This is a genomic window from Gordonia gummivorans, from assembly GCF_022513585.1.
GTDB lineage: Bacteria > Actinomycetota > Actinomycetes > Mycobacteriales > Mycobacteriaceae > Gordonia.
The window spans coordinates 56,718-114,388 of sequence record NZ_JAKWBF010000011.1 but is presented as its reverse complement, the minus strand read 5'-3'; the positions used below and the strand labels follow the sequence as shown (position 1 = coordinate 114,388).

At 66.5% G+C, this 57,671-nt stretch carries 53 protein-coding genes and 2 tRNA genes (2 of these 55 cut by a window edge); 17 read left to right on the top strand and 38 right to left on the bottom strand.

Annotated elements, in window-relative coordinates:
- Positions 1–138: the 5' portion of a hypothetical protein gene (locus MKW15_RS10605; RefSeq protein ID WP_240857577.1), read on the bottom strand. The gene continues 63 nt to the left of window position 1, outside the view; only the first 138 of its 201 coding nucleotides appear in the window; its start codon is at positions 136–138; its stop codon lies beyond the left edge, outside the window.
- 118 nt (positions 139–256) lie between these two features.
- Between MKW15_RS10605 and MKW15_RS10600 the strand changes: the two genes are divergently transcribed.
- The gene (locus tag MKW15_RS10600) at positions 257–2,272 is read left to right on the top strand and encodes a glycoside hydrolase family 15 protein (RefSeq protein WP_240857576.1); all 2,016 of its coding nucleotides are present in this window, start codon (positions 257–259) and stop codon (positions 2,270–2,272) included.
- Between the two features lie 48 nt (positions 2,273–2,320).
- Here MKW15_RS10600 and MKW15_RS10595 read toward each other — a convergent pair whose 3' ends face one another.
- Together MKW15_RS10595 and lepA are read right to left on the bottom strand one after the other, a co-directional pair.
- A complete protein-coding gene (locus MKW15_RS10595; protein WP_240857575.1) occupies positions 2,321–4,366 on the bottom strand; it encodes a M3 family metallopeptidase in 2,046 nt (681 codons plus the stop codon).
- Positions 4,366–6,213 (bottom strand): translation elongation factor 4, encoded by a 1,848-nt coding sequence (gene lepA / locus MKW15_RS10590; protein WP_240857574.1) that lies wholly within the window; start codon positions 6,211–6,213, stop codon positions 4,366–4,368. Before lepA ends, MKW15_RS10595 begins: the two co-directional genes overlap by 1 nt.
- Positions 6,214–6,343: 130 nt before the next feature.
- Here lepA and MKW15_RS10585 point away from each other — a divergent pair, with 130 nt between their 5' ends.
- Together MKW15_RS10585 and MKW15_RS10580 are read left to right on the top strand one after the other, a co-directional pair.
- Positions 6,344–7,009 (top strand): alpha/beta hydrolase family protein, encoded by a 666-nt coding sequence (locus tag MKW15_RS10585; RefSeq protein ID WP_374246894.1) that lies wholly within the window; start codon positions 6,344–6,346, stop codon positions 7,007–7,009.
- Positions 7,006–7,428, top strand: coding sequence for a type II toxin-antitoxin system PemK/MazF family toxin (locus tag MKW15_RS10580; RefSeq protein ID WP_240857572.1), 423 nt, complete (start codon positions 7,006–7,008; stop codon positions 7,426–7,428). The genes MKW15_RS10585 and MKW15_RS10580 overlap by 4 nt, the downstream gene beginning before the upstream one ends.
- Before the next feature lie 10 nt (positions 7,429–7,438).
- Here MKW15_RS10580 and MKW15_RS10575 read toward each other — a convergent pair whose 3' ends face one another.
- The 4 genes from MKW15_RS10575 to MKW15_RS10560 form a co-directional block, all read right to left on the bottom strand.
- Positions 7,439–8,287, bottom strand: a complete 849-nt coding sequence (locus MKW15_RS10575) for a transglutaminase family protein (protein ID WP_240857571.1) — start codon at positions 8,285–8,287, stop codon at positions 7,439–7,441.
- Complete coding sequence (locus MKW15_RS10570; protein WP_240857570.1) at positions 8,284–9,261, bottom strand: alpha-E domain-containing protein; 978 nt, start codon at positions 9,259–9,261, stop codon at positions 8,284–8,286. The genes MKW15_RS10575 and MKW15_RS10570 overlap by 4 nt, the downstream gene beginning before the upstream one ends.
- Positions 9,258–11,063, bottom strand: coding sequence for a circularly permuted type 2 ATP-grasp protein (locus MKW15_RS10565; protein WP_240857569.1), 1,806 nt, complete (start codon positions 11,061–11,063; stop codon positions 9,258–9,260). Before MKW15_RS10565 ends, MKW15_RS10570 begins: the two co-directional genes overlap by 4 nt.
- Before the next feature lie 85 nt (positions 11,064–11,148).
- Entirely contained in the window at positions 11,149–12,309 is a 1,161-nt protein-coding gene (locus tag MKW15_RS10560; RefSeq protein WP_240857568.1) for a sulfotransferase family protein, read from the bottom strand.
- Positions 12,310–12,707: 398 nt separating this feature from the next.
- On the opposite strand from MKW15_RS10560, the gene rpsT reads away from it, so the two are divergent.
- Positions 12,708–12,968, top strand: a complete 261-nt coding sequence (gene rpsT, locus MKW15_RS10555; RefSeq protein WP_240857567.1) for a 30S ribosomal protein S20 — start codon at positions 12,708–12,710, stop codon at positions 12,966–12,968.
- Positions 12,969–13,414: 446 nt separating this feature from the next.
- On the opposite strand, the gene holA is transcribed toward rpsT, so the two are convergent.
- The 14 genes from holA to MKW15_RS10485 all read right to left on the bottom strand — a co-directional run bounded on the left by holA (position 13,415) and on the right by MKW15_RS10485 (position 29,509).
- Positions 13,415–14,380, bottom strand: a complete 966-nt coding sequence (gene holA, locus MKW15_RS10550; protein WP_240857566.1) for a DNA polymerase III subunit delta — start codon at positions 14,378–14,380, stop codon at positions 13,415–13,417.
- Positions 14,381–14,433: 53 nt separating this feature from the next.
- Complete coding sequence (locus MKW15_RS10545; protein ID WP_240857565.1) at positions 14,434–15,927, bottom strand: ComEC/Rec2 family competence protein; 1,494 nt, start codon at positions 15,925–15,927, stop codon at positions 14,434–14,436.
- Between the two features lie 16 nt (positions 15,928–15,943).
- Positions 15,944–16,927 (bottom strand): helix-hairpin-helix domain-containing protein, encoded by a 984-nt coding sequence (locus MKW15_RS10540; RefSeq protein ID WP_240857564.1) that lies wholly within the window; start codon positions 16,925–16,927, stop codon positions 15,944–15,946.
- 101 nt (positions 16,928–17,028) lie between these two features.
- The gene (locus MKW15_RS10535; RefSeq protein ID WP_240857563.1) at positions 17,029–17,889 is read right to left on the bottom strand and encodes a DegV family protein; all 861 of its coding nucleotides are present in this window, start codon (positions 17,887–17,889) and stop codon (positions 17,029–17,031) included.
- Between the two features lie 18 nt (positions 17,890–17,907).
- A complete protein-coding gene (gene octT, locus MKW15_RS10530; protein WP_240857562.1) occupies positions 17,908–18,642 on the bottom strand; it encodes a diglucosylglycerate octanoyltransferase in 735 nt (244 codons plus the stop codon).
- The gene (locus MKW15_RS10525) at positions 18,639–19,352 is read right to left on the bottom strand and encodes a histidine phosphatase family protein (RefSeq protein ID WP_240857561.1); all 714 of its coding nucleotides are present in this window, start codon (positions 19,350–19,352) and stop codon (positions 18,639–18,641) included. The genes octT and MKW15_RS10525 overlap by 4 nt, the downstream gene beginning before the upstream one ends.
- Positions 19,349–19,711 carry a ribosome silencing factor gene (rsfS, locus tag MKW15_RS10520; protein WP_240857560.1) on the bottom strand — a complete coding sequence of 121 codons (363 nt, stop codon included), beginning with the start codon at positions 19,709–19,711 and terminating at the stop codon, positions 19,349–19,351. Before rsfS ends, MKW15_RS10525 begins: the two co-directional genes overlap by 4 nt.
- On the bottom strand, positions 19,708–20,424 hold the full coding sequence (gene nadD / locus MKW15_RS10515; RefSeq protein ID WP_240857559.1) for a nicotinate-nucleotide adenylyltransferase: 717 nt from the start codon (positions 20,422–20,424) through the stop codon (positions 19,708–19,710). Before nadD ends, rsfS begins: the two co-directional genes overlap by 4 nt.
- A 61-nt stretch (positions 20,425–20,485) precedes the next feature.
- Positions 20,486–21,880 carry a vWA domain-containing protein gene (locus MKW15_RS10510; protein WP_240857558.1) on the bottom strand — a complete coding sequence of 465 codons (1,395 nt, stop codon included), beginning with the start codon at positions 21,878–21,880 and terminating at the stop codon, positions 20,486–20,488.
- Positions 21,880–22,800: an AAA family ATPase gene (locus tag MKW15_RS10505; RefSeq protein ID WP_240857557.1), complete on the bottom strand. Its 921-nt coding sequence runs from the start codon at positions 22,798–22,800 to the stop codon at positions 21,880–21,882. Before MKW15_RS10505 ends, MKW15_RS10510 begins: the two co-directional genes overlap by 1 nt.
- The gene (locus MKW15_RS10500; protein WP_240857556.1) at positions 22,800–24,092 is read right to left on the bottom strand and encodes a glutamate-5-semialdehyde dehydrogenase; all 1,293 of its coding nucleotides are present in this window, start codon (positions 24,090–24,092) and stop codon (positions 22,800–22,802) included. The genes MKW15_RS10505 and MKW15_RS10500 overlap by 1 nt, the downstream gene beginning before the upstream one ends.
- A 103-nt stretch (positions 24,093–24,195) precedes the next feature.
- Positions 24,196–24,963, bottom strand: coding sequence for an HNH endonuclease family protein (locus tag MKW15_RS10495; protein ID WP_374246886.1), 768 nt, complete (start codon positions 24,961–24,963; stop codon positions 24,196–24,198).
- A 584-nt stretch (positions 24,964–25,547) separates the two neighbouring features.
- Positions 25,548–27,800, bottom strand: a complete 2,253-nt coding sequence (gene recG, locus MKW15_RS10490; RefSeq protein ID WP_240857554.1) for an ATP-dependent DNA helicase RecG — start codon at positions 27,798–27,800, stop codon at positions 25,548–25,550.
- A 74-nt stretch (positions 27,801–27,874) separates the two neighbouring features.
- Positions 27,875–29,509 (bottom strand): DAK2 domain-containing protein, encoded by a 1,635-nt coding sequence (locus MKW15_RS10485; protein WP_240857612.1) that lies wholly within the window; start codon positions 29,507–29,509, stop codon positions 27,875–27,877.
- A 254-nt stretch (positions 29,510–29,763) separates the two neighbouring features.
- Here MKW15_RS10485 and rpmB point away from each other — a divergent pair, with 254 nt between their 5' ends.
- Both rpmB and MKW15_RS10475 read left to right on the top strand, forming a co-directional pair.
- The gene (gene rpmB, locus MKW15_RS10480) at positions 29,764–29,955 is read left to right on the top strand and encodes a 50S ribosomal protein L28 (protein WP_240857553.1); all 192 of its coding nucleotides are present in this window, start codon (positions 29,764–29,766) and stop codon (positions 29,953–29,955) included.
- A gap of 125 nt (positions 29,956–30,080) precedes the next feature.
- Positions 30,081–30,902, top strand: a complete 822-nt coding sequence (locus MKW15_RS10475) for an enoyl-CoA hydratase/isomerase family protein (RefSeq protein WP_240857552.1) — start codon at positions 30,081–30,083, stop codon at positions 30,900–30,902.
- Between the two features lie 6 nt (positions 30,903–30,908).
- Here MKW15_RS10475 and MKW15_RS10470 read toward each other — a convergent pair whose 3' ends face one another.
- From MKW15_RS10470 to thiL, 3 genes are all read right to left on the bottom strand, one after another.
- The gene (locus MKW15_RS10470; protein WP_240857551.1) at positions 30,909–31,598 is read right to left on the bottom strand and encodes a uracil-DNA glycosylase; all 690 of its coding nucleotides are present in this window, start codon (positions 31,596–31,598) and stop codon (positions 30,909–30,911) included.
- Positions 31,598–32,119, bottom strand: a complete 522-nt coding sequence (locus MKW15_RS10465; protein ID WP_240857550.1) for a gamma carbonic anhydrase family protein — start codon at positions 32,117–32,119, stop codon at positions 31,598–31,600. Before MKW15_RS10465 ends, MKW15_RS10470 begins: the two co-directional genes overlap by 1 nt.
- 79 nt (positions 32,120–32,198) lie before the next feature.
- A complete protein-coding gene (thiL, locus tag MKW15_RS10460; protein ID WP_240857549.1) occupies positions 32,199–33,272 on the bottom strand; it encodes a thiamine-phosphate kinase in 1,074 nt (357 codons plus the stop codon).
- 153 nt (positions 33,273–33,425) lie between these two features.
- On the opposite strand from thiL, the gene MKW15_RS10455 reads away from it, so the two are divergent.
- Together MKW15_RS10455 and MKW15_RS10450 are read left to right on the top strand one after the other, a co-directional pair.
- The gene (locus MKW15_RS10455; protein ID WP_240857548.1) at positions 33,426–33,671 is read left to right on the top strand and encodes an Lrp/AsnC ligand binding domain-containing protein; all 246 of its coding nucleotides are present in this window, start codon (positions 33,426–33,428) and stop codon (positions 33,669–33,671) included.
- Positions 33,672–33,693: 22 nt separating this feature from the next.
- Complete coding sequence (locus MKW15_RS10450) at positions 33,694–34,407, top strand: DUF3515 domain-containing protein (RefSeq protein WP_240857547.1); 714 nt, start codon at positions 33,694–33,696, stop codon at positions 34,405–34,407.
- Positions 34,408–34,426: 19 nt separating this feature from the next.
- On the opposite strand, the gene MKW15_RS10445 is transcribed toward MKW15_RS10450, so the two are convergent.
- Positions 34,427–35,434 (bottom strand): NAD(P)H-dependent glycerol-3-phosphate dehydrogenase, encoded by a 1,008-nt coding sequence (locus tag MKW15_RS10445; RefSeq protein WP_240857546.1) that lies wholly within the window; start codon positions 35,432–35,434, stop codon positions 34,427–34,429.
- Positions 35,435–35,539: 105 nt separating this feature from the next.
- On the opposite strand from MKW15_RS10445, the gene cofC reads away from it, so the two are divergent.
- From cofC to MKW15_RS10430, 3 genes are all read left to right on the top strand, one after another.
- Positions 35,540–36,295 carry a 2-phospho-L-lactate guanylyltransferase gene (gene cofC / locus MKW15_RS10440; protein WP_240857611.1) on the top strand — a complete coding sequence of 252 codons (756 nt, stop codon included), beginning with the start codon at positions 35,540–35,542 and terminating at the stop codon, positions 36,293–36,295.
- A gap of 88 nt (positions 36,296–36,383) precedes the next feature.
- Positions 36,384–38,618 (top strand): RNA degradosome polyphosphate kinase, encoded by a 2,235-nt coding sequence (locus tag MKW15_RS10435; protein ID WP_374246881.1) that lies wholly within the window; start codon positions 36,384–36,386, stop codon positions 38,616–38,618.
- 45 nt (positions 38,619–38,663) lie between these two features.
- Positions 38,664–39,566, top strand: a complete 903-nt coding sequence (locus tag MKW15_RS10430; protein WP_240857545.1) for an NUDIX hydrolase — start codon at positions 38,664–38,666, stop codon at positions 39,564–39,566.
- A 94-nt stretch (positions 39,567–39,660) separates the two neighbouring features.
- On the opposite strand, the gene MKW15_RS10425 is transcribed toward MKW15_RS10430, so the two are convergent.
- The 3 genes from MKW15_RS10425 to leuC all read right to left on the bottom strand — a co-directional run bounded on the left by MKW15_RS10425 (position 39,661) and on the right by leuC (position 42,500).
- Entirely contained in the window at positions 39,661–40,251 is a 591-nt protein-coding gene (locus MKW15_RS10425; protein ID WP_240857544.1) for an HU family DNA-binding protein, read from the bottom strand.
- Between the two features lie 177 nt (positions 40,252–40,428).
- Entirely contained in the window at positions 40,429–41,022 is a 594-nt protein-coding gene (gene leuD, locus MKW15_RS10420) for a 3-isopropylmalate dehydratase small subunit (RefSeq protein WP_240857543.1), read from the bottom strand.
- Positions 41,023–41,063: 41 nt separating this feature from the next.
- The gene (gene leuC / locus MKW15_RS10415; protein WP_240857542.1) at positions 41,064–42,500 is read right to left on the bottom strand and encodes a 3-isopropylmalate dehydratase large subunit; all 1,437 of its coding nucleotides are present in this window, start codon (positions 42,498–42,500) and stop codon (positions 41,064–41,066) included.
- A gap of 118 nt (positions 42,501–42,618) precedes the next feature.
- On the opposite strand from leuC, the gene MKW15_RS10410 reads away from it, so the two are divergent.
- Entirely contained in the window at positions 42,619–43,353 is a 735-nt protein-coding gene (locus MKW15_RS10410) for an IclR family transcriptional regulator (RefSeq protein ID WP_240857541.1), read from the top strand.
- Positions 43,354–43,392: 39 nt separating this feature from the next.
- A complete protein-coding gene (locus tag MKW15_RS10405) occupies positions 43,393–43,890 on the top strand; it encodes a PPOX class F420-dependent oxidoreductase (RefSeq protein ID WP_240857540.1) in 498 nt (165 codons plus the stop codon).
- Between the two features lie 56 nt (positions 43,891–43,946).
- Here MKW15_RS10405 and MKW15_RS10400 read toward each other — a convergent pair.
- The 5 genes from MKW15_RS10400 to MKW15_RS10380 form a co-directional block, all read right to left on the bottom strand.
- Positions 43,947–44,019 (bottom strand) — tRNA-Glu (locus MKW15_RS10400).
- A gap of 68 nt (positions 44,020–44,087) precedes the next feature.
- Positions 44,088–44,159 (bottom strand) — tRNA-Gln (locus tag MKW15_RS10395).
- 85 nt (positions 44,160–44,244) lie between these two features.
- On the bottom strand, positions 44,245–45,720 hold the full coding sequence (gene gltX / locus MKW15_RS10390) for a glutamate--tRNA ligase (protein WP_240857539.1): 1,476 nt from the start codon (positions 45,718–45,720) through the stop codon (positions 44,245–44,247).
- Between the two features lie 36 nt (positions 45,721–45,756).
- Positions 45,757–46,569: an alpha/beta fold hydrolase gene (locus MKW15_RS10385; protein ID WP_240857538.1), complete on the bottom strand. Its 813-nt coding sequence runs from the start codon at positions 46,567–46,569 to the stop codon at positions 45,757–45,759.
- The gene (locus MKW15_RS10380; RefSeq protein ID WP_240857537.1) at positions 46,566–47,354 is read right to left on the bottom strand and encodes a fumarylacetoacetate hydrolase family protein; all 789 of its coding nucleotides are present in this window, start codon (positions 47,352–47,354) and stop codon (positions 46,566–46,568) included. Before MKW15_RS10380 ends, MKW15_RS10385 begins: the two co-directional genes overlap by 4 nt.
- Positions 47,355–47,510: 156 nt before the next feature.
- Between MKW15_RS10380 and MKW15_RS10375 the strand changes: the two genes are divergently transcribed.
- The gene (locus MKW15_RS10375) at positions 47,511–48,692 is read left to right on the top strand and encodes an MFS transporter (RefSeq protein WP_276614831.1); all 1,182 of its coding nucleotides are present in this window, start codon (positions 47,511–47,513) and stop codon (positions 48,690–48,692) included.
- A gap of 92 nt (positions 48,693–48,784) precedes the next feature.
- Here MKW15_RS10375 and MKW15_RS10370 read toward each other — a convergent pair whose 3' ends face one another.
- Together MKW15_RS10370 and serA are read right to left on the bottom strand one after the other, a co-directional pair.
- Complete coding sequence (locus tag MKW15_RS10370) at positions 48,785–49,798, bottom strand: 3-isopropylmalate dehydrogenase (RefSeq protein WP_240857536.1); 1,014 nt, start codon at positions 49,796–49,798, stop codon at positions 48,785–48,787.
- Complete coding sequence (gene serA, locus MKW15_RS10365; protein WP_240857535.1) at positions 49,795–51,390, bottom strand: phosphoglycerate dehydrogenase; 1,596 nt, start codon at positions 51,388–51,390, stop codon at positions 49,795–49,797. The genes MKW15_RS10370 and serA overlap by 4 nt, the downstream gene beginning before the upstream one ends.
- Positions 51,391–51,697: 307 nt before the next feature.
- Here serA and MKW15_RS10360 point away from each other — a divergent pair, with 307 nt between their 5' ends.
- Complete coding sequence (locus tag MKW15_RS10360; RefSeq protein WP_240857534.1) at positions 51,698–52,363, top strand: S1 family peptidase; 666 nt, start codon at positions 51,698–51,700, stop codon at positions 52,361–52,363.
- A gap of 72 nt (positions 52,364–52,435) precedes the next feature.
- On the opposite strand, the gene ilvC is transcribed toward MKW15_RS10360, so the two are convergent.
- The 3 genes from ilvC to MKW15_RS10345 all read right to left on the bottom strand — a co-directional run bounded on the left by ilvC (position 52,436) and on the right by MKW15_RS10345 (position 55,974).
- A complete protein-coding gene (ilvC, locus tag MKW15_RS10355) occupies positions 52,436–53,449 on the bottom strand; it encodes a ketol-acid reductoisomerase (protein WP_240857533.1) in 1,014 nt (337 codons plus the stop codon).
- A 78-nt stretch (positions 53,450–53,527) separates the two neighbouring features.
- The gene (gene ilvN, locus MKW15_RS10350) at positions 53,528–54,031 is read right to left on the bottom strand and encodes an acetolactate synthase small subunit (protein WP_240857532.1); all 504 of its coding nucleotides are present in this window, start codon (positions 54,029–54,031) and stop codon (positions 53,528–53,530) included.
- Complete coding sequence (locus tag MKW15_RS10345) at positions 54,028–55,974, bottom strand: acetolactate synthase large subunit (RefSeq protein ID WP_240857531.1); 1,947 nt, start codon at positions 55,972–55,974, stop codon at positions 54,028–54,030. Before MKW15_RS10345 ends, ilvN begins: the two co-directional genes overlap by 4 nt.
- Before the next feature lie 296 nt (positions 55,975–56,270).
- Between MKW15_RS10345 and MKW15_RS10340 the strand changes: the two genes are divergently transcribed.
- Complete coding sequence (locus MKW15_RS10340) at positions 56,271–56,744, top strand: PH domain-containing protein (RefSeq protein ID WP_240857530.1); 474 nt, start codon at positions 56,271–56,273, stop codon at positions 56,742–56,744.
- Positions 56,745–56,959: 215 nt separating this feature from the next.
- Positions 56,960–57,671: the beginning of a dihydroxy-acid dehydratase gene (gene ilvD / locus MKW15_RS10335; RefSeq protein WP_240857529.1), read on the top strand. The gene runs 1,133 nt beyond the window's last position; only the first 712 of its 1,845 coding nucleotides appear in the window; the start codon lies at positions 56,960–56,962; its stop codon lies beyond the right edge, outside the window.

Genomic DNA, 57,671 nt, shown 5'->3' with positions numbered 1-57,671 from the left:
GACCAGCAGGTTCAGCACGATTGCGGTGACGATTGCGACCGGTACGACAACCGCAAGAGTGACCAGGAGTTGCGGAACGAACGAGAGTCCGGTGAGCCATTCCTCCACGCCATCCCACCAGGTAAAGAAGGACGACACCGGTTTCACCTCACCCATCGCGGCGACTGGCCGACTTTTGTTCAACGTGATTGCAAACCCGGGAGCCTGTACCCCACGTCGAGTGGCGGCAACCCGGGTCGATCGCAATGATATAGCCATGACAGCGACTGACGATTCCACCGTAACCGAGTTGCCGGGCTCCACGAAGTCCGTGGAGGATGTCACCGGGTCGTCGCTGCATGCTGCGGGCGCGCAAACCCACGCCCATCACGGTGCTCCGTCGAGCGCGTTTCCGCCGATCGGCGACTACGCCTTTCTGTCCGACACCGAGACCAACTGCCTCATCGCGCGCGACGGTTCGGTGGAGTGGATGTGCGTGCCGCGCCCGGATTCGCCGAGCATCTTCGGCGCGGTTCTCGATCGCAGCGCCGGTCATTTCCGGTTGGCACCCTATGGCGTCAACGTCCCGGTGGATCGCCGCTACCTCCCGGGCAGCCTCATGGTGGAGACGACCTGGCAGACCGACACCGGTTGGATCGTGGTGCGTGACGCGCTCGTGATGGGTCCGTGGCACGACAACGACAAGCGCTCCACCACCCATCGCCGGACGCCTACCGACTGGGATGCCGAACACATCTTGTTGCGGACCGTGCGGTGCGTGTCCGGGACGGTCGAGTTGTCGATGAGTTGCGAGCCGGCCTTCGACTACAACCGCGCGCTGACCAATTGGGAGTACTCCGGCCCGGCCTACGGCGAGGCGATCGCCACCGCCTTCAAGACGGATGCCGAGACGCCTACGTTGAAACTGACCACCGATCTCCGGCTGGGTCTGGAAGGCCGCGAGGCCCGTGCGCGAACTCGCCTTGTGGAGGGCGACGACCGGTTTGTCGCGCTCAGCTGGTCGAAGCAGCCCGCCCCACAGAACTTCGAGGAGGCCGCCCAGAAGATGTGGGCGACGTCGGAGTGCTGGCGGCAGTGGATCAACATCGGCTCCTTCCCCGACCATCCCTGGCGCACGCACCTCCAGCGTTCGGCGTTGACGCTCAAGGGACTCACCTATTCCCCGACCGGCGCGCTGCTCGCGGCAGCGACTACGTCGCTTCCGGAAACCCCTCAGGGTGAACGCAATTGGGACTACCGGTACGCGTGGGTCCGTGACTCGACCTTCGCGCTGTGGGGCCTGTACACGCTGGGTCTCGACCGCGAGGCCGACGACTTCTTCTCCTTCATCGCCGACGTCTCCGGCATCACCAACGGCGAACACCATCCGTTGCAGGTCATGTACGGCGTCGGCGGTGAGCGCACGCTCGAGGAAGAAGAACTCACCCACTTGTCCGGATACGACGGCGCGAGCCCGGTGCGCATCGGCAATGGCGCGTACAACCAAGCGCAACACGATATCTGGGGCACCATGCTCGACTCGGTGTACCTCAACACCAAGTCCAGCCAGTCGGTGCCCGAAACACTGTGGCCGGTTCTGAAGGCACAGGTCGAAGAGGCCATCAAGAACTGGCAGAAGCCGGACCGCGGCATCTGGGAAGTACGTGGCGAGCCACAGCATTTCACCTCGTCGAAGGTCATGTGCTGGGTTGCCCTCGATCGCGGGTCACGCCTCGCGACGATGCACGGCGAGAAGAAGTATGCGCGCGAGTGGGCCGCGATCGCCGATGAGATCAAAGACGACATCCTCACCCACGGAGTCAACGAGCGTGGCGTGTTCACGCAACGCTACGGAAACGATGCCCTCGACGCGTCACTGTTGCTGGTTCCCCTGCTCCGCTTCCTTCCCTCCGACGATCATCGTGTCCGCGCAACGGTTCTCGCGATCGCCGAAGAACTCACCGTCAACGGGCTCGTGCTCCGCTACAAGGTCGAGGAGACCGACGACGGACTCAGCGGCGAGGAGGGCAGCTTCACGATCTGCTCCTTCTGGCTCGTGTCCGCACTCGTCGAGATCGGCGAGCTGGAGAGCGCGAAGACGTTGTGCGAGAGGCTGTTGTCGTACTCGAGTCCGTTGAAGCTGTATGCGGAGGAGATCGACGCCGAGACCGGCCAGCACCTCGGGAACTTCCCACAGGCATTCACCCACCTCGCGCTGATCAACGCGGTCATGCACGTCATCCGCGCCGAGGAAGCATCCCACTACGGGCAGTTCCAGCCGGCCAATCACTGACCGGTAGCAATGGTGCGCGCGCCGCGCGCACCATTGCTAACGATCTCGTCAGGCCGTCAAACCCCGACGCTCGAGCAGCGGAGCAATCTGCGCTTTGCGTCCGATCAAGTCCTCATGCGCGACAAGCGGATCCACGCTGTCCCCGCGCGACAGTGTGGCGTCGGCGAAGCGTCGACCGTTCTCGCGTTCGAGCCCGCCTTCGGCGAGGAACCACTGCTCGGTTTCGGCGTCGAGCACCTCCGACCAGATGTAGGAGTAATACCCCGCCGAATAGCCGCCGCCGAAGATGTGATTGAAGTAGGAACTGCGATAGCGCGGCGGAATCAGTTCGGTCGCAAGACCTGCGTCGATCAACGCCTGCTTTTCGAAGGCCTCCACGTCATCGACAGCCTGGGCCTCGTCTTCCGTCAGCCGATGCCAGGCGAGATCGAGTGCCGACGCCGCAAGGTATTCGATGGTGCCATGGGCACTTTCGGAAGACGCTGAAGCCCGGGCGGCGTCGGCGAGTTCGGCCGGGATCGGCTCCCCGGTCTCGCGATGGCGCGCATAGTTGGCGAGCACGTCGGGATGCAGCGCCCACATCTCGTTGACCTGCGACGGGAACTCGACGAAGTCACGGGGTACCGACGTACCGGACTGCGACGGATAATCCACCGCGGACAACAAACCGTGCAGGGCATGTCCGAACTCGTGGAACAGTGTGGTGAGCTGATCCATGGTCAGCAGACACCGTTCTCCCGCATCGGGTTTCGTCAGATTCAGCACGTTGACGATGACCGGACGCTGCGCCAACCCCTCCGACTGGTCGACGATGTTGCTCATCCACGCGCCGCCCCGCTTCGATGACCGCGCGTAGAAGTCGCCGAGGAACAACCCGATGCCGGTGCCGCTGTCGTCGAAAACCTCCCAGATGCGCACGTCCGGGTGGTAACCGGCCAGGTCGGTGCGCTCGGTGAAGCGCAGCCCGTAGAGTTTTCCGGCCGCGTAGAACACGCCACGCTCGAGTACCGCATTCAGTTCGCAGTAGTCGGCAAAGTCGTCGAGCGGAACGGTCGAGGTCGTCCGCTTCTCGCGTGCTAGCCAGTAGCTGTAATCGGCGGCGCCGATGTCGGCGCCTGCGGCGAACTCGGTGAGCCGCGTCAACTCCCGGCCACCGGCGCGCATCGCCGAAACGGCCAACTCTCCCAACAGCTCGTCCACGGCAGCGGGATCGGGTGCGGTCTGCTCGGCGATGACGTACTCGGCGTGGTCGCGGTAGCCGAGCAATGCGGCCCGACGCGCCCGCAGACGGACGATCTCCAACACGAGTTCGGTTGTGTCGTGGTCGTTTCCACGAGAACAGCGAGCCACCGACGCATCGAAGACCCGCTGCCGAACCCCTGCATCCGACAACGTCTCCACCGCGGACTGGCTCGTCGGCAGTTCGAGTGCGATGAGGTAGCCGGAGTCGTGCCCGGCGTCCGCCGCGGCCCGTCGCGCGGCGGCGATCTCACCCTTCGACATGCCGTCCAACTGCGATACGTCGTCGACGAGGACCGCCGAGGCGTTGGTGTCGTCGAGAATCTTCTGCGAGAAGGTGGTGGTGAGATAGGCCAGGCGGGAGGCGATTTGACGCATCTCAGCCTGTTCGTCGGGCCCCAGTGCGGCGCCCGCGCGCACCGCTTCGCGGTAGCGCTTGTCCAGCAGCCGACGCTGCGGCTCGGTCAGTTCGAGCTCCTCCGCGCGACCATGCAGATCCGAGATCCGCTTGAACAGAACCGGATTCATCGCGATCGTGTTCTCGTGATCGGTCAGCTCGGTCGAGAGCTGCTGCGAGATCGCATTTCGCTGCGGATTGGTGTCAGGGCCGACGAGATTGAAGAAGGTCCCGCTCGCCCGGGCCAGATCCCGACCCGAGAGTTCCAGCGCCTCAATGGTGTTCGAAAAGGTCGCCGGACGGGTATCTGCGGCGATCGCCTCGACCTCCCGAAGCTGTTCGGCCATCGCCGTGGCAAATGCGGGCAAGAAGTCATCGTCGGAGATCGACGCGAAATCCGGTAGCCCGTAGGGCAGATCACTCTCGGCCAGAACAGGATTGATCGAATCCACTGACATCACTTCCCCTTTGGTTTGTCACCCACCGCGTCGGTGGACAGCGCCGCGACGAACGCCTCCTGCGGCACGTCGACCCTCCCGATGGTTTTCATCCGCTTCTTGCCTTCCTTCTGCTTCTCGAGCAGTTTGCGCTTACGGCTGATGTCACCGCCGTAACACTTGGCGAGGACGTCCTTGCGGATGGCCCGAATGTTCTCGCGCGCAATGATCTTGGAGCCGATCGCTGCCTGCACCGGCACCTCGAACTGCTGGCGCGGGATCAGTTCCTTGAGCTTGGTCGCCATCTTGTTGCCGTAGGTGTAGGCGGCTTCCCGGTGCACGATCGCACTGAATGCGTCGACCGCCTCGCCCTGCAGCAAGATGTCGACCTTCACGAGATCGGCCTCCTGCTCGCCCGCCTCCTCGTAGTCGAGGCTGGCGTAGCCGCGGGTTCGGGATTTCAGTGCGTCGAAGAAGTCGAAGATGATCTCCGCGAGCGGCAGCGTGTACCGCAGTTCGACGCGGGTCTCGGACAGATAGTCCATGCCACCGAGCTCTCCGCGCCGGGACTGGCACAGCTCCATGATGGCGCCGATGAACTCACTGGGCGCGATGACCGTCGTCTTCACGATCGGTTCGAAGATGTTGCGGGTCTTGCCCTCCGGCCAGTCCGACGGGTTGGTGACGACGTGCTCGCTGCCGTCCTCCATCACGACGCGATACACGACGTTGGGGGCGGTGGAGATGAGGTCGAGCCCGAATTCACGCTCGAGCCGTTCACGCGTGATCTCCATGTGCAGCAGCCCGAGGAAGCCGCAGCGGAATCCGAAGCCGAGCGCCACCGACGTCTCCGGCTCGTAGGTGAGCGCGGCGTCGTTGAGTTGCAGCTTGTCCAGTGCCTCGCGCAGCACCGGGTAATCCGAGCCGTCCACCGGATACAGACCTGAGTACACCATCGGCCGCGGCTCGCGGTAGCCGGTGAGCGCTTGGGTCGCACCGTTGCGCGCGGTCGTCACGGTGTCACCGACCTTGGACTGCCGCACATCCTTCACGCCGGTGATGAGGTAACCGACCTCCCCGACACCGAGACCCTTGGACGGCTTCGGCTCGGGCGAGACGATGCCGACCTCGAGGAGTTCATGGGTCGCGCCGGTGGACATCATGGCGATCTTCTCGCGCGGCACGATCCTGCCGTCCACCACACGCACGTAGGTGACCACGCCGCGGTAGGTGTCGTAGACCGAGTCGAAGATCATCGCCCGCGCCGGAGCATCCGGATCGCCCTCGGGGGCGGGCACCAGCTTGATCACCTCGTCGAGCAGTTCGGTGACGCCGGCACCGGTCTTACCCGACACCCGCAGCACGTCGTCCGGTTCGCAGCCCACGATGTGCGCGATCTCGGCGGCGTAGCGGTCGGGGTCGGCGGCGGGAAGGTCGATCTTGTTCAGCACCGGGATGATGGTGAGATCGTTTTCCATGGCGAGGTACAGGTTCGCCAGCGTCTGAGCCTCGATCCCCTGCGCCGCGTCGACCAGTAGCACCGCGCCCTCGCACGCCTCCAGTGCCCGCGACACCTCGTAGGTGAAGTCGACGTGGCCGGGGGTGTCGATCAGGTGCAGGACGTAGTCGGTGTCCCCAACCTTCCAGGGCAGCCGCACGTTCTGTGCCTTGATGGTGATGCCGCGCTCGCGTTCGATGTCCATGCGATCGAGGTACTGCGCACGCATCTGGCGCTCTTCGACGACGCCGGTGAGCTGCAACATCCGATCGGCCAGGGTCGATTTCCCATGGTCGATGTGGGCAATGATGCAGAAGTTCCGAATCCGGGCCGGATCGGTGAAGGTGGTATCGGCGAAGCTAATCGTCAACTCTCCTCGATAAGGACGCTGCGCTGGACAAAACGCTGCGGTCGGGCGTCGGTGTCCATTTTCTCATGAGTACCCCGACCGCCCACGACCGAGGCTTTTCACCGCGCTCGACCCGACTACTGTGACCAGCGTGCCAGAGAACACCAGCGTCGAGTCCGTGGAGCGCGACGGCGTGGTCGCCGACATCCACCGGCCGGCATCGATCCCGCGTGCGACGGTCGTCCTCGCGCACGGCGCGGGCGGCAATCGCCACGCCGTGATCCTGCGGGCGCTCGCCGAGGCCTTGTCCGCGCGGGCCTTCACGGTCGCCCGCATCGACCTGCCCTACCGGCAGCGCCGCCCCAAGGGTCCGCCGAGCCCATCCACCGCCGCGGCCGACCGCGACGGCATCCGCGCGGCGTGCGCGATGTTCCGCGACGAATCCGGCGGCCCGCTCATCGTCGGCGGACATTCCTACGGCGGTCGACAGGCGTCGATGGCGGTGGCCGAAGACGGCGCCGACCTTGCCGACGGTCTCCTGCTCACGTCCTACCCCCTGCACCCGCCCGGAAAGCCCGACCGGCTGCGCACCGAGCACCTGTCGTCGATCGCGGTGCCGACGCTCGTCGTCCACGGCAGCACTGACCCGTTCGGGACCACCGACGAGATGGCCGCGGCGATCGGCCTCATCCCGGCGCCGACGCTGATCGTCGAGGTGGAGAAGACCGGCCACAATCTCGACCCGAACAAGAAGCCCACCGTGCTGTTGACCGTCGACGCCGTCGACGACTTCCTGCTGAAAGAGATTTGCCGATGACGCGCCGCGCGCCGATCCCGAAGCCCACCGCCCATTTCGCGCGGGAGGTCAGCTATTCACCGAACATCGACGGCGACGCCGACCCCGGCGAGATCGTCTGGACCTGGGTGCCGTTCGAGGACGACCCGAACCAGGGCAAGGACCGTCCGGTGCTCGTCGTCGGCCGCGACCGCGCCGATCAGAACTCCGACGATGTTCTCGGACTCATGTTGTCCAGCAAGGACTATCACCGCGACGACCCGGATTGGATCTCGGTCGGCGCCGGCGCGTGGGATGGTGAACACCGGGAGAGTTTCGTCCGGCTCGACCGCGTGCTCGTCATCGACGACGACGGAATCCGCAGGGAAGGCGCCATTCTCGATCGTCGCCGGTTCGACGAGGTGGCCGGCGAACTCCGCGCACAGCACGGCTGGCGCTGATCAGCCGCCCTCACGCCAGCCGCGTGATCTCCACGATCACATCGAGATCCGTTGCGCCGCCACCGGTGTAGATGCCCTTGAGGGGTGATACATCGGAATAGTCGCGGCCGACGCCCACCGACACATGCTGCTCGGTGATGGGGGTGTCATTGGTGGGGTCGTAGCCCCACCAACCGCCGGTCCACACCTCGATCCACGCGTGACTCTGACCTTCGACGGTTTTGTTGATCTTCGCATTCGGCTTGGGATGCAGGTAACCCGAGACGTAGCGCGACGGAATCCCCAAGCTGCGCAACATCAGTAGCGAGAGATGCGCATAGTCCTGGCAGACGCCCTTGCGCTCGTTCCATGCGTCGACGGCCGTCGTGTGCACACCGGTGGTGCCCGGCACGTACTCCATCTCGGCGTGGACGAACTTGCACACCGCCTCGACCGCCTCTTCCGGCGTCAAACCCTTCGCGAGCCGCTTCGCAGTCGCGCCGAGCCCGCGGTTCTTGGGGACATAGTCGGTGTTGGACAGCATCTCGTCGTAGCGGTCCTCGACGTACTCGCTACGAATGTCCTCCCAGGATCGGCTCTTGTCCGCATCCGGGCGTTCGCCCGCCTCGGTCTCCACCACCGACATCCCCGACACTTCGAGTTCCTCATGCGGTGCGTGCAGGTCGAATGCGGTGACCGCGGTTCCCCAGTAATCGGTGTAGCGATACGACCGGGTGGCGGGCACGGTCTCGACGCGGTTCACGATCACGTTCTGCCGGGCATCGCTGCGCGGGGTGAGGCGAGCCTCGTTGTACGACGACGTGACCGGTTCCTTGTAGGCGAATCCGGTGGAATGGACGACGCGCAGACGCCAGCTCACAGTTCACTCTCCTCGATCACGTGGCCCTCACTGACACGGGCGTCGGCCCACGACACGTACGGCGAGACGTGGAAGTACTGGTTGGTGACCGCCTCGTTGACGGCCCGACAGGTGTCCTGCAGGTCGACGAGCCGCTCCTGCAGATCGTCGAGAAGCTTTCCGGGCTCGAGGAATTCGAGCGAGCTGCGGGCGCGGCCGAGCAGCAGCTGCGCCTCGGCCTGGGCCCCGACGCGGCTCGGCCCCTTCTCCAGCATCGCCAGATTGTGCTCGGCGACGCTCAGCGCGTGGAAGATCGACCGCGGGAACAGGCGGTCGAGAAGCATGAACTCGACGATGTTCTCCGCGTTGAGGATTCCGCGATAGGTCCGCAGATAGGTGTCGTGCGCGCCCGCCGACACCAGGACGTTGACCCAGGCCGGCGAACTCGACCGATCGCCCGCGCGGGCCAACAGCATCCGGATGGTCATGTCCACCCGCTCGACCGAACGGCCGAGCAGCAGGTAGCGGTACCCGTCGTCGTGACTCATCGTCGCGTCCGCGAGACCGGCGAACATCGCCGCCCGATTCTTGACGTAGGCCAGGAACTCGTGCGGGCCCAGCCGGCGGGAACGGCGCTCGGCCGCGTCGAGCCCGTTGTACGTGGTGTTGAGGCATTCCCACAACTCGCTCGACGTCACCTCACGGGCACCGCGGGCGTTCTCCCGGGCCGCCCGCACCAGGTCGACGATCGAGCCGACGGCGTCGGAATCGTAGGCGACGCGCTCGGTCAGCGACCAGACGTCGAGTTCCTCACCCGATTCGGGTGCGGGGAGTCCGAGGACCTGAACGATCAGGCGGGCCTGACGGTCGACGTCGACCGTCGCGTCCTCGAGCAGCTGCTGGATGGCCACGTCGAGGATGCGGGCCATGTCATCGGCCCGCTCCACATAACGGCCGATCCAATACAACGACTCCGCGTTGCGGGCCAACATCATCGTGCGTCACCACCCTGTTCCTGGCCGCCCTGCTGCTGCGACTGCACCATGTCGCCCATCTGCTGACTCTGCGTGGACATGACGCCCTGTTGTTGCTGTTGAGTCTGTGTGTGCACGGGGTCCGGAGCACTCTCGGCCGGTCGTGCGGCGGCGACACCACTCGCCGTCACCACCTTGGCGCCGGACATCTCCCGCTCCTCTTCGGACCCTCGCGACGCCAGCACCCACGTGTCCTTGGAACCACCGCCCTGACTGGAGTTCACCACGAGCGAGCCCTCCGGGAGCGCAACTCGCGTCAACCCACCCGGCAGGACCCACACCGACTCACCGTCGTTGACGGCGAACGGCCGCAGGTCGACGTGTCGTGGGCGCAGGTCGTCGCCGATCTTGGTCGGCACGGTGGACAGCTGCACCACCGGCTGCGCGATCCAGCCACGCGGGTCGTTGCGGACCTTGCGCGCCAGCGTGTCCAACTCGGCCTTGGTGGCGTCGGGACCGAACACGATGCCGTAGCCGCCCGAGCCCTCCACCGGTTTCACCACCAGCTCGTCGATGCGGTCGAGCACCTCCTCGCACTCGTGGTCGAGCCAGCAGCGCAGGGTGTCGACGTTCTGCAACGACGGCTTCTCGCCCAGGTAGTACTCGATGATCTCCGGGACGTAGGTGTAGATCAGCTTGTCGTCGCCGATGCCGTTGCCAACCGCGCTGGAGATCACCACGTTGCCCGCACGCGCCGCGTTGAGCAGTCCCGCAACCCCGAGCATCGAGTCCGGCCGGAACTGCATCGGGTCCAAGAAGTCGTCGTCGATGCGCCGGTAGATGACGTCCACCCGTTGCTCGCCCTCGGTGGTCCGCATGTAGACGACGTTGTCGCGGCAGAAGAGGTCGCGGCCCTCCACCAGCTCGACGCCCATCAACCGGGCGAGCAGCGAATGCTCGAAATATGCCGAGTTGGCCACGCCCGGGGTGAGCACCACGATGTTGGGGTCGGCCTCGTTGAAGGCCGCGGAGGCGCGCAGGGCCCGCAGCAGGTGGCTCGGGTAGTCGGCGACCGCACGCACCCGGTGCGTGGCGAACAGATCCGGGAACACGCGCGCCATCGCGCGTCGATTCTCCAGGACGTAGGACACACCCGACGGCGAGCGGAGGTTGTCCTCGAGAACACGGAAGTCGCCGTTCTCGTCGCGGATCAGGTCGATACCGGCGACGTGGATGCGAACCCCGTTGGGTGGTTTGATGTTTGCCGCCTGGCGGTGAAAGTGCTCACACGAGTGCACGAGCCGCTTGGGCAGCACACCGTCGCGCAGGATCTCCTGCTCGCCGTAGATGTCGTCGAGGAACAGTTCGAGCGCCTGCACGCGCTGGGTGATGCCGGCCTCGAGCTTGGTCCACTCCGTGGCCGAAATCACCCGTGGCACAACATCCAACGGGAAGGGCCGCTCCTTGCCGGACAGCGAGAAGGTGACACCCTGGTCGAGATAGGCACGTCCGAGCGCGTCCACCCGCGTCTCGAGATCGGACCGATCCTGGCGGCTCATCGCCTTGTGGATACCGCGATACGGTGTGCGGACGTCGGTTTCGCCGTCGAACATCTCGTCGTAGGCCTCGCCATAGGGACCCGACGCGTAACCGTCGAAAAGTCCTACCGCAGTTGATGTTTCGCCCGCAGAATTGGGCCTCGTCCTGGCCCCGGCGGGCCGCCCTCCCGACTTGCTCGTGGTCGTCGAGGACGACGATTTGGCCGGTACTGACTTACGCGCCGCTGCCTTCTTGGCGGGCGCACTGGTGGAAGCGGGGCTCATAACTTGCCATGGTGCTACAAAAACGCCGATTCGGCATGGTGGTCGCCGACACGCGCAACACGCTGGGGCGATGCCGACCAGGCACTCACACCGAGCGGCGCGCCCCCAGCGCACGCCTGCGCATACGTCGCACCACGTTCACCGCGCGCGTCTGCCAGCGCGGTCGCACGCTGGGCAGCGGCGCCGCGAGCACCATGGCGGCCATCGTGTCCAGGGCGACGTCGAGCACGTCGTCGGAGGTCGGGGGTGGCGCGTCACCGGTGGCGCCCGCGGTCGTAGTCACCCCGAGGTCGGCGAGGTCGCCGGTGACCCGGTAGCCCGCCGATCGGACTGCCGCGACCATCGACGCCGACTTCGCCGCCGCCCATTCGCGCTGCGCGGGCGACAGCGCCTGGGCCGGGCCGCCGGGGGCGTCGAACAGGATCTCGCCGATCAGCTGCCCCTTGATCACCCGCTCGTAGCGACGCCATTCGATGGTGTCGGGCTGCAACCTGAGATTGAGGGCGCGCAGGAACTCGGCTTGCGCGGCCGACAGCGAGCTGTTGGTGCTGGGTACCGGGATGGTCAGCGCGGCGGGATCGACGCCGATGGTCGTGAGGAAGCGGTCCCACAGGGAGTCACCCGGGACCGCCTGGGCACCGCGGGGCCCGACGGTGACGACGTGCACCCGCTCGGGGCCCACCACCTGCGACCATCGGTCCAGAATTTCCACGAAGTCCTGGAATTCCCAGAACGGCTCCTCGTCGATCACCGGCGGCGGATCGGCCGGGCTCTGATCGGGCGAATCGGGCCGGGCGAAGGCGCGCACCGACGAGACGAACTCGTCGAAACTCGCACGACGCTGATTCTTGACGTTCTCCTGCCACACCGACGGCAACTGGCGGGCCAGGTCCCGAACCGTCGCGATGACATGCACCTCGTCGGCAAAGGACAGGTCACTCATGAGGGACTCGATCTGCGCCGGTGTGGCGGTGCTGTACAGCTCGTGGGAGAGCAGCGAGGTCTGCGGCCACGCGCGCATCTGTCCGAGCAGTTTCGGCCAGGTCCCGGCGAACGCCGGATCGGCCCAGTCGAGGTAGCGGTCGGGCTGCAGGTGCACGGCGGCGTGAAAGTGGTCGGAGATCACATTTCCGGGGTAAAGCAGCCCCGATGACCTGAGTGCCAGGTCACGGTTGCGCCAGAGCCGGTCCTGCAGGTGGGTGGTGCCGGTCTTGGGCAGGCCGACGTGCACGAAGACGACTGACATGATGGTCAAAGACTAGTGGTGTGTCTCGGAAATAGGTGACCGGTATCCGGTAGAGCGATCGGCGACCTGGCAAGGCGGAGGAGGGAGCGATAGCGGCGCTATCCTGACCGACGACAACGCAGCCAGGCGTCGATCGAGCGCCGGAGACTGGTTGCATATTTCCGAGACACACCACTGCATCTGCTCACGGTGATCAAAAGCCGTGGCCTGTGTGTTCACCGTCGGGTTCAGCGATTTTGGGCAGAACCACCGCGACTGGTAATGTTGATCGCTGTTGCAGTGACGAGGTGGCACCCGTGTCGCCGGTGCGCGCTGCCGGCGCGAGCCGAACCCGATGCGGGTCTGCGAGCTCAGCCAGAACAGACCGAACACACCAGCATTGACCAGAGGAAACACGCGTGGCAAACATCAAGTCCCAGATCAAGCGCAACCGCTCCAACGAAGCGGCGCGCAAGCGCAACCAGTCGGTGAAGTCGTCGCTGCGTACCGCGATCCGCGGCTTCCGCGAGGCCGTCGAGGCCGGGGACAAGGACAAGGCCACCAAGCTCGGCCAGTCGGCCAGCCGCAAGCTGGACAAGGCTGCCAGCAAGGGCGTCATCCACGCCAACCAGGCTGCGAACAAGAAGTCGGCGATCGCCATCGCCGTCAACAAGCTCTGATCTGACCCGCGATTCGGCCTGACCGAATCAGCGCATCAGCACTTCCGGCTCACCCCGGCGACGTCCACGCAGTCGCCGGGGTGAATCGCGTCTGCACCGACGGTGGGCTGAGATCGTGGAGGAGGTACCTCGCGGCTGAGTCGCGAAAGAGCCCCGGCCTCAGGGCCCGATCCGGCACAAAAGTAGGGGAAGAAACTCGTCTCCTGCCCTTGGTGTCCTCCCCTAGAAGTTTCTCGCGGACGACTATGAACCCCGGGGAAGAAGTTCTTCCCCTAGGCTTTCGCAGCAGGCGCTGCCGTATTTCCCCAGCTCACGGGGGCGGTCACCGAGCTCTCCCGATCAGTGACGCTCCCGCGGCCGGCACCGCACCACCCTGTGCCGAATCGTTGAATCTGTGCGCTGCAGCACACAGATTTTCCAACAGGACACAGAGTGTCCGGAGTGGATCAGTCCCGACGCCGACCGGTGGGCCGCAGGTCGGCGACCGTGGCGACGGCATGGGTGAGCGCATAGTCGGCGTCGGCCGCCTGCCCCTTGACGTCGGCGTTGAGCGCCGCGACCACCTTCATCGCCCGGGCGATCGACTCGGAGTCCCAGGCCCGCGCCTGAGCTTGCACGTTCTTGACCCGATTGGGTGACATACCGACTTCCGACGCCACCGAGAAGTGATTGCCGGTCAGCGGACGCACGCGTGCGATGGCGTGGACCGCCTCGGCCAGGGCGTCGGCGAGCAGGACGCGGGCCACGCCGTGATGCAAGGCCCATGCGAGCGATTCGAGAGCAGCCGCCCGATCACCGGTCACCGCTCGGTCGGCCACTTCGAAGCCGGTCACCTCCGGCCGACCTTGGTAGTACAACCGGACCGCGTCGCGATCGACCTTGCCGCCGGTGTCGGCCACCAGCTGGGCACATGCCGCCGCAAGTTCACGCAGCTCCGACCCGACCCCCTCGACCACCTGCTCGACGACGTCGGCGTGGACCTTGACGCCGAGCGCACGAAACTCCTTGCGCACAAAGTCCATCCGCTCCGACGGCCAGCGCGGAGCGGCCGTGGCGTGCTCCACGGCACCGGATTTCTTCAGTGCGGGCACGAGCGATTTCGCCCGACCACCGCCGTTGTGAATCACCATGAGCGTGATGCCGTCGGGCAGCGAGTCAGCAGCCTGCGCGATCAGTGCAGCCGGTTCCTTGCCCGCATCCGCTGCGGACCCGACGACCACGATGCGTTCCTCGGCGAACAACGACGGACTGAGCAACTCCGCGAGTTCGTGCTCACTGACATCCCCCGCACGCACACGCGTGACCGGCACGGGGGTCCCGGCAGCTTTCGACTGCTCAGCATACACCGCCGAGATGACCCGGCCGGTGAGGAAGTCGTCGTCGCCGAGGAGCAGGTGCAGACGTTCGGTCACGGCCACAATCGTGCCAGACCGGGGTGACAGCGAACCGCGCAGACCGCGACTTCTCACCCCGATGATCGGCGGCCCCGCGACATCCACCGTGCGCAACCTCGCCGGACGAGCACGACGAGACCCGTGACGACAAGGACGATCGCGGCGCCCAGTACCCCGTCGGGTACCACGATGCGGGCCCAACTCAACCGTCCGAGCGTTCGCGCGCACACCCGCATCCACCACAATTCGGGGGCGACGCCCCGGACGAGCAGTTCGGCGGTCGCAGCGCCCGCTCCGTCCGCGGACCCGATCACCCCGACACAGGCGGCGACGGTGCCGACCACGCTGATCACCGCAACCACCGGCGCCACAAGCAGATTCGCCACCACCCCGACCACGGAGAAGGTACCGGTCACCATCGCCACGATCGGTGCGGTCACCACCTGAGCCGCGATCGCCATCGCGAGGATCTCCGCGGGCCCGGGCGGGATCCGCATGCCGCGCAGTCCGTCGCGTATCCGCGGTGCCCACAGGACCAGTCCTGCGGTGGCGACCACCGACAATGCAAAGCCGGGTTGGAGCGCCAACTCCGGCCACCACAGCAAGGCCCCCACGACCGCGGCACCCAACGCCGGAAACGCCTGCGCACGTCGCGACGACAAGAGCGCCAGCAGGCCGATGGCACCCATGATCGCCGCCCGGAGCACACTCGGTGACGGTCGGACGAGCACCACGAAACCGAGGATCGTCACCGCACCCAGAATCGCCGCCAGCCGAGGCGACGCACCAGCAGCACGAACCAGCATCAGCACCGCGCCGCAGATGATCGCGAAATTGCTCCCCGACACCGCCGTGAGATGGCTGAGCCCGGACGCCCGGAAGTCCTCTTGCACAACCGGATCAAGGGTTCTCGTGTCACCGATGACCAGCCCCGGCAGCAGGCCCGACGACTCGGAGCCCAATGCCCGGGAACTGACAATCTGCAGACGGTCACGTACCGCGCCGGCCAACCGCTGGTGAATGGGTGGATGTCCGATCAGCGTCGGCGGACCTGCCGCGGTCAAGCGGGCGGTCAGCAGCGAACCGGCCGGCGGCGGACGCACCCGCACCAGCGCGCGAACCCGCTGACCCGGCAACAACACCGACCACTGCGCCGTGTCCGCAGACAACTCCGCTGGTCCCGGTGCGACCGTTCGCGCGCCGATCTGATTCACGACCACACGGGTCCGGACCCGACCGTGCCGCTCATCTCCGACGACCGTCGGATCGTCGCGGATGACCATGGTGACCGTCACTTTGCCGGACACGTCGGCAAGTGGGTGGTCGGCACGCTCCTCCTGCCGAATGAACATGGCCGTCGCGCATGTTGCAGCCAGACCGGTCGCGACCACCAGCAGGCCGACGGTGCGCCAGCTGACCAGCCCACGAGCACATGCCACGCCCGACGATCCGCAGCAGATCACCGAGACGATCGCGGCGAGCGCCGTGACCTGTTGCGGGGCAGCAAGTCCAACAATCGTGGTGGCCCATACCACGATCGCGGGGAGCAGCAGGCGAAGATCCACACCTCGGCGATCCGGCTCAGACCGTCACCAGGTCGCGGAGTTTCGCCAGCCGCGCCGGCCCGATCCCGTCGACCTCCCCGAGCTGGTCGACGTTGCTGAATCGGCCATTCTTGTTGCGCCAGTCGATGATTGCGCGAGCGGTCACCGGGCCGACCCCGGGCAACGCATCGAGCTCCGACTCGGTGGCGGTGTTCAGATTGACGCGAGCCCCCGAATCGGGACCCGGTGTCGCCGATGGCGTCGTAGGACCGCCGCCAGGCGTTGCCGACGGCGCGGAGTCCGTACGCGTGGCCGGGACAACCGAACTGCGCAGCGCGCGTCCGTCGGCGCCGGCGTATCCCACGAGAACCTGATCTCCGTCATGCAGGAGTTGCGCAAGATTCAGCGACACCGTGTCGGCTCCCTGACGCGGTCCGCCGGCCGTCTCGATGGCGTCGGCGACCCGAGCGCCCGACGGCACTCTCACGAGGCCGGGCCGGTGCACCAGTCCGACCACACTCACCACCAGTTGGGCCGGCGCCGGCACGGCGGTCGGCATCGACGTCGTCATCGGCACCGACGGGCCTGCCGTCGGTTCGAACGCCACCGCAGGCGGCGGGTCCGAGCCACGAAAGAGTCCGAAACCGGCTACCACGCAAGCGATCACACCGATTGCAAGGAGCGCGAGCGCGGCCGGCGGCGCCACGGCGAACCGTCGGGAGCCGATGCGTTCGGCGTCGTCCTCGTCGTCCTCGGAGTCGAGCAAGGTCGGCGACCGCACAGCAGTCGAAGCTCCGCGGCCGTCGTGGTCGCCGTCCACGGGATCGAGCCAGGCCGGCATGGCGCCTATCCCCCACCGCGTCTCGGAGACGTGATCGGCATCCGGCGCGGAGTCGGTGTCCGGCCCGGAGTCAGTGTCCGGGACCACCTCCGGCGCGCCCACGAGTGACCGACCAGTCGTGGCCGAGGGTCCGACCGGCGACAGGCGATCGAGCGGATTACGCCGTCCTGATGTGCTCATGCCCGAAGGCTAGGGCCGCGACCCGACCGGCAAGGCGGTTGGCGCGCGTGCGGTGCACCGGTCTGTGCACACACGACGGACTGTGCACAGACCTCGTCGGGTCAGTCCCGATCGATCCCCTCGACGGGCTCGAGATGACTTGCGATGACGACTCCGACCGCACCCGGCCCGACGTGACAGCCGAGCACCGGACCCAGGTCGACGGTGATCTCCGAGACGACGACCCGGAGCTTGGACCGCAGCTGCTCGGCCAGATCGGCGGCGGCGGCGTCGGCTGCGCAGTGCTGGATGCCCAGCGTCACGGCGCGTCCGGCGGCCGACTCGACGGCGGCGTCGACCATCTTCGCGAGCGCCTTGGAGAACGTTCGGTAACGTTCGCGCAGGGCAAGGGTGCCGTCGACCATGTGCAGGATCGGCTTGATCGCCAGGGCCGAACCCAGCATCTTGCTGGCCGCGCTGATTCGCCCACTGTTGCGCAGGTTGTCCAGGTTCTGCACGCAGAGCAACGAGTCGACGGTCGCGGCCTCGCGGATCGCCGACTCATAGACGCGGTCTCGGTCGGCGCCCGTTCGCGCTGCCTGCGCTGCTGCGATCGCGGTGAACCCCACCGCGAGTCCCACCGAGCGCGAGTCCACGACCCGGACCTGACCGGAGAACTTCTCCGCGGCCAATCGAGCCGACGCCCAGGTGCCCGACAGGCGACGCGACATGTGCACGGCCACCACACCGTCGCCGTCGCTGTCGGCGATGGCGGCGTCGAAGGCCTCCGTGAGCTCGTGCGGGTTGGCTCCCGAAGTGGTGACGCCGGGGGTCGAGATGAGATCGGGCGGAATCTCGTCGACGCCCTCCCGATAGTCCTGACCGTCGAGCGTCAGGTGCAGCGGGACCTGGCGGATGCCGTAATGGTCGGCCACCGACCGCGGCAACCGCGAGGACGAATCCGTGACGACGACGACAGGCACGCGTCTACGTTAGCCGGTTCACCCGGCCGGATGCGCCTCGGCCGCGCTCACCGCGGGAACGACGAGTTCCGCTATCCGGCGGTGACACTCGAAACCCCAGTGGATGCCGTCCGGATTCATCTCGACGGCCGGGTCGTCGAATGCGTCCCGCGTCGTCGGATAGAAGTCGACACACCTGATCTGGTGACTATCCGCCCAACGCTGCATCGCCGACGTGGTCGGTATCCGACCGAGGTGCACGTTGCCGTAGTACGGGCTCCGGTGTGTTGGTGGCAGACACAGCAGGAGCGGCAGGTCGGGTCGCAACTGGGCCAGCGCGGCGCGAATCTTCTCCAAGTACTCGACGGTGATCCGCGGCGGCAACGCCACCGGCCAGCCGAGGCGCGACGCCCGCGGTTGCACCCACTGGTATCCGTCGCGCACCAGCTGCCGAAGCCTGTTCGGCCGCAGATAGCGGATTTCCTCGCGCAAGGCGGTGGGCAGCGGTGACGGCAGACTGTCCATGCCGCCGAAGGCCAGCACCACCACGTCGGCGTCGGGGACCGCAGCCCAGATGTTCGGGTCCTGGGTGAGTGCCCACCACACGTCTCGACTCGTCCAGCCGATGCGGCCGAACAAGTGGATGCGACGCCGACATTGCTCGCCGACGATCACCGGCCAGATCCGCGAATCCGTTGCGGGCAGACCGCCGGTGGGTCCGTAGTAGGCGAGCGAATCCGAGAGCACCAACACACTGCCGGGTCGGGCGCTCACTGGATCGCCGGGTCCGAATCCTCGGCGGACGCATTCCACACGTCGAGACGCCAGCGGCCCGGCGCACCCGGCATCCCGTGGCTGGACAACTGAACCCAGCTGGTGTTGGCGAGACCGCCGAACACCGGCCAGTTCTCGACCGGCAACGCCAGCAGCCCAGCCGTCATCGCCGCGATCACTCCGCCGTGGGCAACCAGCACCACCGGGGCCTCCGGCGTATCGCCGGCGCCCCACTCGGGCAGTTCGGCGATCAGCTCGTCGACCACGGGGATCGCCCGCGCGGCCACCTGGACCCGGCTCTCACCACCCGGTGGTGTCCACGTCGCATCGTCGCGCCACACCGCACGCGCACCCGGCGCGGACACGTCGACCTCGCTGTGGGTGAGTCCCTGCCAATCCCCGAGGTGCGTCTCGCGCAGCCGCTCATCGGTGGCCACCGTGAGACCGGTGCGCTGTGCCAACGCCTCGGCGGTGTCGCGTGCACGTCGCAGGTCCGACGATCTGATCACCATCGGCTGCCGCTCGGCCAATGCCGCCGCCGCCCACTTTGCTTGACGCACACCAAGTTCGGACAGGTCAGTGTCGAGCTGACCCTGCATCCGGCTGCCCGCGTTGTACTCGGTTTGCCCATGCCGCAGCAGGATCAGTCGTCGGACCACCGGGGTGAGGCGTTCGACGGCGGTGTCGTGCGAATCCGGTCCACCACTCACGACGGGTCACCCAGATCGACCACCGGGCAGTCCTGCCACAGCCGCTCCAGCGCGTAGAACTGCCGTTCGTCGGCGTGCTGGATGTGTACGACGATGTCGACGTAATCGAGCAGCGCCCAGCGGCCCTCGCGCGTCCCCTCGCGTCGTACCGGTTTGTGCCCGGCCTCCCGCAGCTTGTCCTCGACCTCGTCGACAATCGCGTTGACCTGACGCTCGTTGTCGGCCGAGGCGATCACGAACGCGTCGGTGATCACCAACTGCTCGGACACGTCGAGCACCGTCACGTCGTGCGCGAGTTTGTCGGCGGCCGCCGCAGCAGCCACCCGTGCCATCTCCAGCGCTTCTGCTGACGCAGTCACACCCGTCCCTTCGTCTTTGCCTCACCGGCGGTGTCGAGGCCGCCATCCCGCGCCGGCGGCGACACCCCGGGCGAGGTCGCCCGAGGCGCACGATACAGCTTCCGTTTGGCTATGTACTGCACGACTCCGTCGGGCACCAGGTACCAGACGGGTCTGCCCTTCGCGGCCCGGGTGCGGCATTCGGTCGAGGAGATCGCCAGCGCCGGGATCTCCAACATCTGCAGCGTGTCGGGCGGCATCGTCTCCAGATGCTGCGCCAGATGCTTCGCGTTGAGCTCGTAGCCGGGCCGACTCACGCCGACGAACCGAGCCAGCTCGAACAGTTCCTCCCAGTCCTGCCAGGACAGGATCGACTCCAGCGCATCGGCACCGGTGATGAAGTACAGCTGCGCATCGGGCAGCAGTTCGTGCAGGTCACGCAGGGTGTCGACGGTATAGGTGTCACCCGCACGATCGATGTCGACCCGGCTCACGCTGAATCGCGGGTTCGACGCGGTCGCGATGACCGTCATCAGATACCGGTCCTCGGGCGGGCTCACCCGCGCGTCCTCATCGAGCTTCTGCCACGGCCGCCCCGTGGGGACGAAGATGACCTCGTCGAGCGCGAACCGGTGCGCGACCTCGCTGGCCGCGACGAGGTGCCCGTTGTGGATCGGATCGAACGTGCCACCCATCACGCCGATGCGGCGCACACGCGAACGGTCGACGGACATGAAGGGTGAGTCTACGCGTCCTCGCCGCGCCGTCGGAGTATCGAGGCTGCTCGACAGCAGCTCAGATCGGCAGGAGGTCGGCGATGACGCGGCCGAGTTGCACCGCGTTACGGCACTCGAACATGTCGATCGCCTCCTGGTAATCGGTCGCAGCCGAGTCCCCGGTGCCCCAGTGCGTCTGCGCCTCGGGATTGAGCCAATAGGCGTGCCGGGCCCGGTCCACCAGCTCCGTCAGAGCACCGATCGACGTGTCGTGGAAGTTGTTGCGCGCATCGCCCAGAATCAGCAGCGCACCGCGATGGGTCAGGGAGTCCGCGTACTCGGAGACAAAGCCGCGCAGCATGTTCCCGTAATCGGAATGCCCGTCACGAGTGCTGATGCGGGCGGTCGAGATCATCGCGTGCATGGCCGCGCCGAAGTCGTCCTCGCCATGGTCGAAGTACTCGGTCACCTCGTCGACGGTGTCCACGAACGCGAACACCCGAACCTTGGAGAACTGCTGGCGCAGCGCGTAGACCAAACGCAACGTGAACTGGCTGAAACCGGCGACCGACCCCGACACGTCACACACGATGATGAGCTCGGGACGGCCCGGCCGCGGCTTGCGGTGACTCAGTTCGATCGGCACGCCACCGGTCGACATCGAGGCGCGCAGCGTCTTGCGCACGTCGACCGCACCCCGATGCGCCCGCCGTCTGCGGGTCTCCAGTTTGGCCGCCAACAGTCGTGCGAGCGGCTCGATGGTGCGCCGGATCTCCATCTGCTCGCGCGCACCGGCAGACAGGAAGTTGATGTTCTCCGGGAGTTGCGGGACCGCGTACTCGCCGACGCGCTCGCGGCCGTTGCGATCGGCCATCCGACGCTGCGTCTCCGTCTCGATGGCCGCCCGCAGGTCGGCGGCGCGGGCACGTGCCGCCGCGCGATTCATCGGGTCGGTGCCCGCTCGATCACCCGAGCCGTCATCACCGCCGGCCATCGCCGCGGCGATGGCGGCGATCAACGTCTGCGGATTCACCGCGGACAGTGCCTGATACGCCGAGAACGCCTCTCCCCGCGTCGATTCGTAGCGCCCCAGCGCGTCGACGATCATCGCGACCATGTCGGCCAGCCGGGCGTCGGCGTCGGGTCCGTCGTCGGCGAGGACCTCTGACAGCATGTCGCGCACGGCGGGGATATCGACCTCGCCGTTCTCGTCGCGCGGCAGATCGGTTGTGACGGTTCGCTTTCCGAAGGCTATCGGAAACCAGAGGTCGAAGACACGGTCGAAGACCCCGCGTTGCGCCAGATCGGAGAGCAGCGTCGCCGCGAGTCCCTCCCGGAGCTGCGGGCGGCTCAGCAGGTCGAGCACCTCCACCGCCGAGGCGGCATCGATCAGGTTCGACGGCCCCACCTCGATACCGCGGCGACGCAACTCGTCGACGAAGTCGGTGAGATGGGCGACGAGCGGCGCGGTCATCAGCCCAGCTTGAGTTCTTTGAACGCCGTCTTGAGGTCGGGCCGGTGCTTGAGCACCACGCCCAGCGTGCGGGCGATCAAACCGTCGTCGATGCCGCCGCGTGCACTGCCGCTCGCCTCGTCGCCCGCGCCAAGTGCCAACAACGTGTTGGCCCAGTCGATGGTCTCGGCCACCGACGGCTTCTTGCGGATGTCGAGGGTGCGCAGGACGCCGACGATCCGCACCAGTTCGGCCGAGAGAGCATCGGTCAGTCCCGGGACCCGCGAGGCGAGGATCTCCTTCTCTCGCGCCGCATCCGGGAAATCGATGTACAGGTACAGACAGCGCCGCTTCAGGGCCTCGGAGAGCTCGCGAGTGGCATTGGAGGTCAACAGCACCACCGGTCGTCGTGCCGCGGTGACCGTTCCCATCTCCGGGATGGTGATGGCGAAATCGCTGAGCACCTCGAGCAGCAGGCCCTCCATGTCGACGTCGGCCTTGTCGACCTCGTCGATCAGCAGGACGGTCCGCCCCTCCGACGAGATCGCCTTCAGCAGCGGCCGCGGCAAGAGGAACTCGTCGGAGAAGATGTCGGTCTTCGCCTCGTCCCATGCGCGCGTGCCGGTGGCCTGGATGTGCAGGATCTGCTTGGCGTGATTCCACTCGTAGAGCGCCCGCGCCTCGTCGATGCCCTCATAGCACTGCAAGCGGATGAGTTCGGCGTCGGTGGCCGACGCGATCGCGCGGGCGAGCTCCGTCTTGCCCACGCCCGCAGGACCTTCCACGAGCAACGGCTTGCCGAGACGGTCGGCGAGAAAGGTCGACGTCGCGGTCGCCTCGTCGGCGAGATAGCCCGTGCCACGCAGCCGGGTCACCACGTCGCCGACGTCGGCGAAGGACGGCTCGATGCGCGGTGCGGTGTCCGAGGATGCTTGGCTCATCAGGCGGGCCGCACGTGTCCGGCGCCCCACACCAACCATTTGGTGGAGGTGAGTTCGGGCAGTCCCATCGGGCCGCGCGCATGGAGCTTCTGCGTGGAGATACCGATCTCGGCACCGAATCCGAACTGCTCACCGTCGGTGAAGGCGGTCGACGCGTTGACCATGACCGCGGCGGCGTCGACGCGCGAGGTGAACTCGTTGGCGGCGGCCAGGTCGGTGGTGATGATCGCCTCGGTGTGTCCGGTTCCGTATTTGTCGATATGCGCGACGGCGGCGTCGAGGTCGTCGACGACCTTCATCGCGATGTCCATCGACAGGTACTCCTCGGCCCAATCCTGCTCGGTCGCGGGTTCCATCCCCGGCTCGTCGCCATGGATGATGACCCCCTGCGCCTGCAGGACCGACGTGATCCGGGGCAGCGCGTCTGCCGCGACGGCCTTGTCGATCAGGACGGTCTCGGCGGTGTTGCAGACGCTGGGCCGGCGGGTCTTGGAGTTCAGTACCACCCGCGTCGCGACGTCGAGGTCCGCGAGTGCGTGCACGTAGACATGGCAGTTGCCGGTGCCCGTCTCGATCGTCGGCACGGTCGCATTGCTGACGACGGCGTTGATGAGTCCGGCGCCACCGCGCGGGATCACCACGTCCACCAGACCGCGCGCCCGGATCAGTGCAGTCACGCTGGAACGGTCCTCGCTGGGCAGCAGCGCCACCGCGTCGGCAGTGACCCCGTTGTCCGACAACGTTTCTCGCAGGACTCGCACCAATTCGGCGTTCGACGACGCGGCCGACGACGATCCCCGCAGCAGCACCGCGTTGCCCGACTTGAAGGCAATACCGAACGCGTCGACCGTCACATTGGGGCGGGCCTCGTAGACGATGCCGACCACACCGAGCGGAACGCGGATCTGGCGCAGTTGCAAACCGTTGGGCAGGGTCTTGCCGGAGACGATCTCACCGATCGGGTCGGGCAGGACCGCAACCTGTCGCAGGCCCTCCGCGATACCGGTGACGCGCTCGGGAGTCAGGCGAAGCCGGTCGAGGAGGCTGGCCTCCATGTCGGAGGACTCGGCACGCGAGATGTCCTCGGCGTTGGCGGCCAGGATCTCCTCGACCGCGGCTTCCACGGCGTCGGCGGCTGCGAGCAGCACCTTGTTCTTGGCCGCAGTGGTCAGTCCGCCCAGCGACCGCGACGCCGATCGCGCTGCCCGCGCGAGGTCGAGAACGACCTTCTCGGTGTCCGGCTGTGTCCCGGACTCTGCGGTGACGGCTTCTTCTGCGGTGGGTGCGCTCATCGGTGTTCCTCGATCGTCGCGGTGACATGCGTGCGAATATCCGCCCACCAGCGTAGCGCCGCCGATTTCTCGGCCCAACGTGCCGTCGGCGAACGGCCGCGCGTCACCGACACCGGAGAGCATCGGCAAGGACATCCCGGGACGCCGCGTCGATCGCGAGTCCGTAGCTGCGCACGACGATGACGAACTGCACTGCGTACTGACACCAGAACCCCCGCTCGTCCGGCATCCAGCGGGCGGGTTCGGCGTCGCTCTTGTCCTGATTCGATCCCCCGTCCACCGCAACGAGATTGGCGGGGTCGTTGGCGAAGTCCTGCCGCAATTCCGCGGGCCACGCCCACGCCCCCATATCCCACGCGTACGCGAGCGGGACGATGTGATCGATCTGCACGGCTGCAGCGCCCAGGTCACGCCGGAACACGATGTAGTCGCCGGTGTACGGGCTGCGGAACTCCCCTGCGAGCACAGCGCCGGGGCACGTCTTGGTCGGGCCACGACGCGTGTCGTGCAGATCGCGCGCGAGGATGTCGTTTCGGGTGTCACACCCGTTGGAACCGCCACGTACCCGCACCTCGTCGCTCCAGGGAGTTCCGAATGCCGAGCGCTGATAGTCCTCGCGGTGCCGCCGGGCCGCCGAGACGGACAGCGCACCGAGTTCCCCGGTCAGCCGCTGCGCCCTTGCACGTACCCGCTCGTCGACACCCGTCTGCGCGGTGTTGACCATCACCCCGGTCGCCACGAAGAGCGCCGTCACCACGAACGCGCTCAGCACGCACCAGCGACGCATGGTCCATCCATGCACCCCAGAGCGTCGCGATCGGTGATGGCGTACCAAGCGTCGCCACCGGAGAGCGAGGGAGGGTCGGGCCATATTGGTTCGACGCGCGCCGCGCAGTTCCCGTTCCCTGCGGTCAATTAGGGCGTGTCTCCCAATTCCACTGCGAGGGATTGGTGGAGTCGATTGCACCCTGGCTGCGATCGAGCCGCCAAGACCCGCAAAGGGAATTGGGAGACACGCCCTAGTCGAGTCAGCGACCCACCGCCGCCTGCGGCGGCGATCGTGGAGGCGGGAAGAGTGCGGCCTCATCGCAGAAACCGCACTTGTCGCCAGAAACCGCTGGTGCACCTCGGGTTTCTGACCAGACACGCGGTTTCTGAAACCACGACTCGCCGACGACGCGCGTGGGAGGTCGGCGAAGCCGTCGCGGTCAACCCTCACCGAGGTCCACCTCGAGCGCAGACCTCGGACTCCGAACATCGTCGTCGAGCACAGAAAGCGCTCTTTGCCGCCAAGAAACTAGGGGAAGAAAACTCGTGCCCTACTCTTGGAGTCCTCCCCTAGGAATTTCTAGGGGACGACTGTGAACCCCGGGGAAGAAGTTCTTCCCCTATTTTCAGGGACAGAGCACTGCGGCGTTTGCCCAAGTCAGAGCGTCGGTCACCCAACTCTTCGAGTCAGGACTTGTCGAGGTAAGCGATCTTGTGCGGCACCAGGATCGCGTCGACGAGGTCGGCGAGGGGTCGGTGTTCGATCAGGGTGAGGTCGGCGCCCACCACCTCATCGGCCAGTTCGCGGGCATCGGCGATGACGTCGACGTCGTCGAGCAGGGACAGGAAGCGCAGGGACGTGGTGCCGCCCGACTGCAGCGAACCGAGCACGTCACCCTCGCGACGCTGCGCCAGATCGACACGCGCCAGCACGAATCCGTCGTTGGAACCGGCCACCGCGTTCAGTCGCTGCATGCCCTGGGACACGGGTGCCGTATTCGTCATCAGCAGACATAAACCGGCATGCTGCCCACGACCGACACGACCGCGCAGCTGATGGAGCTGGCTCACACCGAAACGCTCGGCGTCGACGATCACCATCATCGTCGCGTTCGGCACATCGACGCCGACCTCGATGACCGTGGTGGCCACCAGGATGTCGATCTCGCCGCGGCCGAATTCGTCCATCACCGCGTTCTTCTCGTCGGACGGCAGACGACCGTGCAGGAGCCCGATCCGTAGATGACCGAGTGGGCCGGCGATCAGGTTCTCGTACTGGTCGAGCACCGAAACCGTCTGCGGTGCCGTCGAATCGCCCTTTGCCGGGGTGCCTCTACCGTCCGACACCTCGTCGCCACCGATGCGCGAGCACACCACATACACCTGGCGGCCCGCCGCGATCTCCTCCGCCGCGCGCGACCACACCCGATCGACCCACCGCACGTTCCCCATCGGAACCACGGTGGTGGTGATCGGCTGCCGACCCCGCGGAAGTTCGGTGAGCACCGAGGTGTCCAGATCGCCGAAGGCCGTCATGGCGACCGTGCGCGGGATCGGCGTCGCAGTCATCACCAGGAAGTGCGGCATCGCCCCGTCGCGACCGCGACCGCGCAACACGTCACGCTGTTCGACACCGAACCGGTGCTGTTCGTCGACGACGACCATCCCGAGGTCGAAGAACTCGACATTCTCTTCGAGCAGCGCGTGGGTACCGATCACGATCCCGGCGGCGCCCGACACCACGTCGAGCAGGGTTTGACGCTTGCCCTTGGTCTTCATCGATCCGGTGAGCAGCGCGATCTGGGTGGCACCGTCCGCCGCCGACAGCTCGCCGCCGGCCGCCAGGTCGCCGAGCATCGTTCGAATGGTCCGATAGTGTTGTGCAGCAAGAACTTCGGTGGGAGCCAGGATCGCGCACTGATGCCCGTTGTCGACCACCCGCAGCATCGCCAGCAGGGACACCAGCGTCTTACCGGAGCCCACCTCGCCCTGCAGCAGGCGGCTCATCGGTTGGCTGCGCCCGAGATCCGCGCCGAGTTCGGCGCCGACCTCAACCTGACCGACGGTGAGTTCAAACGGCAAGCGGGCCAGGAGCCCGTCCTCGAGCCCGCCTGGGACATGCGGGCATGGCGGCGCCGAATCATTACGCCCGGCGAGCCGACGCTGCGCCAGGACCGTCTGAATCGCCAGTGCCTCATCGAACTTCAGTCGGGCTGACGCCGCGGTGATGTCGTCCTCGGTGTCCGGGAGGTGAATCCGGGACAACGCGTCGGCGGTGGTGATCAGACCGCGCCGCTTGCGTTCGGCGTCACTGAGCGCGTCCGCGGTGTCGGGTCGGTGAGCGAGGACCCGGCGGACGGCACCCCAGATGTCCCAGGTCTGAATGTCGCGGGTGGCCGGATACAGCGGAATGATCGGCCGGTCGAACTGGGCGAGGAGACCGGCGGCATCGTCATCGGACGTGAGATCGGCCTCGACCGCGTACATCTCGGTCAGCATCGCCGAACCGACCACGCGATCCACCTCGGAATCACCGTCGGGCAGGACCATCCAATCCGGATGCGACAACTGGATGGTGTCGCGGAAGAACTTCACCGTGCCCGCCATCATCACTCGCGCCCCCGGTTTCAGCCGGTGCTGGATGAACTTCGGATTGAAGAAGCTCGCCTCGTACTTACGGCTCTCGTCGGCGACCGTCACCTTGAGGAATCTGCCCGAGCGTTTCTTCATCGGAATGAGATCGGCCTTGGTGATACGGCCGACGATGGTCAGATACTCCCCCGTCTCGGGCATCTCCGCCTTCGACGCCTGCCCCTGGCGCACATATCGCCGTGGCGTGTAGTGCAGCAACTCGCCCACGGTCGTCACGCCCACCGAGGCCAGACCGTCGACCACCTTGTTGTCCAGAATCTCCGACAACGAATCCGACAGTGAAATCATAGGTTCTGGGAAATCATAGGTTCTGGGAAATCATAGGTTCTGGGAGATCATCGGTTTCGGGCACCCATCCCCGGTCACTCGACCCCGACCTCGATGAGGCGGTGGCGCTGACCGGTCTCGTAGACGGCAAGTTCGATGCCCTGATAGCTGCGTCGCATCTGTTCTGCGATCGCGTCGAGCGCGGCCTTGTCCACCTCGGTTCCGGCCAACACGGTGACCAGCTCGCCACCGGTGGCCAGCATCAGATCCACCAGAGCCGTTGCGGCCCCAGTCTGATCGGGTGCGACCACGAGCACGTCGGAGCCGATCAGCCCGAGCACGTCACCGACGTCACAGGTACCGGCCAGCGTCATCATCCGCTGTTCGGCGATCTGCAGTGATCCCCACCGCGTGCCCGCGGCCGCTTCGGCCATCGCGTAGGCATCGGCGTCGGCCTGCTCGCTCGGGTCGTGCACCGCCAGGGCGGCCAGACACTGGACCATCGACGACGTCGGCAGTGTGACGATCGCCCGCTGCGGGGACCGGACCTCGGTTGCGACGGTCACCAGTTCCTGAGATGCCAAGGCGCCGTTGGCCATCACCACGACATGCGCGCTGTCGGTGTTGCGGATCGCGTCGGCCAACTGCTCGGCGGTGAGACCTCCGTCGGCGAGGAGCACCGTCGCGCCCGCCTCGGTGAACAACTCGGCTGCACCCTCACCGGTGACCACCGCCACCACCGCACGTTTGTGCCGAGGCGGCGGCTCGACCGAATCAGCCTGCGCACGAATGGCATCCAATGCGAAACAGCTGATTCGGACGTCGGAGATGCGTCCGAGCAGCGCACCCGCCTCAACCGCCGCACCCGGGTCGCAGGTGTGCACGTGAACGGAGAACCGCTCGCCGTCCCCACTCGAACTGTCACCGACGATGACCACCGCGTCACCGACGTCGTCGAGGAAGCGGCGCAGATCTGCGATTCGCTCCCCGAGCGCACCGTGCAGCAGGTACATCACCTCGAAGTCCATGTCGCTGCCGTCGGTGCAGGTGTCGTCGGCCGAATGTCCGGGCTGCCCGCCGCCGGTGAGGATGCCGCGATAACGGCGGCGGCGGTTGGACACCCCGGTGAGCACCGACACCATGGCGTCGAGCAGCGCGAGGAACCCGCGGCCACCCGCGTCGACAACGCCCGCACTGGCCAGGACCGGGAGTTGGTCGGGGGTGCGTTCGAGGGCCTCGGCGCATTCGTCGGCGATGGCGCGGGCAAGATCACTGGCCGATTCGGACTCGTGCTCGGCTGCCGCCTGCGCAGCCACCCGGATCAGCGTCAGCACCGTGCCCTCCCGCGGCTCGCTGACCGCGCGGGTCGCGGCGAGGGATCCGAGACGCAAACCGGAGGCGACGAGATTCTTGAAGTTCAGCTCTGGCCCGTCGCCGAGCAATTCGGCGGCGTCGGCGAGACCCACCAGAACCTGCGACAAGATGATCCCGGAATTGCCCCGTGCCGCGGCCACCGCACCTTCGGCCATCGCTCGGGCCACATCCACAACCGCCACGTCCTCAGGCAGCGACTGGGCAGCGTCGGCGGCCGCAGTCATCGTGAACACCATGTTGCTGCCCGTATCCGAATCCGGGATGGGGAACACGTTGAGGTCATTGATCTCGCCACGCAGCGTCTCGAGGTTGTCGGCGCAGGCGCGCGCCCAGTCACGCAACAGCTGCGGGTTCATCGTCCGGGCGATCACACGACCCCTCATTCTGTTCTCGAGACGCTGGGATGTGTTCGAGATTACTCGGCGACCACGACAGACACTGCACGGCCGGCGATGCGTCCTCGCCGGTGGGGCGCGGATTTGGATGCGCCCCGGGCGGCCCGCTATCCTTGCAGGGTTGCCTGTCGGCGCACGCGCATGCTCCGTGCACTGTCCGACGCCACGACGGGCGGACCACCAGACCTTATTTCATCTATCAAGGGAGTTCGACGATGGCTGCCGTTTGCGACCTTTGCGGCAAGGGCCCGGGCTTCGGGAAGTCGGTTTCGCACTCGCACCGGCGCACCAACCGCCGCTGGAACCCGAATATCCAGTCGGTGCGCATCGAGGTTGCCCCCGGCAACCGCAAGCGCAAGAACGTGTGCACCTCGTGCCTGAAGGCCGGCAAGACCGCCGCCGTCTGAGTCAGCGACCCCGGCGCATGCCGGACCGGCGGTAGTCCCGCCACACCGACGAGACCCGACACCGACCGAGCAATCGCTCGCCCCGGCGTCGGGTCTTTGTTGTGCGCCTACTAGAGTTCGGCAGCATGACTTCCACCACATCCACCGCCACCACGCCCTCGAGCGCCGAGCCGCTGGTCCACAGCAATGGCGGCGTTCTGACCATCACCGTCTCGACCGCCGCCGCCGGCACGTCACTGGCCGACGACGCCCTGGCCGGGGGTGCGCAGGCCCTGCGCGAAGTCGCCCGGGGTCAACGCGAGGCGGGAGCGATCCTGCTCGTCGGCGCGGGCGCCAATTTCTGTGCCGGCGGAAATGTGCGGGCGTTCGCCGCGGCCGAGGACCGGCCCACCTACCTGCGTGGCCTCGCCGACAACTTCCACGCGATGGTCGCCGCGCTGTACGAGGCCGACCGGCCCGTGGTCGCCGCCGTCAAGGGCTGGGCGGCCGGCGCCGGGATGTCGCTGGTACTGCACGCCGACGTCGCGATCGGCGGCGAATCCACCCGCATGCGTCCCGCCTACCGCGGCATCGGTCTGACCCCCGACGGCGGGATGACCTGGACGTTGCCGCGCGCGGTCGGGGCCGCCCGAGCCCGCAACATCATCCTCACCGATCGGGTGATATCGGCGTCGGAGGCCGCCGATTGGGGTCTGTTGTCTGAGGTCGTTGCCGACGACGATGTCGACGCGGTCGCGCGGGCCGCGGCGGAGAAGATCGCTGCCGGGCCATGGCAGGCCGATCAGGGTGCCCGCCGACTGCTGTCCGCGGCCCCCGATCACAGCCTGGTCGAGCATCTCGCGCTGGAGGCGCAATCCATCGCGCTGCGGTCGGGCGCGCCGGAGGGACGCGAGGGCGTCGACGCCTTCATCGGCAAGCGCAAGCCCGACTGGGCGGCCTCCCGTTAGAGCCCGTCAGGGCAAACGCCAATCGACCGGGTCGGCGCCGAGATCGGCGAGTTCGGAGTTCGCGCGACTAAAGGGCCGTGAACCGAAGAACCCCCGCGACGCCGACAGCGGCGACGGGTGCGGCGACACGATGACCGGGACATCTGGCATCCACTTCTGCAACTCGGCGGCATGCTTGCCCCACAGGATTGCGACGAGCGGTTCGTCGCGATTGACGAGCGCCTTGATCGCGCATTCGGTGACCTGTTCCCAGCCCCTGTTGCGATGCGATGCGGGCTCGCCCGGCGACACAGTGAGCACGCGATTCAGCAGCAGCACGCCGGCGTCGGCCCACGGGGTCAGGTCGCCGTTCGACGGCATCGGGTAGCCGAGGTCGGCGCAGTACTCGGTGTAGATGTTGGCCAATGACCGCGGAATCGGCGAGACGTCGGGCGCCACCGAGAAGCTCAGTCCCACCGCATGCCCCGGCGTCGGATACGGATCCTGTCCGACGATGAGTACCCGCACATCGTCGAAGGGCCGCGTAAACGCCCGCAGCACGTGCTGGCCGGCCGGGAAATAGCCGCGGCCCTCGGCGATCTCGGCGCGCAGGAACTGCCCCATCTCGGCGACCGCCGACTCGACCGGCGCCAAAGCCTCCGCCCACCCGGGATCGACCAACTCCGACAGGGGTTTCGGATTCGGGGGTTTCGCCATCAGTCGAGCCTCCGCAGTGCGGAGCGGTAGTACTGGGCGTTGCGGAAGTACATCTCGCAGTTGAGATCGACGTGGCCGTCAGTCACCTCGAAACCCTCGCGGATCTTCGCCGGGACACCCAACGCCATTCGGCGGGCGGGTACGGCGAACTTGAACGGCACCACAGCGCCGGCGCCGACGATCGCACCGTCACCGACCGTCGAACCGTTGAGCACCACCGACCCGGACGCGATCAGGCAGTTGTCCCCGATCGTCGCACCCTCAATGTGCGCGTTGTGCCCGACCACGCAGCCCGCCCCGATCACCGTCGGATCGACAGGGGTGCAATGGATCACGGTGCCGTCCTGGATGTTGCTGCGCGCGCCGATGCTGATGGTCCCGTAGTCGCCGCGCAGCACCGCGCCAGGCCACACCGACACCCCGTCGCCGAGGGTGACCGCCCCGATGACGACCGCGTCGGGATGGACATAGGTGTCCGCGCCCAGTATCGGCGCGCGGTCGTCGAGTGCATATATCGCCATGCCCCGATCTAATCACCCGCTTACCGATGGTCGCCGCGCGACCGGAGGATCGACGAACCCAGCCGTCAACTGTCCAGTCTCAGGCCGAGAAGGACTCCCAGCCACGCAATCGCGGACCGTCAGCGGCATGGATCGACCTGCCGTCGACCAGGACATCAGCGGGGACGCGCTCCACTCCCGGCGCCGAACTCACGCGGCCCGCGCGCTCCGCTCCCGGCGCCGACACCTCTCCGATCACCGTCCAGCCGGCCGGTACCGCGTCCGCGTCGAAGGCGGCCAGCAATTCGTGGTCTTCGCCGCCGGCGAGTACCCAGTCGACGACATCGGTGCCCAGCTCTTCCGCGAGCGCGGTCACCCTCTCATGTCGGGGCACGCTGCCTGAGCGCACCGACAGCCGAGTGCCCGACGCCTGCGCCATGGTGATCAATTCTTCGACGAGACCGTCCGAGATGTCGGTCATCGCATGTGCCCCGGCAGCCGCAGCAATCGGACCCTGGGTCAGGTCCGGCGATGGAATCCGATACGCGGCAACAAGATCCTGCCACTGCGCGATCAGGTCGTCATCCCCCGACGACAGCACCGCCAGGCCTGCGGCGCAGGCTCCCACCGGGCCGCTCACCGCGAGCACGTCTCCTGGGTTCGCGCCGCCGAGCACCACCGGCTCGGTGCCGTCCATCGCCCCGACTGCGGTGACACTGACCACTACTTGCTGCGCCGCCACGAGATCCCCACCGAGTACCCGCGCCCCGAGGCGATGCGCGGCGTCGACCATCCCCATGTTCAGGTCGAGCAGCGTCCCGACGAGAGTCGACGGCGGAGCCGCGATCGACACCACCACGCCCGTGGTTCGTCCGCCCATCGCGGCGATGTCCGCGGCACTCTGCACGATGGCGCGCGCACCCACGTCCTGGGCCGGTGACCAGTCGAATCGGAAGTGCCTGCCCTCGACCGCGGTGTCGGTGCTGATCACCGTGACGCCCCGGGTGTCGATCACCGCGGCGTCGTCGCCCGATCCGATCACGATGTCGTGGTGTGCCGCCGAACCGCGTGCCTGTGCGGTGAACGCGGCGATCATGGCCCGCTCACCGATCTCGCCGACGGTCGCCGTACGCACACCATCGGACTCGGGCTTTCCGGCACCGGCGGCCGTCATTTCTGTTCACCCGGTCTCTCTGAGTCGCGCGTGGAAGGGTTTGTCGGTGACAATGTGTGCCACAGTGTATTGGCTCGGCGGGCGGTTCCCGCCGAGCGCGACATTGCCGCCGGCGTCGACAGCCCGATCCGGCGATGTGGATAAACGGAGAGGATGGCCGTGGTTCAGGCATACATACTGATCCAGACCGAGGTCGGACGGGCCGCGCTGGCCGCGGCGACCATCGCGGAGATCTCGGGGGTCGCCTCGTCCGAGGAGGTCAGCGGTCCTTACGACGTGATCGTCCGGGTCGATGCCGCCAACGCTTCTCACCTGACCGACGACGTCGTCCCGCAGATCCAGAAGGTGGACGGGATCACGCGCACCCTCACCTGCCCGGTGGTGAGCAGCACCCGCTGAGGCGGGCACTACCCTGTACCGAGTGAACGCAGCAGGCCCCGACGACAGCGGTTCGGTAGATCCGGACATCGCGGATACGGACGCCACCGGCAAGTCAGGTGGCGGCGACGCGGCGGATGACCGGGCGACAGTCGAGGCCACGACGGACGAGGAACCCACCGACGGTCGTTCGTCCGAGGGCCGCCCGGCCGAGCGCTACGGTTCCGGCCCGCGACTGAGTCCCGCGCTGATCGCAACCCTGGTCACGATTCCGATCATGGTGCTGGTGGGGTTCATCACCTATGCCGCGCTGAATCAGGACGACGACCCGACACCTGTCGACAACTACACCGTCGACACCGCAGTCGCGCCCGCGTGCGAGAAGTTCCTGGCCGCCCTTCCCGAACACTTCGACGGGTTCGGCGCCAAGGAGGTTCGGGGACAGAACGCCACCTGGCCGGCCTCGGGCGACGGTGACGACCTCACGCTGCGGTGCGGTGTGACCCGCCCCGCGGACCTGGCGCCGAGCAGCAAACTCCAGGTCGTCGATGCACCCGGGTCCGAACCAGTTCAGTGGTTCATCGTCGACACCATCGAGGGGCAGGGCCAGTCATATGTCGCCGTCGACCACCGGCCGTATGTTGCGCTGTGGGTGCCCGCCAACGCAGGCAACGGCCCCATCACCGACATCACCGGCGTGATCGCCAAGACGCTGCCGCCCGGGCCCCTCGAGTTTGCGCCCGCACCGTCACGGTGAGCGCGGGTGATTCCCGGCGTCAGTCACGGTAGATCTCGGGCTTGATCTCCCGCCCGAGCAGCGAGCTCACCGCATCTCCGACGGACATTCCCGAGTGGCACACCTTGTGCACCGCAGCTGTCAGGGGCATGTCGACCTGATGCTTCTCGGCCAGCGCCCGCACCGAGGTACACGACTTGACGCCCTCGGCGACCTGGCCGTGGGTCGCCTCCTGCGCCTGTTCCATCGTCAACCCCTCGCCCAGTCGGGCGCCGAAGGTGCGGTTCCTCGACAGCGGCGACGAGCAGGTCGCCACCAGATCACCGATCCCGGCGAGACCCGCGAGAGTTTCGATCTTCGCGCCGACCGCCACCGCGAGCCGGATGGTCTCGGCCAGCCCACGGGTGATGATCGTCGCCAAGGTGTTCTGCCCGAATCCCACACCGCTGGCCATGCCGCAGGCGAGCGCGATGACATTCTTGGCGGCACCACCGATCTCGCAGCCGATCACATCGGTGTTGGTGTACGGCCGGAAGTAACCGGTCGCGAACGCCTTCTGGAGGCGGCCCGCCCGCTCTTCGTCGACGCACGCGATGACGGTGGCCGCGGGCTGTCCCTCTGCGATCTCACGCGCCAGATTGGGTCCGGTCAGGACCGCGATCTGCTCGTCGGGAAAGGCGGTGACCTCGGCGATGACCTCGCTCATCCGCAGCAAGGTACTCGTCTCCACCCCCTTGGCCAGGGACACCAGCGTGGCGTCCTTCCGCAGATGAGGGGTCCACGCAGCGAGGTTGTCGCGCAACGATTGTGACGGCACCGCGCACACCACCACGTCGGCTTCTGCCAGCAGTTCCGGGTAGGAGTTCGACGCCTCGAGGTCGGCGGGCAGGGTGATTCCCGCGAGGTAGTCGGAGTTGGTGTGGGTGGAATTGATCTCGTCGGCCAGTTCGGCCCGACGCGCCCAAATCGACGTCGGAGTCCCGGCGTCGACGAGAACCTTTGCCGTCGCGGTCCCCCAGGAACCCGCACCCATCACCACCGCACGCACTGTCGTCCTCTCGTCGAGCCTGTGTTGGTGATCACCCTAGCCCTCGCCATCGATGCTTCGGCCCGGAACCGGCCCGGGAGGACCAGCCGTATCCTGAGGAATGTGATGGAGTCTCGGGCCGCCGGCGCATGCGGCGGCGTCGCCGCCGATGGCACGCGGCGATCGGGACGGGTTTCGGCGGTGCTGGCCGTCAAACACCTGCGCGACGCCAAAACCCGTCTCGCTGCGACGCTCTCTCCCACCGCGTCGGTGACCGACCATCGTTCCCTTGTCCTCGCGATGCTGCTCGACACCATCGGGGCTCTGACGTCGGCCGGTGTGGGTCAGATTCTGGTGGTGAGCCCCGACAACGATGTCCTGACGCATGCCCGGGCCGCGGGCGTGCGCGGCGTGCGCGAACCGGCCCGAGGTGACCGGGAGACGCCGGTGGCTGGGCTCAACCGTGCATTCGCCGACGGAGCACACCGCGCGCAGGAGATCTGGCCCGAGTCGGATTGGGTGCTGCTCATCCAGGCGGACCTACCGGCCGCACGCGCGACCAGTCTCATCGAGGTGATCGACGCCGCCGAGCAGGTCGCACGCAATCGTCTCTGCGATGAGGTCCTGCTCGCCGATCGGGACGGTTCGGGCACCGTGCTGTTGCTCCGACGCCCGTCGTGCGTCGATCCGCCCCGTTTCGGTGCGGGTTCGGCGGCCGCGCACCGGGGTGCGGGCGCGCTCGAACTCGATCCTGACCGGCTGCGCTGGTCCGATCTGCGGACCGACGTCGACACGGCCGGCGACCTCGACGCCGCGGCCGCTCTGGGCTTGGGTCCGAAGACATCCGCTGTGTTGAGCGCATGGGGTGAATCCGCCGACTGACGGGTCGCCGCCGACCCGCCTCACGCCGACCCACCGCGTGATGCGCCCACCGGCGTCACAGATTCGGCCGATGAGTCATGATTGACCGGTGAGCCCTGCCGACGCCTTCGACGCCTCCCCCGACTCGGGCACCCAGACACCGGAATCGCATGTGACAGAACCGACGGTCACGACCTCGATACCAGGCGCGCCGCCCGCGGCCACCCTGATCCCCGACGAGTCGGCCGACCTGCCCGAAGACCGGTACCTGAACCGGGAACTGAGTTGGCTCGATTTCAACTCCCGGGTGCTGGCGCTGGCCGAGGACACCTCGATGCCGCTCCTGGAGCGTGCGAAGTTCCTCGCGATCTTCGCGTCGAATCTCGACGAGTTCTTCATGGTGCGCGTCGCAGGTCTCAAACGCCGCGACGAGACCGGGCTGTCGGTACGCTCCGCCGACGGACTCTCGCCCCGAGAGCAGTTGTTGCGCATCGCGGGCCGCACCCAGACCATTGCCGACCGGCACGCCCGCGTGTTCATGGACTCGGTGCGGCCGGCGTTGGCGGAGAACGACATTCACGTGGTCGGCTGGTCGGACCTGACCGACGAGCAGCAGCGCCGAATGGTGGAACACTTCCACGACGAGGTCTTTCCTGTCCTCACCCCGCTCGCCGTCGATCCCGCGCACCCGTTCCCTTACATCAGCGGTCTCTCACTCAATCTCGCGGTGACGGTCCGCGAAGATGCCGAGAGCGGCGAACACTTTGCGCGCGTCAAGGTGCCCGACAACGTGAATCGCTTTGTGCGCGTGGATCAACTCCTGCCGCGGCCGACCGGGGAAGGCAAGGAACAGAAGCGCACCGTGGTGTTCCTGCCCATGGAGAATCTGATCGCGGCGAACCTCGAACACCTCTTCCCTGGCATGGAAATCGTTGAGCACCATGCCTTCCGGATCACCCGCAATGCGGACTTCGAGGTCGAGGAGGATCGCGACGAGGATCTTCTCCAGGCCCTCGAGCGGGAACTCGCGCGCAGGCGCTTCGGCTCCCCGGTGCGCCTCGAGGTCGCCGACGACATGAGCGAGCACATGCTCGAGTTGCTGCTGCGCGAGCTCGACGTCAATCCCGCAGATGTCATCCAGGTACCCGGTCTCCTCGACCTGTCGTCGCTGTTCGAGGTCAACGCACTCGACCGGCCGCATCTCAAGGACCGTCCGTTCGTCCCGGCGACGCATCCCGCCTTCGGGGAGCGCGAAACCCCGAAGAGTGTCTTCTCGACCTTGCGCGAGGGTGACGTGCTGGTGCATCACCCCTACGACTCGTTCTCGACGAGCGTGCAGCGCTTCATCGAACAGGCCGCCGCCGACCCGCAGGTTCTTGCCATCAAACAGACCCTGTACCGCACGTCGGGCGACTCGCCCATCGTCAATGCGCTGATCGACGCGGCCGAGGCCGGTAAGCAGGTCGTGGCGCTCGTGGAGATCAAGGCGAGGTTCGACGAGCAGGCCAACATCAAGTGGGCACGTCAGCTCGAGCAGGCCGGAGTCCACGTGGTCTACGGCCTCGTCGGCCTCAAGACCCACTGCAAGACCTGTCTCGTGGTGCGTCGCGAGGGCTCGTCCATCAAGCGGTATTGCCACATCGGCACCGGCAACTACAACCCGAAAACCGCTCGCCTGTACGAGGATGTGGGTCTGCTGACGGCATCCCCGGACATCGGCGCGGATCTGACCGATCTCTTCAATACCCTCACCGGCTACTCCCGCAAGAAGGAGTACCGCAACATCTTGGTTGCGCCGCACGGGATTCGGGCAGGCATCATCGCCCGCATCAATCGGGAGATCGAACTGCACCGCGAGGGCAACCCGCAGGCGCGGGTGCAGGTGAAGGCCAATGCACTCGTCGATGAGCAAGTGATCGACGCCCTCTATCGGGCATCGCAGAATGGCGTTCCCGTCGAGATCGTGGTGCGCGGAATCTGCGCGCTGCGGCCGGGGATGGAGGGCATCAGCGACAACGTGGTCGTCCGATCCATCTTGGGCCAATTCCTCGAGCACTCGCGAATCCTGTATTTCGGTGCGCAGGACGAGTACTGGATCGGCAGCGCCGACATGATGCATCGCAACCTCGATCGTCGCGTCGAGGTCATGGCGCAGGTGCGTGATCATCGACTCACCGCCGAACTGGGTGAGATGTTCGCCTCCGCACTGGATCCACGCACGCGCTGCTGGATACTCAAGTCCGACGGAAGCTGGGTGGCATCACCCGCCGCCGGCGAAGACGTTCGCGACCATCAGCGAGAGATGATGCGCCGCAATCGCCGACGTCCGGACATCGGGTCATGACGGGCAGCACCTTTTCGTAACCTCGACGCTCTAGGATCGCTCCCGATGTCGAAGACAGTGAAATCCGTGTGGGCCGCCGGCGGCGTCGTGTGGCGCGCGACCTCCGACTCGGTAGAAGTCGCAATCGTGCACCGGCCCCGCTATGACGACTGGACCCTGCCGAAGGGCAAGGCCGAAACCGGCGAAACCCTTGTGGACACCGCGGTCCGGGAGATCGCCGAGGAGACGGGCTTCAACGTTCGACTCGGCCGACACCTCCGCGACGTCAGCTACGACCTCGATCACTCACGCAAACACGTCCGGTATTGGTCGGCACCGGTCATCGACGGCGAGTTCGCCGCCAACGGCGAGGTCGACAAACTGCGCTGGCTCGACGTCGACAAGGCGGAGAATCAACTCAGCTATGCACTCGATCGCAAGATCCTGCGCGAGTTCACCCGACTGCCGGCCGACCTGCACACTCTGCTGCTGGTACGACATGCCAAGGCGGGACGGCGATCGCGCTACCGCGGCGACGACCGGCTGCGTCCTCTCGACTCGGAGGGGCGCAAGCAGGCCGACGCACTGGTCGGATTGCTGAGCGCATTCGGCGCCACTCGGGTGCATGCCGCCGATCGGGTCCGCTGCCGACAAACCGTCGAACCGTTCGCGTCATTCCTCGACACCGCGATCGAAAACGAGCCGACGCTGTCGGAGGAGTCATACCGGTCGGAACCGAAACCCGCGCACCGCCGGATCCGGGAGATCGCCGCCGACCTCGACCATGTGCACGCGGTCTGCAGTCAGGGCAAGGTCATTCCGCCGTTGATGGCATGGTGGGCCGATCGCGACGGCATCCGGCTACCCGCGGCGCGGAACCGCAAGGGAAGCGTGTGGGTCGTGTCGGCGCACGACGGTCGGCTCGTCGCCGCCGACCACATCTCGAGTCCGCTGCCCATGCCGTTGTAGCGATGCCCTGACGGGGCGGTCTTGCTCGGCATACAGTTCAGCCCTCGACGGGGGAAGTACGTCGAGGGCTGAACGGGGTTGGGTGCGAAGCTACTCAGCGACGAGTGCGCTTGGCCGGGGCCTTCTTGGCCGGAGCCTTCTTGGCTGCGGTGGCCTTCTTTGCCGGAGCAGCCTTCTTGGCCGGCGCCTTCTTGGCGGGAGCCTTCTTGGCTGCGGTGGCCTTCTTGGCGGGCGCTGCCTTCTTGGCGGGAGCCTTCTTGGCTGCGGTGGCCTTCTTTGCCGGAGCAGCCTTCTTGGCCGGAGTGGCCTTCTTGGCTGCGGTGGCGCGCTTGGCCGGTGCGGCCTTCTTGGCCGGAGCGGTTGCGCCGCTACCGCGCTTGACGGCCGGGCCGGACGCAGCGAGCTTCTGCTTGCCGGCGACGACGGCCTTGAACTGAGCGCCCGGACGGAACGCCGGAACGGACGTCGCCCGCACCTTCACGGTCTCGCCGGTACGCGGGTTGCGGGCCACACGCGGTGCGCGCCGCCGCTTCTCGAAGACGCCGAACCCGGTGATGGTCACGCTCTCACCCTTGTTCACCGCCCGAACGATCGTGTCCACCACGAGCTCGACGGCTTCGGTCGCAGTCTTGCGATCCGCGTCGAGCTTCTTGGTCAGCTCATCGATGAGCTCTGCCTTGTTCATTGATTACCTCCGCAAGCTGTTCTGACCACGCTTTTTTGGCCAGCTACCACCACACGGTAAACAACGAATTCGAAAACGTCCATCTTCCACGCCAATTAGACGGGCATGTTGCGAAATCGATAGTGATGGCCGTCATCTCCCCGAACGGGGATATGGGGTTTGGGAAGCGGTCCGAAATCAGGCCGGAAGCGTGACCGGTTTGAAGGCGGGACGAGTGGCCTCGTAGTCGGAAATCGCTTCTACCTGGCGCAATGTCAGCCCGATGTCGTCGAGACCTTCCATCAGACGCCACCGCGTGTAGTCATCAATTGCCAACGGCACCACGAGGTCTGCAGCGGTGACGGTCTTATCGACAAGGCTCACCGTCACTTCCAGACCCGGCTGCTCGTCGAGACGCTTCCACAGCAACTCGACGTCGGACTGCTCGACCTGCGCGGCAACCAATCCGGCCTTCCCGGCGTTGCCGCGGAAGATGTCGGCGAACCGCGACGAGATCACCACCCGAAACCCGAAGTCCGACAGTGCCCAGACGGCGTGCTCGCGCGACGACCCGGTGCCGAAGTCGGGACCGGCGACGAGAACCGAACCGCGACTCCACGGCTCGTTGTTGAGGATGAAGTCGGGATCGGCACGCCATCCGGCGAAGAGTCCGTCCTCAAAGCCCGTGCGGGTCACCCGCTTCAGGTAGACGGCCGGGATGATCTGGTCGGTGTCGACGTTGCTGCGGCGCAGGGGAACGCCGATTCCTGTGTGTTCGGTGAAAGGTTGCATCGAGAGGCCTTTGGTGTGGTGAGGGACGTTGTGGGATCTGGTCAGGACAGGTCGGCGGGAGACGAGAGAGTTCCGCGGACCGCGGTGGCCGCTGCCACCGCAGGCGAAACGAGGTGCGTCCGGCCGCCTTTGCCCTGCCGTCCTTCGAAATTGCGGTTCGACGTCGAGGCGCAGCGTTCCCCCGGCGACAGCTGATCGGGGTTCATGCCAAGGCACATCGAGCATCCCGCCTGCCGCCACTCGGCGCCCGCGCCGACAAAGATCTCGCCGAGCCCTTCGTCTTCGGCCTGTGCCCGCACGCGCATCGATCCTGGCACGATCAGCATGCGCATCCCGTCGGCGATCTTGCGGCCCTTCAGGATGCCGGCCACCGCCCGCAGATCCTCGATCCGGCCATTGGTGCACGAACCGACGAACACGGTGTCGACCTTGATGTCGCGCAGCGGCATGCCGGGACGCAGATCCATGTACTCCAACGCCTTCGAGGCCGAGCTCGCCGCGGTCTCGTCACCCATGTCGGCCGGGTCCGGGACCACCGAACCGAGCGGAGCACCCTGGCCGGGGTTGGTCCCCCAGGTCACGAACGGGCTCAACGCGGACGCGTCGATGTGCACCTCGGCGTCGAACTCGGCACCTTCGTCGGTGCGCAGACTGTCCCAATACTCCACTGCGGCATCCCATTCCGCACCGGTCGGCGCATTTGGACGGTCCTTCAGGAAGTCATAGGTCACCTGGTCGGGTGCGATCATCCCGGCACGCGCGCCGGCCTCGATCGACATGTTGCATATGGTCATTCGGGCTTCCATCGACAGCTTCTCGATGGCTGCGCCGCGGTATTCCAAGACGTAGCCCTGCCCGCCACCGGTGCCGATCTTGGCAATGACGGCCAAGATCAGGTCCTTGCTCGTCACACCGTGGGGTAGTTCGCCGTCGACGGTGATCGCCATGGTGCGGAACGGCCGCAGCGACAGAGTCTGGGTTGCCAGAACGTGTTCCACCTCGGATGTGCCGATTCCCATCGCCAGCGCACCGAACGCACCGTGCGTCGAGGTATGGCTGTCACCGCACACGACCGTCATCCCCGGCTGGGTCAGACCGAGCTGCGGACCGACGACATGCACGATGCCCTGCTCGGCATCGCCCATGGGATGCAACCGGATACCGAACTCTTCGCAGTTGTGGCGGAGGGTCTCCACCTGTGTACGCGACACCTCGTCGGCGATCGGCTTGAAGATGTCGAGGGTCGGGACGTTGTGATCCTCGGTGGCGATCGTCAGATCGGGGCGGCGCACCGGACGCCCGGCAAGGCGGAGCCCCTCGAAGGCCTGCGGACTCGTCACCTCGTGCACGAGATGCAGGTCGATGTAGATGAGGTCGGGATTCTTCGCGCCGGATGCATCGGTGTCACCGGGCACCACAACGTGGTCTTGCCACACCTTCTCGGCGAGAGTACGCGGCTGGGCTGGGCTGTTACTCATGGCTGCACTCGTCTATCTCGTGAACTACTGGGGCTATCTGGAGTTCTCACCGGATGTCTCGTCAACGTGAACATCGCCAACGTGGACATCTCAGTATTTGGACGGATAGTATCGTCCTATGGGAAATGATAGCGCATCTCCGGTCAGCAGCGGAATCGGAGTACTCGACAAGTCGGTCGCGGTTCTGCACGCGATCGCCGAGGCGCCATGCAATCTCACCGAACTCTGTGCGCACACCGGACTCCCCCGCGCGACCGCGCACCGGCTGGCCGTCGGCCTCGAAGCGCACCGGTTCCTGGCCCGCGACAGTTCCGGACGGTGGCAACCGGGACCGGCGCTCGGAGAGCTCGCGGCGTCGGCCCACGATCCGGTGACCGAGGCCGCCCTCATGGTGCTCCCGCGACTGCGTGACATCACCGGCGAATCGGTCCAGGTCTATCGCCGCGAAGGTGCCGAACGCGTGTGTGTCGCGGCGATGGAACCGCCTACGGGACTTCGGGACACGGTCCCGGTGGGCACCCGGTTCCCGATGAGTGCCGGATCGGCGGCCAAGGTGCTGCTCGCCTGGGCCGACCCGGCGACCCAGCGAGCCCTGGTGCACGACAGCGTGTTCAGCGAACGGGCCCTGCACGAGATCCGTCGTCGGGGATGGGCACAGAGCGCAGGAGAACGTGCCGCAGGCGTCGCCAGCGTGTCGGCGCCGGTGCGCGACGCCGGCGGGGACGTCGTCGCCGCCATCTCGGTGTCGGGTCCGATCGACCGGATGGGCCGACGCCCGGGCGCCCGGTGGGCGGCAGACCTCCTCGCCGCGGCCGACGCGATCCACAAGAGACTCCAGTCACCTCGCGGGTGAGGTGTGCCGTCGATCTCAGGCGTCGGCTAGCGTCAGAGCATGGGAGTCAATCAGCGCACACAGATCGTCATGACCGACGACGAGATCACCGAGTTCATCGCCCGCAGCCGGACCGCCACCCTGGCGACCACCGGACCGGACGGCGGCATCCACCTCGTCGCGATGTGGTACGGCATCGTCGACGGCGAGATCTGGTTCGAGACCAAGGCCAAATCGCAGAAGGCCGTCAACCTCCGACGCAACAGTCGCTGCTCGGTCCTCGTCGAAGACGGTGACACCTACGGCACCCTGCGCGGCGTCGCGATCGAGGGCACCGCGGAGATCCTCGACGACCCCGACTCCTGCCTGAAGGTAGGGATCAGTGTGTGGGAGCGCTACACCGCGCCCTACACCGAGGAGTCCAAGCCCTTCGTCGAGCAGATGATGAACAAGCGTGTCGCGGTGCGCGTCATCCCGTCGCGGACGCGCTCGTGGGATCACCGCAAGCTCGGTCTGGGCGAGATGCCGGTGTCGGGCTCGACCGTGCCGTCGACATAACAGTCGCCAAAAGCGAAGGCGCCCCCTCCGACATCTCGGAGGGGGCGCCTTCGTTGTAGCCCCGACGGGATTCGAACCCGCGCTACCGCCTTGAGAGGGCGGCGTCCTAGGCCGCTAGACGACGGGGCCAAGGAACTTTCGTTCTTGAACTGCTACATCCGATGAGACCCTACTCGGTGCTCATCGTGTGTAGTTCGCTGGGGTACCAGGACTCGAACCTAGAATGGCTGAACCAGAATCAGCTGTGTTGCCAATTACACCATACCCCAAGGCTTTGACCATTCCCGCGAGGAAACGGCCGAGCGCTAGAGTATCAAAGCCTGACCAGAAGACCACAAACGTGCAGCTCAGGCCCTATTTTTCGCTCAGTTCCCGCGCGGCCGCCAAGCGGGCCAGCGTCTTGTCGCGGCCGAGGATCTCCATCGACTCGAACAGCGGCGGACTCACCTGCGAGCCGGTGACCGCCACCCGCACCGGGCCGAATGCCTTCCGCGGCTTGAGTTCCAGACCGTCGACCAGAGCACTGTTGAGCGCGTCGTGGATCGACGGAGTGGTCCAGGACGGCAACTCGGCTATCGCGTCGATGGTGGCAGTGAGGACCGGTACGGCGTCCGGGCCGAGGTTCTTGTTCGCCGACTTCTCGTCGATGACGAAGTCCTCGTCGGAGACGTAGGCGAAGCTGATCAGATCCCAGGCGTCACCGAGAACCTGTATGCGGGTCTGGACCAACTCGGCGAGCGCGGCGAAGGTCGCGTCGTCGATCCGCTCCGTCAGCTTGCCCTGACCGATGAGGAACGACTTGAGTCGGGCGGTGAAGTCACCGAGCTCGAGCATGCGGATGTGCTCGGCGTTGATCGCATCGGCCTTCTTCTGATCGAAACGGGCGGGATTGGAGTTCACGTCGTGCACGTCGAAGGCGGCGATCATCTGTTCGAGGGTGAACACATCCGTCTCGTGCGAGTACCCCCAACCGAGCAGTGCGAGGTAATTGAGCAGCCCCTCCGGGAGGAAACCGCGATCGCGGTGATGGAACAGATTCGACTCCGGATCGCGCTTGGAGAGTTTCTTGTTGCCCTCCCCCATCACGAACGGCAGATGCCCGAACGCCGGCACCGCGTCGGCGACACCGATCCGAATGAGCGCCTGGTACAGCGCGATCTGGCGGGGAGTCGAGGACAACAGATCTTCGCCGCGCAGGACGTGGGTGATCTTCATCAACGCGTCGTCGACCGGGTTGACCAACGTGTAGAGCGGATCGCCCGAGGCACGGGTCAGCGCGAAGTCGGGGACGGTGCCGGCCTTGATGGTCGTGGTACCGCGGACCAGATCGTCCCAGCTGATGTCGGCGTCCGGCATGCGTAGGCGCACAACAGGTTTGCGGCCCTCGGCGAGAAAGTCGGAGCGCTGTTCGGGGGTGAGGTCGCGGTCGAAGTTGTCGTAGCCGAGTTTCGGATCACGACCGGCCGCCCGGTGTCGCGCCTCAACCTCCTCGGGTGTGGAGAACGCGTGATACGCCTCGCCCGAGGCCAGCAACTTCTCGACGACCTCGGCATGGATCTCGCGTCGCTCCGACTGCCGGTAGGGCCCGTACGGCCCCCCGACCTCGGGCCCCTCATCCCAGTCGAGGCCGAGCCACCGCAACGCCTCCAGGATTGCGTCGTAGGACTCCTGACTGTCACGCGCGGCGTCGGTGTCCTCGATGCGGAACACGAAGGTGCCGTTGTCGTGCCGGGCCTGAGCGAAGTTGAACAGTGCGGTCCGCACCAGACCGACGTGCGGCGTCCCGGTCGGCGACGGACAGAAACGGACGCGCACACCCTCGTTGTTCATGTGGGCCAGCGTATCGAACGCCCGATGCCCCGATCGTCAGCGGTGACGGCCGAGGAACTCGACGAGAAGTCGATTCACCTCGGCGGGCTGCTCGAGGTAACCGAAGTGCCCGGCCTTGGCGACCTCGGCGTACTCGGCACCCGGAACCGCGTCGGCCACCTCGCGTGCGAGTTTCGGCGGCAGGGTGCGATCGTCGGCAAACCCGATCACGAGCATCGGACGCGTGATCGCTCGATACGCAGCCAGCCGGTTGGCCTCCTGGTTGTGCAACTCGAGTTGTGCACGCACGCCGGCCGTCACCGTCTGCGGCGAGAAACCGATCACGTCGAGCCAGTCACGGGCGGAACGATCGTCGTCGAGCGTGTGCGGCGACAGGTTCAGATGTGCGGTGATCGCCGCCTGATACTCCGGTGGCAGCTTGATCTTGTTGTCGTAGAGGTCGCGCTCGCCGGCCGAAATCGCTTCCTGCAGCGGCGTACCCCGACCGTAGGTGGCAACGGCGACAGCGGCTTTCACCACGTCGGGGCGTGCGAGCGCGAGCTCCTGGGTGATGCGCGCGCCGAGGGACGTTCCGACGACGAGGGCCGGCCCGCCGCCGACATGCTCGATGAGAGCTGCCGTGTCGGCGACCATGTCGTCGACGGTGAATCCCTCGGCGCATTCGGATGACGGTGCGATACCCCGGTTGTCGAAGGTCACCACCCGATAGCCCGCCTTCACCAGTGCGGGTTCCTGATTGGCCTTCCAGACCCGGCCCGGACTGCCGGTACCCATCACCATGACGACGAGCGGACCGTCGCCACTCACGTCGTAGGAGATGTCGATGCCGTTGACCCTCGCGACGGTCACGACCTCTCCCCAACCGGATTGGACAGTGTCCCCAGCCCCTCGACCGTGACCGAAACCCGTTGTCCGGCAACCATTGGGCCGATCCCTTCGGGCGTTCCGGTCAAGATCACGTCACCGGGCAGCAGCGTCATGACGCGCGAGATCCACTCCACGATCGCGCCGATGTCGTGCAGCATCAACGACGTTCGGCTGCGCTGGCGGACCTCACCGTCGAGTTCGGTGCGCAGTTCCACGTCGGACGGGTCGAAGTCGGTGTCGATCCATGGTCCGAGTGGGCAGAACGTGTCGTAGCCCTTGGCGCGGGTCCACTGCCCGTCGATCTGCTGCTGGTCGCGCGCGGTGACATCGTTGGCAACCGTGTAACCGAGGATCACGTCCTTGGCCCGTGCGGCCTTGACGTCCCTGCATGGTTGCCCGATGACCACCGCGAGTTCGCCCTCGTAGTCCACTCGTTCCGACGAGGGCGGACGCAGGATCGGGACGTCGGGACCGATGATCGAGGTGTTCGGCTTGATGAAGATCACCGGCGACGCCGGGGCCCGCCCACCCATCTCCTTGATGTGATCGGCGTAGTTCTTGCCGATGCAGATCACCTTGCTCGCCAGGATCGGTGCGAGCAGCCGTACGTCGGCGAGCTTCCACGACCGGCCGGTGAAGGTGGGTGTGCCGAACGGGTGCTCGGCGATCTCCTTGGCCACCGCATCCGGTGTCACTCCATCCGGACCGGCCCCCTCGATGGAGACGAATGCCACTCCGCCGGGACTCGCGATTCGACCTAAGCGCATGTCGATGACACTACCGCCGAGTCTCAGATGTCGAGAACCGGGTTGGAGTGGTTGCGTGGCTCGTTCTAATATGTGGGCATTGAGTTCCAAAATATGAGATTGGTGGTGAGCGACGTGACCGTGATCGACGCGGTGTCCGTGCAACGCAGGTGGTCGATGCTCGGATGTTCGCTGCTTGCCGCCCTCACCACCACCTGCGTGGTGAGCGGAGTCGCCTATCTGATTCCGGCGCTGCACGCCGACGCCGGGCTCACGCTGACCGAGGCGTCGACACTCGCCGCCATCCCGACCGTGGGGTTGATGGTCGCCATCATCGGCTGGGGCATGCTGCTCGACCGGTACGGCGAGCGACGCATCCTGACGATTTCGCTGTCGATCAGCCTGGCCGGTGCGAGTGCGGCCGCGGCGGCAGCGTTCGCCGGTGCCTCGTATCTCGTGCTCGGTGCTTGCCTGCTCATCGGCGGCGTCGGATCGGGTGCGGCCAACGGTGCGAGCGGTCGGATCGTTGTCGGGTGGTTCCCCGCCGACCAGCGTGGCACCGCGATGGGTATTCGCCAGATGGCCCAGCCGCTGGGCATCGCAGTATGTGCACTCACCATGCCGGCGACGGCGGCGGCGCACGGAATCGGTGCAGCACTTGCCATTCCGGCCGTCGTGACCGCGGCGGGACTTATCGCGGTACTGATCGGCGTCGTCGATCCGCCGCGGAACCCGACCCGCGTCGTGGACTCGCACGCACCAGCTCCGAAGCGAAATCCCTACCGGAAGAGCAGTTTCCTGGCCCGCGTACACACCGTCAGCGTTCTGCTGGTGGTACCGCAGTCGATGCTGTGGACCTTTGTGCCGACCTGGCTGATCGTCGCGCATCATTGGGCGCCGACGACGGCCGGTGTCTTGATCACCGTGACCCAGGTGATCGGTGCGCTCGGTCGGATCGTCGCCGGCCGGTGGTCGGACGCCTGGGCGTCCCGGATGCGCCCGGTCCGGCTCATCGCGATCGGCGCGGCCGCCGCGATGGCTGCGCTGGCCTTCGCCGACTGGATCGACAGCCCATGGGCGCCCGCCCTGATGGCGGTGGCCACGGTGATATCGGTCGCCGACAACGGACTCGCGTTCACCGCCATCGCGGAGTACGCGGGACCCGAATGGAGCGGTCGGGGTCTGGCCGTGCAGAACACGGGTCAGTATCTGGCGACGGCGGTGACCACACCGGTGTTCGGCGCATTGATCGCGGCCGTGGGCTTTCCGCTGACCTTCGCGATCACCGCGCTGACGCCATTACTGGCCGCTCCCCTGGTACCCGACGATCCGCCGGTCGTCGAAGAGCCGGTGGCATAGGCCGCCTCGACACACTCTGTGTCCACATGAGAACCTGCGTGCTCCAGCACACAGGTTCTCCTGCAGCACGCAGGGATGTTGTCTACAGCGACTCAGGCGAGCCGTTCGCGAATCCGCTTGCCGACCTCGCTGGTGCTCAGGACCGCACCGCCGCGATCGGCGAGGTCGTCGGCGACCGCCTTCTCGACGCGCTTGGCCGCATCGGCCTCACCGAGATGCTCGAGCAGCAGGGCGACCGAGAGGATCGCGGCCGTCGGATCGGCCTTGCCCTGTCCGGCGATGTCGGGGGCACTGCCGTGGACGGGCTCGAACATCGACGGGTTGGTTCGGGTTGCGTCGATGTTGCCGGACGCGGCGAGACCGATTCCACCACTCACCGCGGCCGCGATGTCGGTGATGATGTCGCCGAACAGGTTGTCGGTGACGATGACGTCGAATCGGCCCGGATCGGTCACCAGGTAGATGGTGGCGGCGTCGACGTGGCAGTAGTCGGTGGTCACATCGGGGAACTCGGCCCCGATCTCCTCGACCGCGCGCGCCCACAGCGACCCGGCAAAGGTGAGCACGTTGGTCTTGTGCACCAACGTCAGATGCTTGCGCCGCTGCTGAGCCCGGCCGAAGGCATTACGGACGACGCGTTCGACGCCGTAGCGCGTGTTGACGCTGACCTCGGTGGCCACCTCGTGCGGGGTTCCGGTCCGAATGGCCCCGCCATTGCCCGTGTACGGCCCTTCGGTGCCCTCGCGGACCACCACGAAGTCGATGTCGGGGTCGCCTGCGAGCGGCGTGGACACACCCGGGAACCGTCGCGACGGGCGCAGGTTCACGTGATGGTCGAGCGCGAAGCGCATCGTCAGCAGCAGGCCGCGCTCAAGGACACCCGACGGCACCGACGGGTCGCCGATCGCGCCGAGCAGGATGGCGTCGTGCTCACGCAGCGACTCGAGGTCAGCGTCAGTGAGCAGTTCGCCGTTGCGGTGGTAGCGGCGGGCACCGAGATCGAACTCGGTGGTGTCGACGTCGGGAACCACCGTCCGCAGCACGTCGAGTGCTTCGCCGATGACCTCCGGCCCGATGCCGTCGCCGGCGATGACGGCAAGTTTCATGACAGATCCACCTGTTCGATGAGAGTTGCGCCGACCGCATCGGAGATCGCGGAGACGAGGTCGTCGGCGATCTTGTCACCAACGCGGAGCATCATCGTCGCGCCCGGTCCCTCGGCGTCCTGGGACAGGCCGGCAGCGAGGATGTCGATACCGGCGTTGCCGAGCAGCGTGCCGATCTTGCCCAGCGAACCAGGCTGGTCGGCGTAGCTGACCAGCAGGTTGTGGCCCTCGGCACGCAGGTCGAAGTTGCGGCCGTTGATGTTGACGATCTTCTCCACCAGCTGCGGCTCGGTGAGCGAGCCGGCGACATTGAGCACCGAACCGTCGGCGAAGACGGCCTTCACATCGACGACGCTGCGGTGGTTGGGGCTTTCGGTGGCTGTGGTCACCTCGGAGGTGACACCACGCTCGGTGGCCACTGCGGGCGCGTTGACGAAGGTGACAGGCTCCTCGAGGACCGCCGAAAACAGTCCGCGCAGCGCCGAGAGACCGAGGACCTCGACGTTGCTCGACGCGAGTTCACCGCGCACGTCGACGACGATCGAGGTCGGCGGCTCCGGGCTGATCGCGCCGATGACGACGCCGAGCTTGCGGGCCATCTCGAGCCACGGCGCGACCTCTTCGTCGACCGCCCCACCCGTGATGTTGACCGCATCCGGCACAAAGTGGCCGGCCAGGGCAAGTCGGACGCTCTTGGCGACGTCGGTACCGGCTCGATCCTGCGCCTCGCTGGTGGAAGCGCCGAGGTGAGGTGTGACCACCACCTGCGGCAGTTCGAACAGAGGCGAATCGGTGCACGGCTCGGTCGCGTAGACGTCGAGACCCGCGCCCCGGACCTGTCCGGCGGTGATCGCGTCGGCGAGCGCCTGCTCGTCGATCAGCCCGCCACGCGCGGCGTTGACGATGACCACGCCCTTCTTGGTGCGGGCCAACTGCTCGGCGCCGATGAGACCCAGCGTCTCCGGCGTCTTGGGAAGGTGCACGGTGATGAAGTCGGCACGCTCGAGCAGCTCGTCGAGCGTGACCAGCTCGATGCCGAGCTGTGCGGCGCGGGCCGGCGACACATACGGGTCATAGGCGATGACATGGGTCTCGAAGGCCGCCAGACGCGCTGCTACGAGCTGGCCGATACGACCGAGCCCGACCACGCCGACCGTCTTGTCGAAGATCTCGACACCGTTGAAGGACGAGCGCTTCCAGGTGTGGTCACGCAGCGTCGCATCGGCCGCCGGGATCTGGCGGGCCGCCGACATCAGCAAGGCGATGGCGTGTTCGGCGGCGGTGTGGATGTTGGAGGTGGGCGCGTTGACCACCATCACGCCACGCGATGTCGCGGCCGGCACATCGACGTTGTCCAGGCCGACGCCGGCACGGGCGATGATCTTGAGCTTCTTGCCCGCCTCGAGCACATCGGCGTCGACGGTCGTCGCCGACCGGACGAGCAGGGCGTCGGCGTCGACGACGGCGTCGAGCAGCTTCGGACGATCCGGACCGTCGACCCACCGCACTTCGACTCCGTCGCCGAGCGCCTCCACCGTGGAGGGCGCCAACTTGTCGGCGATCAGGACAATCGGACGGCCAGCAGAGCTCACTTTATGTTTCTCCATGTCGGACGTGGGATCAGGTTCGCGACGATCTCGCGCGGTCACGCGCAGAGCAAAGTCTCCGACCACACAGCTTAGAGGTGTGCTAGGGGCCACAGAACAGGCGGTCCACCCCTTGCCTGGAGGAAGGCTGTGGACGCGGCTGGAATGTGACGGCTATTACGGATAGGTTGCAATGCAACCGCGGGACGATTCCGCGGCGGGCGCAGCGGCGCGCACGCCCGGTACCGTGTGCACAGACGCCTGCCGCGCTCTGACGGCAGGCGTTTCGACGCCTACTAACGATGGAGTGTGGATGATTAGGAAGCTGACAGCACTGCTGGCTGTTCTGGCTGCGACAGTGCTGGCCGGCTGGGGGGCGGGTTCTGCAATCGCCGCACCGGCAAAGGCGTACGTCGGCGGTGGCTCGGGAATTCTCGTCCTCAAGGGCGGCAACTCCGCGGCGGCCTGCACGCTCACCACGATCGGAAAGTCGAAGACCGGCAAGCTGATCGGCATCACCGCGGGTCACTGCGGTACGCCCGGCCAGAAGGTCTACTCCGAGACCTATCAGGACCGCGGCCAGATCGGCACCATCACCTACTCCAAGCCCGACCTGGACATGGCGATCATCGAGTTCAACCCCGCCAAGGTCGTGCCGCTGCGCACCGTGCGCAGCGTGACCATCCGCAGCGTCGACACGCGGCCGATCGGTTTCCCGACCATCGCCTGCAAGGAGGGCCGGACCACCGGGTCCACCTGCGGTATCGCCTGGTTCTCCGACGGAGACGTTCACCTGTCGCAGATGTGTGTGATCGAAGGTGACTCGGGCAGCCCGGTGGTCGTCGGTGATCGCCTCGTCGGCATGGTCAACGCGTACTACTTCGTCGGCTGCGTCGGACCGGAGACCGGCACCAACATCGGCCCGATCCTCAAGCGGGTCAACTCGTTGCCCGCCTACCAGGGCTTCCGCCCGATCTGATCGCGGCTCTCCCGCGCAAACAAAAAAGTTGCCCTTTGACTCGCGAGTCAAAGGGCAACTTTTTTGTTTCGATCAGGCGGTCTCGGTGATGGGGCGATCGACCCAGCTCATCAGGTCGCGCAGCTTCTTGCCGGTGACCTCGATGGGGTGCTCGGCGTTCTGCTTGCGCAGGCCCTCGAGTTCCTTGTTGCCGCCTTCGACGTTGGCGACGAGGCGCTTGACGAAGGTGCCGTCCTGGATGTCGCGCAGGATGCCGCGCATGCGCTCCTTGGTGTCGGCGTCGATGACCCGCGGGCCCGACAGGTAGCCGCCGAACTCCGCGGTGTCACTCACCGAGTAGTTCATGCGCGCGATGCCGCCCTCGTACATGAGGTCGACGATCAGCTTGAGCTCGTGGAGCACCTCGAAGTAGGCCATCTCCGGGGCGTACCCGGCCTCGACCATGACCTCGAAGCCGTTCTTGACCAGTTCCTCGGTGCCACCGCAGAGCACGGCCTGCTCGCCGAAGAGGTCGGTCTCGGTCTCTTCTTTGAACGTGGTCTTGATGATTCCGGCACGGCCACCGCCGATGGCACTGGCGTAGGACAGCGCGAGCGCCTGGCCCTCGCCCTTGGGGTCTTGGTCGACCGCAATGAGGCACGGGACGCCCTTGCCGTCGACGAACTGACGGCGCACGAGGTGTCCGGGCCCCTTCGGGGCGACCATCGCGACGGTGATGTTGTCCGCCGGCTGGATCAGGTCGAAGTGGATGTTGAGGCCGTGCCCGAAGAAGATGGCGTCGCCGTCCTTCAGGTTGGGCTCGATGTCCTCGGTGAAGATCTTGGCCTGGCTGGTGTCCGGCGCGAGGATCATGATGACGTCTGCCCACGCCGCCGCCTCGGATGCGCTGAGGACCTTGAGCCCCTGCTCCTCGGCCTTCTCGCGCGACTTGCTGCCCTCGCGCAGGCCGATGACGACATCGACACCCGAGTCACGCAGCGACAGCGAATGCGCATGCCCCTGGCTGCCGTAGCCGATGACCGCGACCTTGCGACCCTGGATGATCGACAGATCGGCGTCGTCGTCGTAGAACAGTTCGATCGCCACAGTTGATTCCCTTCATATGTGGTGTCCCCGGAGACTCGTTGTCACCCAACGGGACTGTCTAAAATTCTGTGCAGTCGGTCAGCGGTGTGCCGACATACTCTTGGGTCCCCGACCCAGCGCGACCGCTCCCGATTGTGCGATCTCGCGGATTCCGTACGGATCCAGCATCCGCAGCAGTGCCTCGAGTTTCTCCGCGGTGCCGGTCGCCTCGATGGTGAGGGACTCGGGTGACACGTCGATCACCTTGGCGCGGAACAGGTTCACCACCTCGATGACCTCGGTGCGCACGGTCGCGTCCGACCGCACCTTGACCATCATCAGCTCACGCGACACCGACGCAGCCGGATCCTGCTCGACGATCTTGATGACGTTGATCAGCTTGTTGAGCTGCTTGGTCACCTGTTCGAGCGGGAAGTCCTCGACGCTGACCATGATGGTCATCCGCGAGATGCCCTTGAGTTCGGTGGGCCCGACGGCCAGGGACTCGATGTTGAACCCTCGCCGGGAGAACAGCGCCGACACGCGGGCCAGCACGCCTGGCCGGTCTTCGACCAGCACGCTCAGGGTGTGGGTGGTGCTCACTGCTCGTCCTTCTGGTTGGGAGCCGCCGCATCGGACTTCTCCATGGTTTCGTGGATGTCGACCGGGTCCGACGCGGATTCGTCGTCGTCGAACAGCGGCCGGATGTCGCGGGCAGCCATGATCTCGTCGTTGCCGGTGCCGGCGGCGACCATCGGCCACACCTGGGCGTCCTTGCCGACGATGAAGTCGATCACCACCGGGCGGTCGTTGATCTCGCGGGCCTTGGCGATGACCTCGTCGACGTCGGACTCACGTTCGACGCGGAATGACGCGCAGCCCAACGCTTCCGACAGCTTCACGAAGTCCGGGATCATCCGGGAGTGCGTGGCGAGGTCGGTGTTGGAGTAGCGCTCCTCGTAGAACAGGGTCTGCCACTGCCGGACCATGCCCAGGTTTCCGTTGTTGATCACGGCGACCTTGATGGGGATGCCCTCGATCGCACACGTCGCGAGTTCCTGATTGGTCATCTGGAAGCACCCGTCGCCGTCGATCGCCCAGACCTCGGCGTCGGGGTCGGCCATCTTGGCGCCCATCGCCGCCGGGACGGCGTAGCCCATGGTGCCCAGGCCACCCGAGTTCAGCCAGCTGCGCGGCTTCTCGTAGGAGATGAACTGCGCGGCCCACATCTGATGCTGACCGACGCCGGCGCAGTACACCGCGTCGGGCCCGGCGATCTTCCCGATCTGGGAGATCACGAACTCCGGCGACATCGAACCGTCGGTCTGACGGTCGTAGCTCAGCGGATAGGTACGACGGATGTTGTCGAGGTAGCGCCACCAGGTGGAGATGTCCGCACCCTCGCCGCTGGTCGCCCGCTCGTTGCGCAGGGTCTCGGTCAGCTCGGTGATGACGGCCTTGCAGTCGCCGACGATCGGCACGTCGGCGTGCCGGTTCTTGCCGATCTCCGCGGGGTCGATGTCGGCATGGATGACCTTGGCGTTGGGTGCGAACGACGCCAACTGGCCGGTCACGCGGTCGTCGAATCGGGCACCCAGGGTGATGAGCAGGTCGCTGCGCTGCAAGGCGGCAACCGCGGCGACGGTGCCGTGCATGCCGGGCATGCCGAGGTGCTGCTGATGGCTGTCGGGGAAGGCACCGCGCGCCATCAGCGTCGTCACCACCGGGATGCCGGTGAACTCGGCGAGTTCCAGCAGTTCGGCCGAAGCGTTGGCCTTGATCACGCCGCCACCGACGTAGAGCACCGGCGAGGAGGCCGCGTTGATGAGGCGAGCGGCCTCACGAACCTGCTTGCCGTGCGGCTTGGTGACCGGCCGATAGCCCGGCAGATCGATCTGCGGCGGCCACGAGAAGGTGGTCTGCGCCTGCAGGATGTCCTTGGGGATGTCGACCAGAACCGCACCCGGGCGGCCGCTTTCGGCGATGTGGAACGCCTCGGCGATGACCTGCGGGATGTCGGCGGCATTGCTCACCAGGAAGTTGTGCTTGGTGACCGGCATCGTGATACCGGAGATGTCGGCCTCCTGGAAGGCGTCGGTGCCGATCAGCGCGCGTCCGACCTGACCGGTGATCGCGACCACCGGGACCGAGTCCATCTGGGCGTCGGCCAGCGGTGTCACCAGGTTGGTGGCACCGGGACCGGACGTGGCCATCATGACCCCGGCGCGTCCGGCAACCTGCGCGTAGCCGGTCGCAGCGTGACCGGCACCCTGCTCGTGGCGCACCAGGACGTGGCGGACCTTCTTGGAATCCAGCAGCGGGTCGTAGACGGGGAGCACGGCTCCACCGGGAATGCCGAAGACGATCTCGACGCCGAGTTCTTCGAGCGAGCGCACCACCGACTGCGCACCGCTGACCCGCTCGGGGGCGACGGTGTGCTGCCCTACCGCACGCAGATTTCCTCCCGCGGGCGACTGTTGCCGGGCTCCTGCATTGCGATCCGGCTCACTGCGGCCGGCGTCGGTGCGTGCTGTTGGTGCGCTCACTGCACGATCCTCATCTGGTTGTCGATCTTCATTTGCTGGTGACAAGAAAAAACCCCCGACAGCTTCGCTGTTCGAGGGTGGCGCGTCGATGCTGAGTGGGGTCTCGTCTGTGACCGGTCAGGCGACGCGCCAGCCGATTACTACTACGAGAGTCCCGTTCTTCATCACGCATTCACGGTATGACCGCGTGTAGTCGTGAGTCAAACTCCGGACCGTTGCGTCTCATATCGTGAGAACACACAGGTGGGGCCGCACCTGCCGGGATGGCACACAGCGCGGGTTGGCACAATGAAGGCGTGCCGACAGATTCACCGACCGATCCGGAGACCACCTCGCCCGCCGATTCTGACGCATCGGGGAGCGCCGAGGATCGCGTCGAATTGCCCGCAGTGTTTCGCCTGAACCGGGTCGCCTACTTCACGGTTCCCATGGTGGCGATCGTGTGCATCATCCTGGCCGGCACCTCCCTGGTCTGGCTCGGCTGGACGCTCGCCATCCCGGTCGTCCTTGCGGTGTGGATCCACCGGTTGCGCACCGTCGTCACCGAGGACGGGTTGACCGCGGTCGGTACCTTCGGCAGCGCAGCGGTCGCCTGGACCGATATCGCGGGCCTGCAATTCCCCCGGTGGAGCGCCGTGCGCGCGGTGACCTCCGACGGCGAGCGGGTGCGCCTTCCCGCGGTGGGATTCCACGATCTGCCCCGCCTGTCGGCAGCGAGCCGTGGCCGAATCCCGGACCCGTTCGCAGCGGCCGACGAAGCCGACAGCTGAGCCTTTTTTGAAGCCCCTAGCGGCAGCGGAGTACGCTGACCTGTAGCAACGCAGCAAGACTCGGCCACAACGCCACCTCGCCGCATTCACCACAACCGGGTCGGGCATGAAATAACACCGTCGGCTTTCGACGTTGTGGTGGCATCCGGTGTCATCGGCATCGGGTCGAATCACCAGCCAACTGCACCACCGCACGCCGATCAGATCGAGGAACCATGCCTGCCCTGAGATCACGCACCACCACCGTCGGCCGCGAAGCTGCCGGAGCGCGATCGCTCTGGCGAGCAGCCGGACTGACCGACGACGACTTCGGCAAGCCGATCGTCGCCATCGCGAACTCGTACACCCAGTTCGTGCCCGGCCACGTCCATCTCAAGGACGTCGGCGAGATCGTCGCCGACGCGGTGAAGGCGGCCGGTGGAGTGCCACGTGAATTCCACACCATCGCCGTCGACGACGGCATCGCCATGGGACACGGCGGGATGCTGTACTCGCTGCCGAGTCGCGAGATCATCGCCGACTCGGTGGAGTACATGGTCAACGCCCACACGGCGGACGCACTGGTCTGTATCTCCAACTGCGACAAGATCACTCCCGGAATGCTCAATGCCGCGATGCGGCTGAACATCCCCACCGTCTTCGTCTCCGGCGGCCCTATGGAGGCCGGCAAGGCGGTGGTGGTCGGGGACGTCGCCCACCCGTCGTCGGACCTCATCACCACCATTTCCGCGTCGGCCAACAGCGCCGTCGACGAGGAAGGGCTGTCCGAGGTCGAACGTTCCGCCTGCCCCACCTGCGGTTCGTGTTCGGGCATGTTCACCGCCAACTCGATGAACTGCCTGACCGAGGCACTGGGACTTGCGTTGCCCGGCAACGGTTCCACGCTGGCCACCCACGAAGCACGCCACGCACTCTTCGAGCGTGCGG

What these genes read in the sequence shown, in the direction of transcription:
- MKW15_RS10600 (WP_240857576.1), top strand. Translation starts at nt 257, where the DNA reads ATGACAGCGACTGACGATTCCACCGTAACCGAGTTGCCGGGCTCCACG.
- MKW15_RS10595 (WP_240857575.1), bottom strand. Translation starts at nt 4,366, where the DNA reads ATGTCAGTGGATTCGATCAATCCTGTTCTGGCCGAGAGTGATCTGCCC.
- MKW15_RS10580 (WP_240857572.1), top strand. Translation starts at nt 7,006, where the DNA reads ATGACGCGCCGCGCGCCGATCCCGAAGCCCACCGCCCATTTCGCGCGG.
- MKW15_RS10570 (WP_240857570.1), bottom strand. Translation starts at nt 9,261, where the DNA reads ATGATGTTGGCCCGCAACGCGGAGTCGTTGTATTGGATCGGCCGTTAT.
- MKW15_RS10565 (WP_240857569.1), bottom strand. Translation starts at nt 11,063, where the DNA reads ATGAGCCCCGCTTCCACCAGTGCGCCCGCCAAGAAGGCAGCGGCGCGT.
- MKW15_RS10560 (WP_240857568.1), bottom strand. Translation starts at nt 12,309, where the DNA reads ATGTCAGTCGTCTTCGTGCACGTCGGCCTGCCCAAGACCGGCACCACC.
- MKW15_RS10540 (WP_240857564.1), bottom strand. Translation starts at nt 16,927, where the DNA reads ATGAGCACATCAGGACGGCGTAATCCGCTCGATCGCCTGTCGCCGGTC.
- nadD (WP_240857559.1), bottom strand. Translation starts at nt 20,424, where the DNA reads ATGTCCGTCGACCGTTCGCGTGTGCGCCGCATCGGCGTGATGGGTGGC.
- MKW15_RS10510 (WP_240857558.1), bottom strand. Translation starts at nt 21,880, where the DNA reads ATGACCGCGCCGCTCGTCGCCCATCTCACCGACTTCGTCGACGAGTTG.
- MKW15_RS10505 (WP_240857557.1), bottom strand. Translation starts at nt 22,800, where the DNA reads ATGAGCCAAGCATCCTCGGACACCGCACCGCGCATCGAGCCGTCCTTC.
- MKW15_RS10500 (WP_240857556.1), bottom strand. Translation starts at nt 24,092, where the DNA reads ATGAGCGCACCCACCGCAGAAGAAGCCGTCACCGCAGAGTCCGGGACA.
- MKW15_RS10495 (WP_374246886.1), bottom strand. Translation starts at nt 24,963, where the DNA reads ATGGCCCGACCCTCCCTCGCTCTCCGGTGGCGACGCTTGGTACGCCAT.
- recG (WP_240857554.1), bottom strand. Translation starts at nt 27,800, where the DNA reads ATGATTTCACTGTCGGATTCGTTGTCGGAGATTCTGGACAACAAGGTG.
- MKW15_RS10485 (WP_240857612.1), bottom strand. Translation starts at nt 29,509, where the DNA reads ATGAACCCGCAGCTGTTGCGTGACTGGGCGCGCGCCTGCGCCGACAAC.
- rpmB (WP_240857553.1), top strand. Translation starts at nt 29,764, where the DNA reads ATGGCTGCCGTTTGCGACCTTTGCGGCAAGGGCCCGGGCTTCGGGAAG.
- MKW15_RS10475 (WP_240857552.1), top strand. Translation starts at nt 30,081, where the DNA reads ATGACTTCCACCACATCCACCGCCACCACGCCCTCGAGCGCCGAGCCG.
- MKW15_RS10470 (WP_240857551.1), bottom strand. Translation starts at nt 31,598, where the DNA reads ATGGCGAAACCCCCGAATCCGAAACCCCTGTCGGAGTTGGTCGATCCC.
- MKW15_RS10465 (WP_240857550.1), bottom strand. Translation starts at nt 32,119, where the DNA reads ATGGCGATATATGCACTCGACGACCGCGCGCCGATACTGGGCGCGGAC.
- thiL (WP_240857549.1), bottom strand. Translation starts at nt 33,272, where the DNA reads ATGACGGCCGCCGGTGCCGGAAAGCCCGAGTCCGATGGTGTGCGTACG.
- MKW15_RS10455 (WP_240857548.1), top strand. Translation starts at nt 33,426, where the DNA reads ATGGCCGTGGTTCAGGCATACATACTGATCCAGACCGAGGTCGGACGG.
- cofC (WP_240857611.1), top strand. Translation starts at nt 35,540, where the DNA reads ATGGAGTCTCGGGCCGCCGGCGCATGCGGCGGCGTCGCCGCCGATGGC.
- MKW15_RS10430 (WP_240857545.1), top strand. Translation starts at nt 38,664, where the DNA reads ATGTCGAAGACAGTGAAATCCGTGTGGGCCGCCGGCGGCGTCGTGTGG.
- MKW15_RS10425 (WP_240857544.1), bottom strand. Translation starts at nt 40,251, where the DNA reads ATGAACAAGGCAGAGCTCATCGATGAGCTGACCAAGAAGCTCGACGCG.
- leuD (WP_240857543.1), bottom strand. Translation starts at nt 41,022, where the DNA reads ATGCAACCTTTCACCGAACACACAGGAATCGGCGTTCCCCTGCGCCGC.
- leuC (WP_240857542.1), bottom strand. Translation starts at nt 42,500, where the DNA reads ATGAGTAACAGCCCAGCCCAGCCGCGTACTCTCGCCGAGAAGGTGTGG.
- MKW15_RS10410 (WP_240857541.1), top strand. Translation starts at nt 42,619, where the DNA reads ATGGGAAATGATAGCGCATCTCCGGTCAGCAGCGGAATCGGAGTACTC.
- MKW15_RS10405 (WP_240857540.1), top strand. Translation starts at nt 43,393, where the DNA reads ATGGGAGTCAATCAGCGCACACAGATCGTCATGACCGACGACGAGATC.
- gltX (WP_240857539.1), bottom strand. Translation starts at nt 45,720, where the DNA reads ATGAACAACGAGGGTGTGCGCGTCCGTTTCTGTCCGTCGCCGACCGGG.
- MKW15_RS10380 (WP_240857537.1), bottom strand. Translation starts at nt 47,354, where the DNA reads ATGCGCTTAGGTCGAATCGCGAGTCCCGGCGGAGTGGCATTCGTCTCC.
- MKW15_RS10375 (WP_276614831.1), top strand. Translation starts at nt 47,511, where the DNA reads ATGCTCGGATGTTCGCTGCTTGCCGCCCTCACCACCACCTGCGTGGTG.
- MKW15_RS10370 (WP_240857536.1), bottom strand. Translation starts at nt 49,798, where the DNA reads ATGAAACTTGCCGTCATCGCCGGCGACGGCATCGGGCCGGAGGTCATC.
- MKW15_RS10360 (WP_240857534.1), top strand. Translation starts at nt 51,698, where the DNA reads ATGATTAGGAAGCTGACAGCACTGCTGGCTGTTCTGGCTGCGACAGTG.